Raw genomic sequence first — 56,562 nt, forward strand, 5'->3', positions numbered from 1 at the left:
CTACCCAAAGCTGGGCATTGAGGCCGGCTTCGAGCTCAATACCAGGGTCCACATCAACTCCGTGACCCCTGAAAGCGCGGCTAAAAGCTTAAGGGAAATATAGCCGTTAAAACCCGACCCCATTATTTTATAAATACAAATTAATCTTAATTCGTGAGGATCGCCTTCTTCGCATGGGAGTACCCGCCGAGGCTGGTGGGCGGCCTGGGCACATACGCAGAGTACATCACCCGGGAGTACGTGAGGCTAGGGCACGACGTCGCCGTGTTCACGATGAACAACGGCGGCCTGAAGACCAGCGAGGTGGTCCACGGCGTCTCGGTGCACCGGCCCCTGGGGGTCGACTTCTCAGACCTCCTGAAGGTCATCTCGGACGGCGAGCTAAGGTCGTGGGGAGGCCAGCTGCGCTTTTTCAGCTCCATCATGGTCAATGACATACTGTGCTGTGCCAAGCTGGCCAACCAGCTCACGAGGGCGGAGGGGGTTAAGTTCGACATGGCCTGCGTCCACGACTGGATGGGCGCCATGGCCGCGCCCACGCTGAAGGGCGAGCTATCCCTGCCCGTCGTGTTCCACGTCCACTCGACAGAATGGGGCAGGAGCGGCGGGCGCGGGAGCAAGGCCGTGGGCGATATCGAGTACCTGGGCGCCACAACTGCCGACGATATAGTCACGGTGAGCTATGCCATGAAGGAAGACCTGGCCGGCCACGGCTGGCCCGCCGAAAAGATCCACGTCGTCTGGAATGGCATTGACCCGGATACGTATGGCCCGTCTAAAGCCGTCCCGCGAGAAGTCGAAGCGCTAAGGAAGCGCTATGGCATCGCGGACGGCCAGAAGATGATACTGTTCGTGGGACGGCTCAACTGGGTCAAGGGCATCATGAACCTGGTGCAGGCCATGCCCGCCGTGCTCAAGGAGCACCCGGAGGCGAAGCTCGTCATCCTGGGCACCGGGGGCGAGGAGAACGACATCCGGAGCCTCGTGTCACGGCTCGGCCTTGAAAAAAGCGTCGCCTGCCGGTTCGAGTTCGTTTCTGAAAAGGAGCGTATACTCCATTACGCGGCCTCGGACCTCTGCGTCTTCCCGTCATTATATGAGCCGTTCGGCATCGTGAGCCTGGAGGCCATGGCCATGGAAAAGCCCATCGTGGTCGGGGCGAGCGGCGTATCAGGCCTCAAGGAGCAGGTGGTCAACTCGGGCCCCGAAAGGACCGGGGTGCACGTCGACGGGAACTCGCCGGCGGATATCGCATGGGGCATCCTGGAGGCATTAAGGGACGAGGGCCGCATGAAGGCCTGGGGACAGGCCGCCCGGAAAAGGGTCCTGGAGTACTTCACCTGGGATAAGGCGGCCAGGGAAACGCTGAGCATATACGAGGGGCTTCTGCATGGCCGACGGTGATAAGCACGACATGGCCCGCGGGCTGTTCAGGCCCGAGGGCAAGAGCCCTTACATCTTTAACGGTAAGCCGCTCAATAATTTTAATGACCTGAAGGACTACCTGGTCGCCTTCACGGGCGCGGAGGCCCTCTGGGTGGCCTCCTGGCTCGAGTACCTGGGGGACGCGGAGACGGCTGACCGCATCCGCCGCAGGCCCCGGGACTTCAAGGACATCGTCCTTAAAAGGTACAGGGAGCTGAAGCCCTACATCTGAGCGGCAGCGGGCAGCCTTTCCTTTAGCAGCGCTAATATTGTCTCGGCGAACTCCTTAGCGTACGTGGGCCCCGCCCCCGTGACCACGTTCCCGTCTACGACGACGCCCTCGTTCACGTAGGTCTCGCCGTTCTCTTTCAGCACTTCCAGCGCCCCGGTATCGGGGTATACGGTGCCCCTGCGGCCCCGCATGATGCCCGCGATAGCGGGTATTGCGCCCGATATACAGATAGCTCCGATGACCTTGCCCTTCTCGTTCGCCTCCCTGACCTTTCGAAGCAGCGCCTCATTGTGCCACAGGTGCTCCCGGGCGCCCTTCCCGCCGGCGATGACCAGGGCGTTCAGGCTGTCGACTTTGATGTCCTCGATGTGCAGGTCGGGGAGCGTCGAACCGCCCTGCGAGCCGTATATCGGCTTCTTAGTCGTGCTGGCCGTGAGCACGAAGGCGCCCACCCCCGAAAAAACGTCCTCGGGCACGAACAGCTCCTCGTCCCTGAACCCCTCCGGGGCCGCGACCAGCACGATCTCCGTGTTATCAAGGCTGAACTCCATGAAGATTACCATCGACAGTATACCGGGCCGGGGCATTATCCTTTGGCTTTTATGGAACGGAAAAACGTTAATATCGTTGAGGCCCGATTGTAAATCATGTACTACGGAACGCTCGCCGACCCGAAGGGCGACAGCGACATCCTGCAGGAGATCAACTACGCGAAGGATGCCGGCTTCGACTTTCTGGAAATTAGCGCCGAGGGGCCCAAGTTCACTACCTCGAAGCTTTTATCGCGGGCAGGCGAGATAAAAAAGGCCCGGGACGAAGCCGGGATATTTTTCACCTGCCACACGCCCTGGGGATGGAACGTGGGCAACCCGTATAAGCCCATTAGGGACGCCACCCTGAGCGAGGTCATCGGCGTCATCGGCTTCGCGGAAGAGGTCGAGGCGAGGCTGGTCACGGTGCACATGCACACCCGGTTCGGGCTCTACCACAGGGACGAGATGATCCGCCATATGGCCGAAGGGCTGAGTGTTTTGTGCGACAGGGCGGAGAAGTCCGGCATGCCGGTCACCGTGGAGAACGTGGACCAGAGCGTCGATGACTTCAAGAAGCTGTTCGAGCTGGAGCCCAGGGCGAAGTTCCACCTCGACGTCGGCCACGCCAACATCTCCTGCAAGGGCGGCGCCAACATCGCCGACTTCATCGACACGTTCAAGGACAGGCTGTACCACGTCCACGTGCACGACAACAAGGGCGGCCACGGCGTCGATGGCGACCTTCACCTGGCCCTGGGCATGGGCAACATCGACTGGCACAAGGTGGTGAACGCGCTCAAAGCGGCAAAATATGATAAGACGGTCACCTTCGAGGTGTTCTCCAAGAACCGTCAGTACCTGGAGACGAGCCTGGACGTGTTCAGGGGCCTTGCCGGCGGCAGGTAAAAGATCGGCCGATACCGATCACGTCCATATGGACCTGGCCACGTTCAGGTACTTGATGTCGTTATAGTACTCGCCGTCGTCTCCCCACTCGATGCGCTCGATGGTGATGAGCACCGAAGGGGCGAGGTCGTGCTTATCGGTCTCAAGGGAGACTACTTTGCGGTCTCCTCTGGCCATATCGCCGATGACAAAGGGCTGCTCTATTAGCTCATTGCCCCCATGCGCATCAATTATTTTTAGCGTGACCGTCACTTTCTTTGCAGTAGTGTTGCCGTCGTTGGCCAGCTCGATGGTGATGTACTCCTTCTGGTAGTCCGAATCCTTCGTGAAATTGAACGATTCCAGCCCTTTTTCCCCGACGGGCAGGACCTTCACGTCCGTGCTCATCTGCCTAGCCACCACAGTGGGCGCGGGAGTCACCGTGGGGGGCTTCGGCGTGGGGGTCAGCGTAACGACGACCGGCGTGGTCGTCGGCCCGGGATTGATGATGTCCTGTATGTAAACACAGCCGCTTGAAGCCATCATGATGGCCGCTAAAAGAGTTACCATCACGATCGCCAGTGCTTTTCTCGTGTTTGAACCCACCTGTGATCTTTTATGGAAAGAGCACTCCCGAGCCATATAAACATTGTGTTCTTTCCCCTCCTCGAAATAGTTATTACCGTTGAGCGTCCCTAACTAAGGTATATCGAAATCGACGTGGTGTGGACGCATGACCGAAATAAAGAACCGGGCCAGGTTCGGCATACAGGACCTGGACAACGCGCTCGACGGAGGCCTGCCAAGGGGGTCGCTCGTGCTCATCGAGGAGGACACGGGGGCCAAATCGCAGATCTTACAGAGCAAGTTCATCGCCGATGGGCTGCTCAACAACGAGTACTGCTACATCTTCAACATGGAGCATCCGCCCCAGGCGATCGTGAACTCGCTCAACGTGTTCGGCCTCGAGCCCGAGGAGAACATCAACAGCGACCAGCTTATGATCATCGACGGCTTCACCGACGCCTTCGGGTGGGGGGAGTTCGTCTCGAAGTGGAAGTACGTCTGCCACGACCTGGCCAGCATCACCGAGGTCCACGACGTGGTGAAGCAGGCCACGGCCGAGATCAAGCCGTATAATAATCTGAGGGGCGTCGTGGACTCGCTGACCACGCTAATCCTGGCCAGCGACTCCGAGCGCTCTATCTTAAACTACATCCACCACCAGATGGCCATCCAGAAGAACTACGGCACGACCACGCTCTACACGATCCACATGGGGGCGCATCGCCCCGAATTAATTAAAGCGCTGGAGCACATCGTGGACGGGGTCATCTGGATAAGCAAGGTCGAGGTGGACGACGAGCCCAGGGACGTCATACAGATAAAGAAGCTCCGGGATTCGAAGTACTCATCGCGCAAGTACTTCTTTAACGCGGACGAGGAAGGCGCCGCTCTCGAAGTGATGAAAAAGCATCCCTGACTAGTAACTTATCCCCCCGTTATCGGCGGAAAAATTTTCTTTTTATCGAATAATATGTTCGCATTTTTGTAAAAATAGCTAAAATTATTCTCTATAAAGTGAAACAATCGGTAGTTTAATTATGTATAGTGTTAATATTTTTCTAATATTTGGCGCATGCGAAATGCATGGCATAAGAAAAAGTGGGGCATAATGAAGGATATCGTAAGAGCTTTGGGCTTGATCACTAAAGGCCTTCTCGTGGACGGCAGGGCTGAAGAGCCCGGCGCCGAGAAGGCCAGGGCGTACCTGGGCAGACGGGACTACGCCCATGCGGCCGAAGAGCTCAAGAAGGCTATCTCATCTCATCCTGACGACCCCGAAGCACATTATGATCTGGGCGTAGCCCTCGTGCGCGCAGGTAAGCTGGACGATGCCATGGGATCGTTCGTCGCCGCCATCAAGCTGGACCCCGGGTTCGCGGAGGCGCATTATAACCTGGGCGTCGTCTTCGCGAAGAAGGGCATGCTCGACGACGCCATAAGGGAGTACAACCGGGCCGCGAGGCTCAGGCCGGACTACGCGAAGGCCCACTTTAACCTGGCCCTGGCGCTCACCAACAAGGGCCTCCACGACCACGCGAAGAGCGAGCTCATGGCTGTCGGGGGCATCCGGCGCAGGCAGGCCCTGGAGCACTACAACAGGGGCGTGGAGCTGGCCGGCCGGGACGAGGCCATACTATCGATGGCCGAGTTCAGGGAGGCGCTCAGGCTCGACCCGGGCCTGTACCAGGCATATAACAACATCGGCGCAATGCTCGCCCATAACGGGATGATCGACCGGGCCGTGGCCGAGTACGGGCGGGGGCTCAGCATCAACCCGGACGACCCGGAGCTCCACTTCAACATGGCGCTCGCCCTGAGCGCAAGGGAAGACCACGGCGCCGCCCTGAAGGAGCTCGGCGAGGCCGTGCGGCTGAGCCCGAACTTCGCCGAGGCCCACTACAGCCTGGGGAAGACCCTGGCCGCGCTCGACAAGCTGGACTGGGCCGTTTCCGAGTATAAGGAGGCCCTTAGTCTGGACCCCGGCCTGAGCATGGCCTACTTAGACATGGGCGTTGCGCTCGAGGAGTCGGGGGACCTTGAGGCGGCTGCCGGCGCTTACCGGGACTTCATCAAGAGCTGGAAGTTCGAGTACGGCGCGCTGTGGGAGTTCGCCGACCGGCGGCTGAACGACCTGGAGAAGGCGCCGGCCTCGCCTCCTGGCCCGCGAAGTATTTATCCGACGGCCGCCAAGTAGCGTGTATGAAAGTCACGTTCCTGGGCACGAACGGCTGGTTCGACAGCGAGACGGGCAACACGATATGCACTCTCCTGGAGGCGGACGGCCGGCACGTGGTCCTCGACGCCGGGAACGGCATCCACAAGCTGGGCAGATACATAAAAAATAAGCCGGTAGACCTCTTTCTCAGCCACTACCACTTCGACCACATCGAGGGCTTGCACACTATCGTAATGCTCCCGTTAGAGAGCCTGCGGATATTCGGGATGGAGGGCACGGAAAAGGCGCTCCGTGCCATCATCAAGAAGCCCTACACCGTTCCCCTGGGCGAAGGCCCCTTCCCGGTCGAGGTGTACGAGCTGCCCCGGGACAGGGCGAAGGCGCCCTACCTCGAGGACTTCGGGCTTCTCATGCATTCCGACCCTTGCATGGGATACCGGTTCCGGCTGGGCGGCCTCACGATCGCCTACTGCACGGACACCGGGCTATGCGATAATCTCATAAGGCTCGGCAGGGACGCGGACCTGCTCATCACGGAGTGCTCCGAGCTCCCGGGCCGCCACAGCGACCGGTGGCCTCACCTGAACCCGGAGGACGCCCTCGCGGCGGCGGAAAAGTCCGGGGCAAAAAAGCTGGCGCTGACGCATTTTAATGCTCACTTATACGACACGCCCGGCGCACGTAAAGAGATCGAGCGCTCGAATAACGGCCTCATCGCGGCATACGACGGCCTTGAGCTCGAGCTTTAGCGCTCCGCTTTAGCGGATCCTCCTCTTTTGCTTGATCTTAATGATGCCCCGCCTGACCAGGACGTTGATGGCGTACACGTGGACTAGCGTGGAGGCCAGAATGATGACGAGCCCGATGGCCAGGCTAATCAGCATGCCGCTGCTTTCCGACAGCGACGGAAGGATGAGGAAGAGTATGGCCAGGACGATCGAAAAGTAGAGCGCGTTGAAGAGGCTGTAGTACAGTCTTGATCTCTTGTCCCCGTACTCGGTGTATAAGGGGGACGTAAAATAGTAGATGAGGAAGAGCACTACCGAGCCGATCACGAACATGGTGCCCGTGGAGATCAGGGCGGACGAGACATCCATCAGCATAAGTTTCTAACTCTCTTTGTTAGTTAATAAGGCTATGTCAGGGAACGATATATGCCCGAGCCTTTTCCTCGGGGGTGTCGGCGATGCCCTTGAGCAGCTTCTTGTATTCCTTGTCCGATATGGGCTGCTCGTATAGCAGCGCCTTGCCAGGGCATACCCGGACGCACTGGTAGCAGCGCATGCCGTCGATGCACTTCCAGCTGAACTCGGGGTGGGCCTCGCCGGAGGTGATGCTCTTCGTGGGGCAGGATTTCTTGCAGGTCTCGCAGAACAGGCAGAGCTCCTTGTTGAATATTACTTTGCCTTCCACCTTCTCGCGCAGGGCTCCCACGGTCTTCTTCCGGGGCTTGCCGCGATTCTTAATGAAGAACGGGTTCGTGCTGGCCAGCGCCTCCGGCTCGATGCCCTGGCGCTCGCTATGCGCCTTAAGTATCCGCGCGGCGAACTCCTCGCTCCGGGCCAGGTCGATCTCGTTGGGCCGGCCCTCATTGATCTTAAGCCAGATGCTCTGGGGATAATTATCGAAGGCCTCGACTTTCAGGCCGCCCAGGACCCTGAAGCCCCGCTTCGATAGCGCCATGGCAGCGTCGAACAGGCTATCGCCGGCCGTGGTGCCCCCGTACGTGGTGAAGACGAAGGCGCTCCTGCCCTTGCCCTTGAGGCGCCGGATGAATTTCATGACGTGAGGGGGCGGGTAGCCGAAGAACGTGGGGAATCCCACGCCCACGATGTCCGAATCCTCGTAGGCCTCCGGGAAGTCCGCGGCGTCCTCGAGGTGGAGGGTCACGTTGTCCACGCCTTCGCCCTGGAAGCGTCCCGCTATGGTGTAGGCCACCTTCTCGGTGTTGCCGGTCTGTGAAAAGTACAGGATGCACGCGCTGACCATGGTCGTACCTTTTTTCCATATAGCCGGGAATAGTATGTATATTTTCCCCGGCGGGTAACCATTATATCGGCTGCCGACTACTAGGATAATATGCTTACACGCCCCCTTATGACCGCACTGGCCCTTCTGGCCGCGCTGATGTTATTGCCCACGGCATGGGCCGCCACCTACTCGGTGCCGGGCGACTACCCGACCATCGGCGCTGCCGTCGCCAATTCCTCGTCCGGCGACATTATCAGCGTCGACAGCGGCACGTACCACGAGAACGTGGTCATCACGAAGGATATCACGCTCGTGGGCGGGGGCTCCGGCGCGGGCATGCCCACTATCGACGTCGACTCTGGCGCCGGCATCACGATCGCCGCAGACAACGCCGTGGTACAGAGGTTCCGCGTCACGGGCGGCTCCACGGGCATCGTAGTAAGGGACTGCGGAAGCGTGAAGGTCATGGAATGCATCGTGACCGGCAACGGTAACGGCATCCTGGTCTCGGGGGCGCACGGCTGCGCCGTCATGAACAACACGGTCGCCGGGAACGACAACGTGGGCATCAACGTCCCCGACTCCAGCGGGAACGCCATATACCTCAACATCGTCACGGACAACCAGTACGGCATCGCCGTGACCGGCTCCAGCGCCTCCAACACGATCTACATGAACGTGCTCAGGGACAACCCGGGGTCGAACGGCCTGGGTAACGGCATCTGGAACCACTGGAACTCGTCCATGCCGCTGACCTACGGCTACGGGGGCAGGCAATTCTCGGGCTATTTAGGCAACTACTGGGGCGGCCTGGACGGAACCGACGCTAACGGGGACGGCGTTGTGGATACGGCAGTCATGCTGGCCGAGAACAACGGCGACCACGCCCCCCTGGTCGATCCCATGCCGGAGCACCCGGCGGCCGACTTTACATCTGACGCCACTTCGGGAACATCCCCACTGCCCGTGCAATTCACCGACGCCAGTACGGGGTATCCGGTGAGCTGGCTCTGGGACTTCGGCGACGGGACCACGTCGAACATGCAGAGCCCGCCCCACATTTACCAGAACTCCGGCTCATACACCGTCACCCTTACGGTGAAGAACGTGCGGGGCGAGGGAAAGCTCGTCCGGAGCAACTACATCGTGGCCGGCGCGGCAGCGACGCCGACCCCGACGGCCACTCCGACGCCCACCGCCACCCCGGAGCCCTGGCCCTCGGCCACGCTTACTCCCTCGCCTACGGAGAAGCCAGCTGGAACACCCACTTCAACGGCAACGCCTAAGCCCTCCCCCGGAATGGAATGGCTCATAGGAGCCTCGGCGCTCGCGGCGGCGACCCTGCTATCTAAAAAGAAGCAATAAAGCTCCCGCACTATGTTTTTTACCCGGAGGAACCAGTTAGCCGCCGGTGCCGTTAAGATTATATCATATTACCTTGAAAATACCGTAGCGCATTCATCATTCATAGTGCTTGGCGAGGAATAGTGCATGGTACGGATAACGGAAACGATCCTGAGAGACGCCCACCAGTCCCTGGCGGCGACGAGGATGAGGACCGCGGACATGGTCCCCATCATCGAGAAGCTGGACCAGGTAGGCTTCTACTCTTTAGAGGCATGGGGCGGCGCGACCTTCGACACGTGCATACGGTACCTCAACGAGGACCCGTGGGAACGGCTGAGAATTATTAAAAAGGCCGCGAAGACCACTCCGATCCAGATGCTCCTGAGGGGCCAGAACCTCGTAGGATACCGGCACTACTCCGACGACGTCGTCGAGAAGTTCGTCACCCTCGCATCGAAGAACGGCGTGGACATCTTTAGAGTCTTCGACGCCGTGAACGACATCCGGAACATGGAGGCCTCCATCAAGGCCGCCAGGAAGTGCGGCGCCCGCGTCCAGGGCACGATCTGCTATACGCTCAGCCCGGTCCACTCGAACGACAAGTTCGTGGAGATGGCGAAGGAGCTTGCCGCCCTGGACTGCGATTCCATATGTATCAAGGACATGGCGGGGCTCATCATGCCCGAGCCGGCCGCCGACCTGGTGTCCCGGCTCAAGAAGGAGGTCGGGCTTCCGGTGGATCTGCACTGCCACTGCACCAACGGCATCGCCCCCATGAGCTATTACGCGGCCGCCGGGTCGGGAGTCGACATACTCGACACGGCCATGTCGCCCTTCGGGTTCGGCACCTCTCAGCCCGCCACCGAGTCCATCGTGGGCGCCCTGCAGGGCACGCCTTACGACACGGGCCTCGACTTAAAACTACTGGCGGAGATCGCCGAGTACTTCTGGAAGGTCAAGGAGAAGTATGGAGCCATCATCGACCCCATCCTGGAGAGGATCGACGTCAACGTCCTGGTATACCAGATACCGGGAGGAATGCTCTCCAACCTCGTCTCACAATTAAAACAGCAGAACAAGATGGAGCTGTACGACGCCGTGCTGAAAGAGGTGCCCGTCGTGCGCAGGGAATTAGGATACCCGCCCCTTGTCACGCCGACCTCGCAGATCGTGGGCACCCAGGCGGTGCTCAACGTGGTCATGGGCGAGCGCTACAAGGTCGTCCCCAAAGAGGTCAAGGACTACGTGAAGGGCTTTTACGGCAGGTCGCCCGCGCCCGTGGACCCTGAGATCCAGAAGAAGGTCATCGGCGACGAGCAGCCCATCACCGTCCGCCCCGCGGACCTCCTGAAACCCGAGATGCCCGGCGTCATAGCCGCCGTTAACGGGCTAGGCCTCAAGAATGTGAAGGACGAGGACTATATCACTTATGCCTTATACCCGCCCGTCGCGGAGAAGTTCCTGAAGGGCGAGATCAAGCCCGAGGCGCTGGAGCCCAAAGCGGCGCCGGCGAAGAAGTCGAAGCTCGGGCCCAGCGCGAGGCGCTTCCTGATCGAGATGGACGGCCAGGTCAAGGAGATCAGGATCGAGGCGCTGGACGCGCCCCTGCCGCCCATTGGCGTAGCCGTTACTGCACAGCCGCAGGCGGAGGCCGTGGTCGAGGAGGCGTCGTCGAACGGCGCCGTGACCAGCCCCATGCAGGGCACCATACTGAAGGTCAACGTCAAGGTGGGCGACAGCGTGAAGAAGGGCGACGTCATCGCCGTCCTGGAGGCCATGAAGATGGAGAACGACATCGTGGCCCATAGCTCCGGCACCGTCAAGGCCGTGTATGCCCAGAAGGGCAAGAACGTGGACGCGAACGCCGTGCTGGCCGTCATCGAGTGAAAAAAATGTTCAACAAGGTACTGATCGCTAACCGGGGCGAGATCGCGCTCCGCATCGAAAGGGCGTGCAAGGAGCTGGGCATATCCACCGTGGCTGTCTACTCGGAGGCCGACGCGAAGTCCCTGCACGTCAAATACGCCGACGAGGCCTACAGCATCGGCCCCCCGCCGGTAAAGAGCAGCTACCTCAACGTTGACGCCTTATTAGAGGTGGCCGCCGACTCCGGGTGCGATGCCGTGCACCCCGGCTATGGCTTTTTATCCGAGAACGCCCCGTTCGCCGAGTCCGTGCGGAAGGCGGGCGCCACGTTCATCGGCCCCCCGCCGTCGGTCATTAAGAAACTGGGCGACAAGACCGTGGCCCGGAGCACCATGAAGAAGGCGGGCCTGCCGCTCATCCCCGGCTCCACGGGCACCCTGAGGAGCGCCGACGAGGCCATCGAGCTGGCCAACCGGTTCGGCTACCCGTGCATCATCAAGGCCGCGGGCGGAGGCGGAGGCCGCGGCATGCGCCTGGTATTCTCGGACGCCGAGGTGCCCGACGCCCTGGAGAGCGCCAAGCGCGAAGCGGAGGCGTTCTTCAGCAACGGGGACGTCTACATCGAGAAATACCTCGAGGACCCCCGGCACATCGAGTTCCAGATCCTGGCCGACAAGAGCGGCAACGTCATCCACCTGGGCGAGAGGGACTGCTCCATCCAGCGCCGCCACCAGAAATTACTCGAAGAGGCGCCGTCGCCGAGGATGACCCCCGTGCTCAGGGAGACCATGGGCAACGCCGCCGTCCAGGGCGCCAAGGCCGTCAAGTACGAGAACGCCGGGACCTTCGAGTTCCTGCTGGACAAGTACGGCAACTTCTATTTCATGGAGGTCAACACCCGCATCCAGGTCGAGCACCCGGTGACGGAGCTCGTCACGGGCATGGACCTGGTCAAGGAGCAGCTGCGCATCGCCGCGGGCGAAGAGCTACCTTACAGGCAGAGCGACATTAAGATCAACGGCCACGCCATCGAGTGCCGCATCAACGCGGAGGACCCCCAGGAGAACTTCTTCCCGTCCCCGGGCAAGATCACCCAGTACATGGCCCCCGGCGGACCCGGCGTGCGCATCGACGGGTGCTCCTATCCAGGATACGAGATCCCTCCATACTATGACAGCATGGTAGCCAAGCTCATCGTGTGGGACTCTAACCGGGCGGGCGCGATCAACCGCATGCGTCGGGCGCTGGACGAGTACGTCGTCGAGGGCGTCAAGACCACCATCCCGTTCCACAAGATGATACTGTTCAACGCCTACTTCCGCAAGGGCGACTACAGCACGAGCTTCATCACAAAGAACATCCTGAACGAGGACAAGCTCATCCCGAAGGAGATCAAGAAGGGCCTGAAGACGAAGGTGCTGGGCCAGAAGATCCACTACTTCGAGGAAGTCGCTTCCACCAACCGCATCGCCAAGGAGATGGCCGCGGCGGGCGCCGCGGAGGGCACGATGGTGCTCGCCGAGACGCAGAGCGGCGGCGTCAAGGGGCGCATCGGCCGGGAGTGGATATCCCCGTTCGGGGGCGTCTGCTTCTCGCTGGTGCTCCGCCCGAAGTGCCAGCCCCGGCACGCCACCAAGATAACGCTGGCAGCGGCCTCGGCGGTATGCAAGACGATCCGGGACCTCTACGGCCTGGACGCCAAGATCAACTGGCCGAACGACATCCTCATCGGCGGACGAAAGGTCTGCGGCATCCTCACGGACATGGCCATGGACGTGAACAGCATCAAGTACATCGTCCTGGGATTCGGCGTCAACGTGAACGTCGAGCGGCTCTCGTTCCCCCAGAAGATCCAGAAGACCGCCACCTCGATCAAGGAAGAGCTCGGCAAGACCGTGTCCCGCAAGGACTTTATTGATGCGTTGCTGGTCGAGTTCGAGCGCCAGTACCAGAACTTCAACGACGGCCAGTACGGCGTAATATTGGACGAGTACAAGAGCCTCGCCTACCCGCTGGGCGGCCACATCATCGTCAAGGACCAGGACAAGCTCTACGAGGGCCAGTCCGTGGACATCAGCGAGGACGGCGCCCTGGTCATGAAGACCAAAGAGGGCACGGTCATGACGTTCGTCACCGGCGACGTGCACGCCCACCCCGACGAAGTGCTCAAGAAGGACGAGGTCAGGCACGAGGCCTGATCTTTTACGTGATCTGTTTTAAAAAGCCCAGCCAGTACTTCGCCTCTTCGAGCCGCCGCTGGCTGGTCCTCGTCTTCAGGGCGCAGGTGTCCTTTCGCCCGACGAGCGACTTCAGGCTCAGTATCGCGCGGAGCAGCCCCGAGGCCTCCCTGAAGATCACGTCCGCCTCGGCGACGGTAAGCTGGCTGTTGTGGAGGACTTCCTCGTCGAAGTTCTCGTGCTTCTGGAGCTTGTTAATGAGCTTACGGACGTACTCCTTCTCCTCATCGGTGAGGCAGTCCTTGGCCAGCAGGTCCCACACCATATCGTGCAGGGGCACGACCCTTCCGCCGAGCTCGAACTCGAACGGGGTTAGCACTCCCACCCATACGAGCATCTTGTGCAGCCTCAGCTCGAGGCGCCGTCGCTCTTCGGGCGTGATGGGGCGCGAGGCATCCCTGCCATAATGGCGTATCGCCGCCTTCAGGTCCCTCATGACCCCCTTCGGCGTGGTGCCGTCGATGACGCTGCGGGACTCCTGGGTTAATGCGGCGGGCATAATAGTGCGTACTCACTCCGGCTATAAAAAAATGGCTAATAAAAGTAAAATAGGTGAAAAAGATCTACTTGATCTTTTTCTCGAGCTTCTTGAGCTTCTTCTTCGCGGCGGCGCTGCCCGATGCGGCCTGCTTCGCCAGTTCCTCTGCCTTCGCCTTCTTCACCTTGTTCAGCTTTTCCATCTGTTTCTTGCTCGTCGGCATTACATTCACCTGTTAACAGCCTTATTATTGTTCTTCATTTTTAACTGTAGATATGCCCCAAGTATTATGTATATTACGGTTATCACGATGGTCAGCAAGGGGTCGAATACCGGCAGGGGGACGCCGAAGGCCGTCTGCATGATGGAGTCGAAGACCGCCGTGAGGTTGAACACGCCGTGCAGGAGGATGGCGACCGGCAGGCCCAGGAAGAACCCCGCGATGGCGAAGCCCGCGGACTTCATGCGGCCCTTGAAGAAGCCGATGGCCGCGCCCGTGGCCGCCGTGAAGCAGCCGTGGGCCAGCGAGCACAGGAACGAGCGGTATAAAATGTTATACGTCCACTCGGTCAGGCCCCCGACGGCCACGGGGCTGGCGTTCGTGGCGAAGTAGAGCCAGTTCTCGATGAACGCGAAGCCCATGCCGATGGCGAAGCCGAACACGATGCCGTCGAACACGTTGTCGAAGTCGTGGTGGCCCGATAATATTAATAGTCCGGTGCCCTTCGCCGTCTCCTCCACCACGGGCGCCACGAGGACGGCGAGGATGATCTGGGCCGCCCCGGCGCTTAAGATGAGGCCCGCCACGAGCGAGAACGTGGTATTGATGAAGAACGCGAAGAAGGTGGCCATCACGCCCCACATGAACATGCCCACGGTGAAGCGGAACGGCTCTCTCTCATAATAGTCGGCCAGCCATCCTATTATCAGGAATATGACGGGCATGAACACGGCCGCCACCCCTCCGATGAGGAACACCAGCCAGCCGATGTCGGGGCGGGTCTCGTTCAGGGTGAACCAGAGTATCAAGGCGACCAGCAGCGCCCCGAGCGCGATCTCGATGACCCAGAAGAACGGGTTGATGATGATGTTCGCGATACGCTCGGCCCAGGGCCGCATCTTCGTGATGGGGAAGAATAGCGTACGTAACGTGTACTCGCCGTCATTTCCGTAGTTCGTGTGGAGCGCCTTCGAGACGACCCCGGCAAGGACGATGATCAGGATCAGCATCAGCACGGCCGCCGAAGCCGCCCCGAAGATCGAGAGCGTGGATTTCAGGGAGTCCTCGTACACCGTCCAGTTCTCGTTAATGGAAAAGACCGAACCCACGTAGCCGGCGTACGTCCTGCCCACCACGCCGAACCGGTCGACCTCCTCGCTCTTTCCGCTGTAGGTGAAGTTAACGGGGTAGTCGAACGTCTTCTGCGCCCCGGCCGCGACGCTCCCCAGCTTCTCCAGCACGTTCCACTGCTGGTTCTGATAAACGGCCAGGTATACGTCCATGGGCGAGTTAGTGGGGTTGCTCACGACGATGGATAGCGTCTGGCTCGAGGGGGACCTGTCGAACGAGAAGTTCGACTGCGCGACCGAGATGCTCAGGTCTTTCTCCTGGAATGCCGACGCCGGCACGTCCGTGGAAGACTGGGCCAGGGCCGGCGAAATGAAAAGGAATAAAAGAATAACGATAAGAGCAGACGACTTTGCCTTCATGACTCGACCAAACCAGATACATCTTTTGAGCTTAAAATTCTTATGCAGTCCGCCCACTGTAAATTTAAATAGTATGAGCCTCACCTTTTCTCGTTGATATCATGAAGAAAGCGATCATCGAAACGGACAAGGGCAACATCGAGATCGTCCTGTTCGACAAGGACGCCCCGAACACTGTGAAGAACTTCGAGAAGCTCGCGAACTCCGGCTTTTACAACGGGCTGAAGTTCCACCGTGTCATCCCCGGATTCGTCATCCAGGGCGGCGACCCGAAGGGCGACGGCACCGGCGGCCCGGGCTATACCATCAAGTGCGAGTGCTATCAGCCGAACGCCCACAAGCACACGAAGGGCGCCCTGTCCATGGCCCATGCGGGCAAGGACACCGGCGGCAGCCAGTTCTTCATCACCCACGCCCCCCAGCCTCACCTCGACGGCAAGCACACCGTCTTCGGCCAGGTCGAGAAGGGCATGGACATCGTCCTCAAGATAAAGCAGGGCGATAAGATGAAGAGCGTGAAGGTTATCGAAGCCCCGTAAATGCCCACTTTTTTAACCTTTTTATACTAACATAAAAAAGCTTATTTTATTGTAATCGAATGTCCCGTGTATGAAGATCGAGCGCGAAGCGTACGAGACCGCCACGGCCGCCGGCATGGAATCCGAGGTGCCGCTGCTGCTCGTCGGAGACAAGGGGATCATTACCGACATCCTGGTCGTCCCGTGCATGGACTCGGCCGACTACTCGATGACCCGGCTCCGCTACATCACTCCCATGGGCATGCACGTGTACGGCAAGGTCATCACGAAGAACGATACCAAACTCGGTCCCGGGCTGAACCTCATCCAGGAAGACGGGCGGTGGAAGTTCATCGACCTCGATAAGAACGAGGTGGAGGTCGAGACCGTCGAAGGGCCTCCAAGAAAAGAGGAGAATATCGAGGAGTCGCTTCCCTGAAAACCTATTCTATGACTTTCGTCGTCCTGGCGATGTTCACGGCCGCCTCATGGGGCAGGTCCTTGTCGCCTAAGATGGTGTAGCGCTCCGGCCTGATGGTGTGGGCCTTTATCAGCGCCTCCACGATGTACTTATCCTCGATGCCGAGATCTTTTGCAGTAGTTGGGGCGCCGATTGTCTTTAGCGCGTCCCGGATGCGCTGCCAGTCGCCGCCGTGGAGGTACATCATCATGATGGTGCCCACGCCGCACTGCTCGCCGTGCAGCGCCGGCTTCGGGGCGATCTGGTCGAGCATATGGGCGAACTTGTGCTCGCTGCCGCTCGCGGGGGCCGATGACCCGGCAATGCTCATGGCGACGCTCGAGGATATCAATGCCTTCACGACGAGCCGGACGGACTCCTCCAGGCCGGGCTTGATATCGTGGGCGTAATCCAGGACCATGCGTGCGGTCATCTCGGAAAGGGCCACTGAGTATTCGGAAATGTAGACGTTCCGGAGCCGGGCGGCCAGGCGCCAGTCCAGCACCGCCGTATAGTTCGAGATAATGTCGCCGCAGCCCGCGGCGAGGAGCCTGTAGGGGGACTTCATGATGATCCCCGTGTCGGCGATGACGCACAGGGGCGCCTCCGCCTGGTTCGAGACGGACTTGCCGCCCTGGATGATGGAGGCCCTGGACGAGGCGATGCCGTCGTGGGAGGCCGCGGTGGGTACGCTGATGAAGTACATGTCGAGCTGGGATGACGCCAGCTTGGCGATATCGATGGCCTTGCCGCCGCCGACGCCCAGCAAAAATTCCGCGTTCGTGTCCCTGGCGGCCCTTTTCGCCTTCTCCACGTTCTCCATGGTGGCGCTCTCGACGATTAAAAAATCAGCGTCGTAGCCATTCTTACTGAGGCTCTCGGCGACAGCGTCGCCGGCAATGCCCTTGGTATTACGGCCCGTGACGATGAGCGCCCGGCCCTTAAGGCGCATCGACCTGCAGATGGGGCCCACGCTCTCGAGGGCGCCCGGCCCGGCGATCACGTTGCGGGGGAGCTGCATCCACTTTTCGCTGTGCTTAGATACATTTATGTCAAGTTCGCCCGTATAGACACCCCAATGGATTCTGTGGACATAGGCTCGTTCATAGCCAAGTATTACATTGACCCGATCATATACAATGAAGGCTACAACGTCGTAAATACGCTTACCTACGCTATTATCCTTGCTATAAGCCTCTTTGCCATATTAAAGTTAATGGCGCTCCTGAGGCTCAAGATCGACGAGCGGCTTATCATGGCGGTCGCGCCCTTCATCATCCTCGGCGCGTCCTTGCGGAATCTGGAGGACGTTCACCTGCTCTCGCCCCCACTGAGCTATATGTTCATCACCCCTCTCGTGTACGTGCTGGCGTTCCTCATCACGCTGGCCGTGCTGCTCATCTGCGTCTACCTCGAGAGGGCCGGCAGGGTCGGTGACTATTCGAAGCCCCTGTTCTGGACGGGCGTCGCCGGCGTCATCGTTGTCTGGGGCACCCTGCTCCTGACGCAGCCCATACGTGTCTGGTGGGCGCCCATCGTGGTCTTCGCGCTGGCCTTCACCTTTACCGGGGTCGTCTACCTCATCGCCCGTTACCTGAAGCTGGGCTTCCTCACCATGCCCCTGAACGTCGCGATCCTGGGGGCCCACATGTTCGACGCCTCCTCAACGTTCACGGCCATCGACATCGTGACGGGCTTCGCGGAGAAGCACGTCGTCCCCGTGTTCTTCATAGACATCTTCGGCTCGGCCTTCGTCATGTACGCCCTGAAGCTGGCCGTGTTCATACCGGTCATCTACCTCATCGAGAAGTACTTCATCGAGGATAAGGACCTCTATTACGTGCTCAAGTTCGTGCTCCTCGTGCTCGGCTTCGGCCCCGGCATCCGCAACACCCTGGAGCTGGTGTTCATCCATGGTTAACATTCCCGGGCCCTCCCGGTTCGTCAGGTACCTGGGCGAGCTACGCGCGTTCATCGCCATCATAGTGGCCCTGTTCTGCCTGTCGGCCGCCCTTGGGTACGTCATCCCCGGCATGTACCCGGAGCTCGTGGACGCGCTCCTCTCGGGCCTGCAGGATAAGGCGGACCAGCTTACGGGGCAGCAGCCGCTGCTCATGATGCTCGGCATCTTCTGGAACAACGCCCTCGCCTCGCTGCTCGCCCTCATCTTCGGCCTTGTCGCCGGCCTGTTCCCCCTGTTCTTCGTGATGGCCAACGGGCTGGCCATAGGCATCGTGCTCGAGATGGTCGTGGCGAAGATGGGTGCCGTCGGCGGGATACTGTTGTTCCTGGCGGGCATACTCCCCCACGGCGTCCTCGAGCTTCCCGCGGTGCTCATCTCCGCCGCCATCGGCCTGAAGCTGGGCTACCTGGCGCTGCTCTCCCTGATAAAGAGGCAGGACGTGGTCACCGGGGAGCTCATGGCCGGGCTCATGGTCTTCGTGTTCTGGATCGTGCCCATGCTGTTCGTCGCCGCCTTCATCGAGACGTTCATCACGAGCGCGCTCCTCGGCTCCGTTTAGCCCCCGCATTTAAAAAGAAGATAATATATAATAGTGTAAACTATAAATTATCTTACGCCTTACGGCGAGGAGCGATGCCACTGAACCTGAGGATACCGGGCCCGAAAGCCTTTTTAAGATACGTCTGGGACTTGAGGCTTTACATACTGGCCGCCATTGCGGTATTCACCGTATTCTATATCCTGGGCTACGCGGCCGCGGTGAGCATACCCGAGGTGAGAGATACCATCATGTCCAGCGTCTCGGAGGAGGTGTCGCCGCTCAAGGAACTTTCGCCGTTAAGCCTCATGCTCGGCATATTCGTCAATAACGCCGTAAAATGCCTGCTGGTCATCGTGCTCGGCATGGCCTTCGGGATCGTGCCCGCGTTCTTCATGATGGCCAACGGCCTCATCCTGGGGATCGTCATCGGAGTGACCATGTCCCGGACGAGCCTCCTGTACGTCCTGGCGGGCACGCTGCCCCACGGGGTCATCGAGCTGCCCATGGTGTTCATCTCGGCCGCCATCGGCCTGAAGCTGGGAGTGCTGGCGCTGAAGGCGCTTTTCGGCAAGAAGGAGGGCCTCCTCGATAAAGTTAAGGAAGCCCTTTTAATTTACTTCATCTGGATCTTTCCATTATTGTTTTTAGCGGCCTTCCTCGAGACATTCGTGACCAGCACTGTCCTGTACCTGCTCTTCGGGTCCGGGTAACGGAGAACAATGCCTTTTTTGCCGGGCCGCGGGCCCTACAGACAAGTATAATTATTAGGAGATGCATGGTAATCCAGAGTCTAAAAAGCCTCAACGTCATTGTAAAGGTAACAATATGACACAGATCGTCGACGAGATCAAGAAGCTTAAGGAAGCGCGCAGGGCCGTCATCTTAGCCCACAACTACCAGCGCGGCGAAGTCCAGGACATCGCCGACTACGTGGGCGATTCGTTCGGGCTGAGCCAGAAGGCCGTCGAGGCCGACGCCGAAGTGATCGTCTTTTGCGGCGTGGACTTCATGGCAGAGTCCGCGGCCATCCTGAACCCGGGAAGGGCCGTGCTGAACCCGGCCCCGGAGGCCGGCTGCCCCATGGCCCGGATGATCACCGCGGCCGACGTGAGGAAGCTCAAGGAGCAGCACCCCGGCGCCGAGGTGGTCTGCTACGTCAATTCGAGCGCCGAGGTAAAGGCCGAGAGCGACGTGTGCTGCACGTCCTCCAACGCGATCAAGGTGGTCAACTCCTTGAAAGGCGCCGAGGCCGTCTTCGTGCCCGACATGAACCTCGCAGCTTACGCTCAAAAGTTCACCAGTAAAAAAATAATCCCCTGGCACGGCTACTGCCCGACCCACCACCTCATCACGGCGGGCGACGTGCTCGTGGCCAAAATGGAGCACCCCGGCGCACAGGTGCTCGTCCACCCGGAGTGCCGGCCCGAGGTCGTCGACCTCGCCGACGGGGTCTTCTCCACCGACGGCATGATCAAGTACGCCCGAGAGGCTACCGCCGACCTCATCATCGGCACCGAGTCGGGCCTCATCCACCGCCTGAAAAAGGAGAACCCGCGCATACGGTATTACCCGCTGTCCACGTACGCGGTATGCCCCAACATGAAGATGACGTCCCTCGTATCCGTGAGGGACAGCCTGAGGGACATGAAGACGCAGATACGGGTACCGGAAAATATTCGTATACGTGCAAAAAAAGCACTGGATAGAATGCTGGAAGTGGGCAGGTAACATGCAAGAGGAACAGATCGCGAAGGGGCTCGCCAAGAAGATAGAGAAGCTGGCGGCGGGCCGTGAGATTAAGATCATGCACGTGTGCGGGACGCACGAGTACACGATAACGAAGAGCGGCATCCGGTCGCTCCTCCCGAAGAACGTGAAGGTGGTCATGGGCCCGGGCTGCCCGGTGTGCGTCACCCCCCAGGCCGAGATCGACGCCATTGTGGAACTGGCGGAGCAGGGCAAGGTCATCTGCACCTACGGCGACCTCCTTAGAGTGCCCGGCTCAAGGACGTCGCTGTACGACTCGGTGGGCGAGATCCACATCGTCCAGAGCATCAGCCAGGCCGTCGACTTCGCCCGGGAGCACCCGGACAAGGAGGTCGTGTTCATGGCAGTGGGCTTCGAGACCACCGCCCCCACGACGGCTGCCGTCATGCTCGCCAATCCCCCGGATAACTTTTCCATCCTCGTCTCTCACCGCCTGGTGCCGCCGGCCATGAAGTGGCTCATGCAGCAGGGCGAGGCCAACCTTTCCGGCTTTTTATTGCCGGGCCACGTCTGCGCCATCAGCGGCATCGAGGAGTACGAGCAATTCCCCGTACCGCAGGTCATCGCGGGCTTCGAGCCCCTGCAGGTCATGTATGGCCTGTACAAGCTGGTCAGGCAGATCGTAGAAAACCGGGCCGAGGTGGAGAACGCCTACATGAGCGTGGTGAAGCGGGAGGGCAACGTCAAGGCGAAGCACATGATGGCCGAAGTCTTCGACGTCTGCGACATCATGTGGCGAGGCTTCCCGGTCATTCCCGACAGCGGCTTAAGGCTGAAACCCCAGTTCGAGAAGTACGACGCCCTTAAAAAGTACGGCATCACGCTCAAGCCGGGCATGGAAACAAAGGGCTGCCTGTGCAACCAATTATTAAGAGGGATCAAGGAGCCCACCGACTGTAAGCTCTTTGGCAGGGCGTGCACGCCCCTGAAGCCCGTCGGCGCCTGCATGGTGTCCACCGAGGGCGCCTGCCGCATCTGGTACACGTACGGGCGGGGCGCGAAGCTGGTAAAAGACTGAGCCCTTACCAGCTATTTTCTTTTATAGTGCGGCCTGATACTTTATAAATCCCCACCTGTAGTACATGTCTTCCAGGCAGAGGGCCATCGTTCCTTTAGCTTCGATGACGATGTAGTCGCCGTAGACCTGCGTGTTATAGCTCTCGAAGCCGGACTTCTCCATCATTCCCTGCAACAGCGCCAGGTTCCCCCGCTCGCTGTCCAGCAGCGTCGTGTTGTTGACGTGCATGATGACCACGTACGAGTACAGGCGGTCCTGCGACTGGTTCGACGGGTCCACGGGGCCGATGGCGGCATAGTACCTGTCCGAATAGCTCAGGTTGCTCGACAGGCCGACCATCTCAAGCGTCATCCCCTCAATGGGTATCTGCTTGTACTTGAGCTCGGTGAACAGGTCCGAGTAATCCCCGTAGGCGCTCAGGCTCGTGTTCCCGGAAGACATCACGTAGGCCGTGGGCGCCATGTTCTCGAGCATCCCGCTGACGACCGGGTACGTGGACGGCGTGTAATAGTAATTGTCGTTGACCTTCTTGGCCGCGATGTTGTAGTAGCTCAGCAGCTCGTGGTAATAATCGGACCCCGTCGAGTCCGGCCAGCTCTTGTTGTAGGCCGTCCCGAAGTCGGTCAGGGACACGAACTGGCCGTTGTAATCGCTGAAATATCCTGAGGGATATATGGCGAAGAGGTCTATCTTCGGATCAGCCTTGAAGATAGAGCTGGGCGGCAGCGACCCCTTGAGCCAGGAGTAGCTGTTCGTGGCATTGCTAAGCAGTGTATCGTTCCTGAGGTCGATATAGCGTGCGTAGCCCGCATCCGCCGGGATGAGGCGGAGCGCGTCCGATACGCTGCCGAACGCGTTCTTCGTACTCGAGCCCTTACCTCCGTCGGTCTTGCTGCCCCAGTTGCTTCCCCAAACGTAGGCGACCGCGGTCCCGAGCATGATGAACACTAAAAACAGCGGTATTATCGTCTTTGCCCAGTTCCTGGGCTCTTTCTTGCTCTTTTTTGAAGCGCCCTTCGTTCCCTTGTCTTTTGCCATATTAACCAACGCCTCTAGCCTATAGCCTTAAGATGGCCCTGGTATTTAAACTGTGCGCAAAGCGGCGGTATTTAAAAAAGTTTAAGAAGTTAGAAGTGGACCCTGCGGGAATTGAACCCGCGGCATCTACGTTGCGAACGTAGCACTCTACCCCTGAGTTAAGAGCCCGTGATGCAAAACTCAAATGTCATTTGTAGTATATAAACTATTCGCGCAATAAAGAAAAGTGATAAAAGGGCTATATCATTGTCTTTCTCTTCGCGGGTCGACGCCTTGCCTGTTGGCAAGGCTACTCGGCGTTCCGGGTGCTTCGATGTCGGGGCCGGGCTTGCACCCTACTCGCCCGGCCGCTGATGCGGCGGGCTCGTACGCAAGCCCTAAGCAGCGTTTTATCCTTCGGAAAAAACGCTCATTACCCCGCCATCTTCGCATCGGCCTGATGGCCGACTGATGCCCGGAACGCCTCGACGACCGCGGACTCACGTTATAATAGGTTTGCATCGCTACATCTATGGTTCGTTGATTTATTCGTTTGCCATCAGGCAATCATGCTCCGGGGGTCGGCGAGGGGGCGGAGCGAAGCGAAGTCCCCCTTCAGCCTCAGTAAAAGAAACAAGGGTGCCTAACCATCGTTATACTTGTAGGCCTAACCATCGTTATACTTGTAGGCCTAACCATCGTTATACTTGTAGGCCTAACCATCGTTATACTTGTAGGCCTAACCATCGTTATACTTGTAGGCCTAACCATCGTTATACTTGTAGGCCTAACCATCGTTTTGCTGGCATGAAACGTGAAAGAAATTAGTATTATACAAAAAAGGAAGAATGGTAATGTAACCATCCTTATCTAATATAATGATTTAATCGAATTTATACGAGGTCGACGTTCTCGACGGTGACGCTCTCCACGCCCGGGACCTTCGCGAAGGCCGCCTCGACCGGCTCGGTGCCGCCCTCGGAATCGCTGACCACGAAAGCTACCAAAATAGCCTTCAGGCCGAACGCGATGGGCTTCACCTGCATGCCCTTGAACTCGGCGCTCTTCGGGAGAGCATTCTTCAGCTCATCCATGAGCTTATTCACGTCACGGTCCGCGCTATCCGGCATGACCTTGATGACGGCCATTACCTTTCCCATGCTCACGGCCCCTTAAAGCCGCAGGACGGGCAAACGTAGGCGTTCGACTGCTTTCTGCACTTGCCGCAGCGGCCCAGCTCGGCGCCGCAGCTCGGGCACTTGAACCTGACGGCGCCTGCGCCCTCGAGGCGAACGCCGCATGAGATGCAATGCTCAATTCTTTCTGCCATGAAACATTTCTCCTATTAAATGAAGCTGACCACCGTATATTAGCTACTGGTTAATTAATTTTTTGTAAAGCCTCGCCTGGAATCCGTGGAACTTCGCGAATCCCTCGGCGTCCTTCTGGTCCATCGTCTTGCCGTCGAAGGAGACCAGCTCTTCGCTGTATAGCGCCGTCGGGGATTCCCGGCCCACGACCATGCAGCAACCCTTGAACAGCTTCACCTTCACGGTGCCGTTGATCCTTTCCTGGGTTTTGTCGATGAACGCGTTCAGGTCCGCATACAGGGGCTCGTCCACGAGGCCCATGTAGCCCAGCTCGGCCCATGCCTCGTCCACCCCGGCCTTGAACTTCAGCTCCGCCCTGGACAGGCAGAGCTTCTCGAGGTCCTTGTGCGCGGTAAGAAGCACCGTAGCCGCCGGGTGCTCATAGTTCTCGCGGGCCTTCAGGCCGAGCACGCGGTCCTCCATCATGTCGGTCCGGCCAACGCCGTGCTTGCCTGCCAGCTTATGGAGCGCCATGATGAGGTCCACTCCCTTCATTTTTTTGCCGTTCAGGGAGACGGGCACGCCCGCCTCGAACCCTATCGAGGCGATCTCCGGCTTATCCGGGGCCTTCAGCGGGTCCCGGGTCCACTGGTAGATCTCCTCGGGCGGGACGAACGCCGGATCCTCGAGCTTGCCTCCCTCGATGCTCCGGGACCAGATGTTCTCGTCCACGCTCCAGGGCTTCGCCTTCGTGACGGGCACCGGTATCTTATGTTTTTTCGCGTACTCGATCTCCCAGCTCCTGGACAGGTTCATGTCCCTCATCGGGGCGATGACGGGCAGGTCCGTCGTCCTGAACACGGCCTCGAACCTGAGCTGGTCGTTGCCCCTGCCGGTGCAGCCGTGGGCCAGGGCGTCGGCCTTCTCCTTGAGGGCGACGTCCACGCACTTCTTAGCGATCAATGGCCTCGCCAGGGACGTCCCGATGACGTAGCCTTCATACATCGCATTGGCCTTGATGGCCGGAAAGATGTAGTCCCTGACGAACTCGTCCTTCGCGTCCATGGTGTAGTGCTTGTCGGCGATGAGCTTCGCCTTCTTCGACGCGGTCTCGATCTCCCCTGCGGGCTGTCCCACGTCCACCGTGACGGTGATGACCTTATCGAACCCATAGTTCTCCTTAAGTATGGGGATGCATACGGAGGTGTCCAGGCCTCCGGAATAGGCAAGAACGACTTTCTTCATATGGCTGCTAAACGTCTTTAAGGAATGATAAAGTTTTTTATGCCCCTATTGCCGGCGCCCGCTGTAAAATCAGTTTCTAACAAGAATTGAACCACGGTATAAAATACTTGCGACTGGCTTGCCTTTAATGTCACTGCTTGAAAAAATTTATATAACTTTATTACGAATTATTACCATAAACCTGGACAAAATTCTGCTCAGATAGAAACCTATATATACTAAAAAGTACATTTGGGGGTCACACCCATGCGCAACGTGGGATATCCTCCCCTTTGAACAACTCCATAGACCAAACCCAAAGGGAAACAAGACACAAATCCTCAAAAAATATACCGCAAACCCCAAAACGTGCTAAGGGCGAGGCCATTATGGCCCGCACCTGGTCACGTACGGTATTGGCTCCAATATTGTGGGCGGGGAAATCAAGCTCTTACGGCATTTAAGCGCTTGCACAGTAAATCGCCATAAGTATCGCCGATTTACCGTAACCCTCCTCCCATATTCGCAAGCAAGGCCCCCCATTCACAACACCGATCCAAGCCCGCCACATTATACCTCACCAAAATACGGGCTTAACGAAAAACGCTGAATGACAGACCCACCCGCAATGGAAAAGCCAATGCCCGACTGTTTTACATTCACGTTATGCATAAGCCCCTCGAAGCTCCATAAGCATGCACGAAGACGATTTCAGCCACGAAGCGACTCAAAGAGTGCCTGAAGTGACTCTAAGATTTTTTTAAATGAATGCCGTCTATTGGCTCTATTGTTGTGCCTTTTTGGTATCGGTTTTAACACAGAGCGCACAGGGATTTTGTTATAATTTTAAATCCCCCAAAGTCCTGTTCATCGATAAAAAGTGCTCAGTGCCCTCTGTGTTGAAAAAACCGTGGGGCTGTATGTCTCTCACAAACAATGCATAAAAATGATGGGCGAACACCAAATAAAAAATCATTTATAGAGTCTTAGAGCCCCTTCAAGCCAGCTTCGAGTAACTTCGTGGCTGAATAACGTCTTCGAGCAGCTTCACTCTCTTTGAGTGCCTTGACAGGTGACGATAAAGCAAGTAAAATTTAAGGTAGAAAAAAGGATTGCCGTCTAGTGCTTGTAGGCCGGCACGTCGAGGCGGGAGAACAGCACGATAGAGTAGACGAGCACGCCGATACAGACGAGCCCCAGGAGCGTGCCGGTGACATAGTCCAGCTTATTAATGTACTCTGTCAGTGCGTACACCGAGCCCACGAACAATATGGTGGCGAACGGTATTCTCATTAACTCGTAAGTCTTCGTGTCCATGATGAACAAAATCCTGTATAGCAGCGAATCCGGGATTATATTATCGCAGGTTGTACATATCCTTTCTGATTTATTGGGTAAAAAAGCGGAAAAAAGAATTTTCCGGCGCTTTTTACGCGGCCGGCTCTCTGGTCTTAAAGGCATCCACGGCGGGCACCGGGGCCGCAGCGTGGCCAAGGTACTCGTTCAGCGACAGAATGCTCATCTTTCTCTTCCCCATGGCGTTGATGGCGTCCGCGGACGCCCGGACCGCCTGGATGGTGGTCAGGTAGGGGACGTCGTAGTCGATGGCGGCCCTCCGGATGCGGCTGCCGTCCTTCCTCGCCATCTTAGAGGTGGGAGTGTTGATGATCAGGTCCACCTTGCCCCGGCGCATCAGGTCGATGACGTTGGGGCTGCCCTCGTGCACCTTGCTGATGAGCGTGACGGGTATTCCCTGCGCTTCGAGGTACTTCTTGGTGCCGGTGGTGCCTATCAGCTTTAAGCCGTTCGCGTGCAGGACTTTCGCAAGCCTGGCCATCTCCTTCTTGTCCTCGTCCCTCACGGAGATGAAGACCGTGCCCTCCAGCGGGAGGGAGTTGAAGGCAGACTGCTCCGCCTTGAAGAACGCCTTGCCGAAGTCCGTGTCGATGCCCATGACCTCGCCGGTGGAGCGCATCTCGGGGCCCAGGAGCGGGTCCGCGCCGGGGAGCTTGTCGAAGGGCAGCACGACCTCTTTTACGGAGACGTACTTCGGCTTCGGCTCCTCGGTGTAGCCCATCTCCTTCAGCGAGTATCCTATGATCGCCTTGGCGGCGATCTTTGCCAGCGGAAGCCCGGTCGCCTTGCTCACGAACGGTATCGTCCTCGACGAGCGCGGGTTGGCCTCGAGCACGTAGACCTTGCCATCCTTGTAGGCCATCTGGATGTTGACGCAGCCGATGACGTTGAGTGCCAGGGCGATCTTCCGGGTGATATCGCGCACCTGGTCCTGCACTTCTTTAGAGAGTGATTGGGGAGGTATGACGCAGGCCGAATCTCCCGAGTGGATGCCCGCCTCCTCGATGTGCTCCATGATGGCGCCGATGAGGACGTCTTTGCCGTCACTGATGGCGTCGACGTCGATCTCCGTGGCGTCCTCCAGGAAGTCGTCGATGAGCACCGGGTGTTTGCGGGAGACTTTGACCGCCTCGGTCATGTACCGCTCCAGGTCGGCCTCGTCGTAGACGATCTCCATGGCCCTGCCGCCCAGCACGTACGACGGCCTGACGAGTATGGGGTAGCCGATGCGGGCCGCCTCGACCTTGGCCTCGTCAGTAGAGTAGGCGATGCCGTGCTCCGGCTGGAGGATGCCCATCTCCTTCATCATCCGGCCCCATAGATCCCGGTCCTCGGCGATGTTCATGTCGTCCGGGCTGGTGCCGATGATGACGGTGTTAAGGTCTTTGCGCCTGTTGAGCTCCATCTGGAGGGGTATGGCCATGTTGACGGATGTCTGGCCGCCGAACTGGACCATGACGCCGTAGGGGCGCTCCTTCTCGATGATGTTCATGACGTGCTCCAGGGTGATGGGCTCGAAGAAGAGCTTGTCCGACACGTCGAAGTCCGTGGATACGGTCTCGGGGTTGTTGTTGATGATGTGGGCCTCGATGCCCGACTCCCGGAGGGCTTTTACGGCGTGGACCGTGCAGTAGTCGAACTCGATGCCCTGGCCTATCCTGATGGGGCCGGCGCCGATGATGAGCACCTTCTTCCTGTCGGAGGGCGTGAGCTCGCATTCCTGCTCGTAGGATGAGTAGTAATAAGGCGTTTTTGCGGCGAACTCGGCGGCGCAGGTGTCGACCATCTTGAACGTGGGGATGATGCCGTACTTGTGGCGCATGTCGCTGATGGCCTCTGGCGAGGTGCCCCTGAGCTCGGCGATCCACTCGTCGGTGAAGCCCATGCGCTTCGCCCTCCGCAACAGGCCGGGGTCGATGTCGGCCTTGAGCGCGTCCGCCATGTCCACGATGTTCTTGAGCTTCTTGATGAACCACGGGTCGATGTTCGTGAGCTTGGCGATCTGGTCGATGGTGAAGGCGCCGGTCTGCAGCGCCTTATAGATGACGAACATGCGCTCATGGGTAGGATTTTTAAGCAGGTCGACCATCTCGGCCCTGGACCAGTTCCCGTATCCCCAGAACTCGCTGATGTCCAGAGAGTTCAGGGCTTTTTGGTAGGCCTCCTCGTACGTGCGGCCGATGGCCATGACCTCGCCCGTGGACTTCATGGACGTGGTGATGTGCCTGTCAGCGTTCTTGAACTTATCGAAGGGCCACCGGGGGATCTTTACGACCACGTAGTCGATGGTGGGCTCGAAAGACGCCGGGGTCTCCATGGTGACCTTGTTCTGGATCTCGTCCAGCCTCAGGCCCAGGGCTATTTTTGCCGCCGTGCGGGCGATGGGGTAGCCCGTGGCCTTGCTGGCCAGCGCCGATGACCTCGATACACGGGGGTTGACCTCGACGATGCGGTAGTCGCCGTCGTTCCAGGCGAACTGGATGTTACAGCCGCCCTCGATGCCCAGCGCGCGGATGATCTTGATCGCCGCGGAGCGGAGCGTCTGGTGGTCCGCGTCAGAGAGCGTCTGGGATGGCGTGACCACGATGGACTCGCCCGTGTGGATGCCCATCGGGTCGATGTTCTCCATGTTACAGATGGTGATGCAGGTGTCGCTGGCATCCCTCATGACCTCGTACTCGAACTCCTTCCAGCCGAGCACGCTCTCCTCTACTAAAATCTGGTGAATGCGGGACTTGTTGAGGCCTATCTCGGCGATGTGCCTGACGTCCTGGACCGTGTGGGCCACGCCGCTGCCCGTGCCGCCCAGCGTGAACGCCGACCTTATGATGAGCGGTAAGCCTAGCCTGTCTATGACCGCGACCGCCTCGTCCACGGTGTGACAGGCGAAGGAGCGGGGCACCTTCTCGCCTATGGACTCCATGGCGTGCTTGAACCGGTCCCTGTCCTCCGTGTCGTAGATGGCCTTCAGGGGGGTGCCTAATATCTTGACGCCGTACTTCTCGAGCACGCCCATTTCGGCCAGCTCTGAGGTGATGTTGAGGCCGGTCTGGCCTCCCAGGCCTGCGAGGATGCCGTCCGGGCGCTCGCGCTCGATGATCTGGGCGACCACGTCCGGGGTGATGGGCTCGATGTACACGGCGTCGGCCATCTCCGGGTCCGTCATGATGGTCGCGGGGTTGGAGTTCACTAAAACGACCTCGATGCCTTCCTCGCGTAACGAGCGGCACGCCTGGCTGCCGGAGAAGTCGAACTCCGCGGCCTGGCCGATTAAGATGGGGCCGCTGCCGATGAGCAGTACTTTCCTGACGTCCGTGCGCTTCGGCATTACCATACACCTGCCTTCTTCACGACGGCGTCGAAGAACCAGTTCGTGTCCCGTGGCCCGGGGCTCGCTTCGGGATGGTACTGGACGCTCATGATGCGCATCTTATCATTTTTCATTCCCTCGACGGTGCCGTCGTTGGCGTTGGTCTGGGTCATCGTCAGGCCCGTGCCCTCGATGGTGTTCGGGTCGACCGCGTAGCCGTGGTTCTGGCTGGTGATGTAGACCTTCTTGTCGATGAGGTCGATGACCGGCTGGTTGGCGCCCCGGTGGCCGAATTTGAGCTTGTACGTGCTGGCGCCCATGGCCAGCCCGATGATCTGGTGCCCGAGGCAGATGCCGAACACGGGGAGCTGGCCCGCGGCCTGCCTGGCGACGGCGATGCCGTTCTTCGCGTCCTGCGGGTCGCCGGGGCCGTTGGAGAAGAGTATGGCGTCGGGCTTGTAGTCCTGTATCGCCTGGTAGGACGTGCTCGACGGCACGACCACGACGTCCGCGTTCCTGCGGGCGAGGCTGTTGATGATGTTCCTCTTGGCGCCGAAGTCCATGACGACGATGCGGGGCCCTGTGCCCTTGACCTCGTAGGGCTGCCTGCACGTGACCTTCTCGACGAGCGTCGGGTCGGGTTTGGAATTCTTCGCCAGCTCGACGGCCTTCTCCCCGTCGTCGCTTCCCACGATGAGCGCCGACCTCATCGTCCCGTAAGTCCGGGTCTTGATGGTGAGCATGCGCGTGTCGACCTCGGCGATGCCCGAGACCTTCTCGTCCGTCAGGAAGGCATCCAGGGACCTCCTGAACCGGGGGTGAGACGGGTGAACGCATTTCTCCCGGATAACGAGGGCTTCGGCCTTGATGCCGTCCGACTGAAAGTTGGCGTCGTTGACGCCGTAATTGCCTATCAAAGGATAAGTGAAAAGAAGTATCTGGCCCTTGTATGAGGGATCAGTGAGCGCCTCCTCGTAGCCCGTGTACGGAGTCGCAAAAACCAGTTCGCCGAGGGTCGTGCCTTCGCGGCCGAACCCTTCCCCGAGCACGCAGGTGCCGTCTTCCAACCCTAATACTGCCTTCATGATTCTCGATACCTGTGCTACATATCCGCATTTTAGTTATATATTTTGCGATACTTGCGGATATTAAAATCCGGCCGCCCATCAGCCGGTTTGTTTTTTTCCGCCGCGCATATCGGACGCGTTTTTTTACCCGGGCGGCATAAAAACATTGTGGCGAGCCAGGCACGAAAGTAGAGGCCTGCCCAAAAAACGATAAATAGCCGGCATTTCATAGACTAATATGCAGAGCAATGGAGAACAATCGTATGATATTTGCCACTCTTAAGGAGGTCCTGGAAGCTGCCAGGGCCGGTAAGTATGCCGTCGGTGCGTTCAACATCAACGACATGGAGATCGCCAAGGCCATCGGCGGGGCCGCAAAGGAAGAAAAGTCGCCCGTCATACTGGCGGTATCGCCGAGCGCCATCAAGTACGCCGGCATCGAGTACATTTATGAGATCGCCCGCGTGACGGCCGATAAGTCCGGCGTCCCCACGGTGCTGCACTTAGACCACGGCACGACGTTTAACGACTGCGTCCAGTGCATCCGGCACGGCTGGTCGTCCGTCATGTTCGACGGCTCGAAGCTGCCGCTGGAGGAGAACATCAAGCAGACCGCCGACATCGTGCGGATCGCGCATGCGGCGGGCGTGTCCGTAGAGGCCGAGCTCGGTAAATTAGCGGGCGTGGAGGGCCACGTCTCAGTGGCGGAGAAGGACGCCATCTTCACGAACCCGGACGAGGCGAAGATGTTCGTGGAAAGGACTGGGGTGGACGCCCTCGCAGTGGCCATCGGCACCTCGCACGGCGCGTATAAATTTAAAGGCGAGGCCACCCTGGACTTCCCGAGGCTGGAGAAGATCGAGAAGCTCGTGAACATACCCATCGTGCTGCACGGCGCATCGGGCGTGCCGAAGGACGTGCTGGACAAGGCCGCGAAGTATGGCGCCAAGCTGCCTGGAGCGGCGGGGGTCCCGAACGATGCCATCAAGCAGGCCATCAGCCTGGGCGTGGCCAAGATCAACATCGACACCGACATCCGGCTGGCGCTTACGGCGGCCATCCGCCAGGTGCTCGCCGAGCATCCCGAGGAGTTCGACCCGCGCAAGATCTTCGGCCCGGCAGAGGACGCCATGAAAGCCGTGGCGAAGGGCAAGATGCAGCTTTTCGGAAGCTCGGGGAAGGCGTAGGTATGGCGGACATAAAGAAGATCGGGATCTTAACGGGCGGGGGCGACTGCCCCGGCCTGAACGCCGTCATCCGGGCGGTCGTCTTCAAGGCGGGCGAGTACGGCTGGCAGGTGCTGGGCGTGAAGTACGGCTGGAAGGGCATGCTGAACGCCGATGCGATACCTCTCACGAGAAATGACGTAAAGGACATCCTGCCCCTCGGCGGCACGATCCTGAAGACGTCGAGGACCAACCCGTACAAGGTCGAGGGCGGCGAGGCGAAGGTGCTGGAGAACGCGAAGAAGATGGGCATCGACTGCCTTGTCGCAGTGGGAGGCGAGGATACCCTGGGCGTGGCCAATAAGCTCACGAAGGCGGGGCTTCGGTGCGTCGGCGTTCCCAAGACCATCGACAACGACCTGGGGGCGACCGACTACACGTTCGGGTACCAGACCGCGGTCCAGATCGCGAGCGATGCCATGGACCGGCTGCACACCACGGCGAAGAGCCACGACAGAGTGCTCGTCTGCGAGGTCATGGGCCGGCACGCCGGCTGGATGACCGTGGACGCGGGCATGTCGGCCAGCGCCCACTGGATATACACGCCTGAGGCGAAGGGCAGCGTCGAAGACTGCTGCAAGATGCTCAAGGAGCGATACGCGAGGGGGGACAAGTACGGCATCGTCGCCGTGGCCGAGGGCGCCGAGTTCAGCGACCTGGACGTCAAGGCGGCTTCCCAGACCACCGACTCGTTCGGGCACGTGAAGCTCGGGGGCGTGGCGGAGACCCTGGCGAAGGAGATCGAGAAGCGCACGGGCCTCGAGACCCGGCACGTGGTGCTGGGCCACACTCAGAGGGGCGGTTCGCCTCTGGCCTATGACCGTATCCTTGGAACGAGGCTCGGCAACAAGGCCGCCGAGATGATCAAGAACGGGCAGTTCGCCATGATGGCGAGCCTGCGGGGCGAGAACGTCGAGGCGGTGCCCATCGAGGAGGCCGTCAAGACGCTGAAGACCGTGCCGCCGCAGTATTACGATGTCGCTAAGACCTTTTTCGGGTGATGCTCTGGAGGGCATCCCCTTAATCTTTTTGCTCAATATTTTTCCCCGTTATGCCGTCTTTGAGTGTACTTAACCACAGAGGCCCGGAGCGCACAGGAGTTTCACAGAGTTCTTTTTAATAATTTGAGGCACGGAGGCCACGGAGCTCGGTTTATTGGCTTATCTGGGGCACAGAGATTATTGAGGCTCGGTTGACCAATAAACAATTACTGGTTTATACTCAGCAGTGACTCTAACAATTCTGTGCCCCAGGAAAGTATAAACCCGTTCTCCGTGCACTCTGAGCCTCCATCTTTTAAAAAAACTCTGTGTAACTCTGCGTTCTCCGTGTCCCTGTGGTTAAGGACACTCCAAGACGGCATAACTGGCAAACCATGCTCTAAATAACATTTATCTATAATTAGCCCGATTTTTTACTGAATGCTCCCGCAGAGACTGACGGCACTCGCCATTATATCCTTATTCATAATGATGCTCATACCCGTGGCCCTGGCCCAGAGCTCCCTCACGGTCGAGGAGTACAAGTACCCCAACGGCACGACGGTGGACGCGATGTGCGTGGACAGCCGGGGCAACGTGTGGCTCGCCCAGAGCTCGCCGGCTACGCTGTACAGGGTCGACCCTTCCGCGGGCACTTTCGATAAGTATGTGATACCCACGAGCTCCGACACCCTGTTCAGGGGCATGAGCGCCGAGGGGAGCTCGTACATATGGATGGCCGACGAGGGCGGGCAGCAGATCATCGGGTACGACGTGGGCAAGAACAAGTTCTACAACTTCACTTTCCCCCTGGACCTCAACCCGACGGACGTCATCGCGCAGGACAACTACCTGTGGGTGGCCTGCAACATGGAGCTCGGCCGGATCAACATGGACACGAACGAGATGAAGGACTACTACGTCGACAGGTACGACGCTTCGCTGGCGGACCTCGCCATGGACAGAATGGGCAACGTCTGGTTCGTGGAATACTCGTCGGGAAAGGTCGGCGGGTACTCCCGGATGGACGACCAGGTGCACATATTCCCGATACCCACTGCCGACTCGAAGCCCACGTGCCTCGGCATCGACTCCCAGGGCCGGCTCTGGTTCCTTGAGAGCGCGTCCAGCAAGCTCGGCATGTTCGACACGAACCTTAACACCTTCAAGGAGATTGACCTCCCGCAGCTCGACGGGGCGCAGGTATACGCAAAGCGCCTGGCCGTGGACTCGGACGATAACGTCTGGCTCACGGATACGGCCAACGGCCGCGTCATTAAATATTATACGGCGAAGGACGCGTTCGTGCCCATAAGCCTGAACGGCACGAAGAGCTATCCCACGCTCATCGAGGCCGACGGCAACACGATATGGGCCGTCGAGAGCGGCGCCTCGTCGCTGGCGAAGATCAGGGCCGACCCGCTGTACGGCCTGGACGCGACCCCCACGCCCACGGCGACTCCGTCGCCGACACCGAGCGCCACCCCGACCCCGAAGCCAACGCCCGGGTTCGAAGTCATTGCTGCGCTCTGCGCGGTATGCATTGTGGCGAGAAAATTTAACAAAAATTAGCTGATGCGGGCGTCCACGACGACGTGCCACACGCCCGGCGAGTACTTCTTTACTTTTATCTTCTCTAATATCTCGGCCTTCCGGCCCTGCTCCTTCGCCGCGTCCTTAATATTCTGTACGGGCCTGTCGAACACGAGCTTATCCGGCGTGGTCTCGTGGTAGTGCAGTATGCCCCCCCGCTTCAGCGCCCGGATGCCCCAGGGCAGGTACTCCTGCGTTGTCCCCACGTATCCCATGATGGCACGGTCAGCCCACCCTTCGGGCGCCTTCTCGCGGCAATCCCCCAAAACGGGCTCGACGATGTCCTCCACATGGTTCAGGCGCACGTTCTCGCAGAGATAGCCGTAAGACTCCGGGTTCAGCTCGATGGCCAGGATCTTCCCGGGCCTGGCGTGGACGGCCATCGGTAAACTAAAGTACCCGATGCCGGCGAACATGTCCACGACCCTCTCGCCCTTGCCAACGGTGCCCATCCGCCGCCGCTCGTAGAAATTACCCTGGGAGAACATGATCTTCGCCACGTCCAGCTTGTAGACCACGTAGTTCTCCTTGTGCAGGGTCTCCGTGCCGTCGCCTGAAATTCGCTCGAACACCGGCTGCCGGTACTCGCCGGCGATGCGGTGGGTCTCCATCACGGTCCTGCACCGGGGATAGAGCGTTAATAGCGCCTCTGCTATGAGCGCCTTCTTCGTCTGGAGTACCGGAGGAATATGGATAAGCAAAACCTCCCCGATGATCTGCCATCCCCGGGGAAGTACGGCTAGTTCTTCTGGCGTCAAACGGTCCTTTAAAAGAGTTGCGAGGGGGTCCGCAGGCACGGGGATGCCTCTCTGCTTATTGAACATCTTCGAGTTATTCTTCCCCACGGCCGCCCCCCGGCAGCAGGAACACGCCTTCCCTGGTCTTGATGACCTGGACGTCCTCGCCCGGCTTCTTGTTCAGGAACGCGGGCTTCCTGATGGTGAGCGGGACATAGCTCTCGGGATCCAGTATCTGGATCGAGTTACCGTCCTCGGACACCAGCACGGTGGACGTGCCCTCTCTTGCGCTGGCGGCCTTCGGGGGCTCCTCCTCCGCCTCGATGGACGTGGAGAAGCCGGTGGCCAGGTCCGTGCCGGAGATGCGCCGCCCGACCTTCTCGACCAGCACTAAGCTGTTATGCATGCGCACGATGTCGCCCGGAACGATGCCCGGCAGCCTCACGGCGAACGTGACACGATAAAGGCCTTTGCCCTCCTTCTCGCCCACCAGCTTCGGCGACTCGATGATGGTGCCCCCCATCTCGTTCACGATGGCCCGGGAGATCTGCCTGGCCGCGGTGGTCGAGCCCATATACAGGTCCGTGCCCTCGGGAAGCTCCATGACGTCCGAGACGAATGCAAGCCTGTCGCCCGCCTTCTCCGCCCTGACCATGTTATCGTCCGCGATCTTCATGCACCGGGCAAGCTCCTTCTTGGTGGGCAGCCGACCGCTGGCCCGTACCTGGATGATGGCCTCGTAATATCCGCCCGCGATGCGGGAGCATATATCGCAGGTCTCCTTCCGGATGCGCACCTCGACCTCCGCCTCCGTCTTCACGGGCCTTCCCTCGATGGTCCCATCCACGCTGACCCGGGCCTTTAATATGTTAGGATTAATGAAATCAGAGGTTACCAGTATCGCGGGGTCACGAACCTCCTTATTGACCTTGATGGCCAGCCGGATGTCCTTGCTGGCGGCCTTCTTCGCCAGCTCCTCATACGTCTTCAGCTTCGTCAAGACCCAGCGCTCTCCCGCCTTGTAAGCGGGGCACTTGGCGCAGATGACGGCCTCCATGACCTGGGGCACCTCGAAGACGACGTACTTATCGGCGAAGCACGCCTCGCATAGCCCCTCGTGCTGCGTCTCCTTGCCGCAGCGGGGACAGAATAAACTGGAAGTTGTGACCATGACAAACTAAAAGAGTCTATTTTAATACAAATATGTGATGGCTGTCGCTGCCGGCAACGCAGACGACCGCCATACCGACGCTTAGAAGAGCATCAGGAAGCTTTCACAGGTCTCGGGGCCCGCGCCCTTCAGGCAGTACTCGCCCTCGATAAATGACAGCTTGAGCTTATCCTTACCCTCAGACTTGAGTGACCGGTCGATGAACGCCCTTACCGAGTTATAGCCGGACGCGATGTCGACGAAGACCCGGGCATTGTCCCGTATGGCCGCCAGCAGGGGCTTCAGCGCCGCCGAGTCCGCCTTCGAGATGCCCTCGGCGATCTCGTCGATATCCTCGTCTCCGAGGAACGACACCATGTAAATATCGTAATCGAACAGCTGTTTCTTAATTTCTGGGAGCAGTGCTGCCGCCGCGGCCTCGCTTAGCAGGACCGCCTCGGAGAGCGACTCGAACAGCTCGTCGTTGTACACCATCTCGCCCACTTTCCGCGCCTCGACCGCTTTCGCAGGGGTGCTCGTTTTCTTTGCCGTTTTCGCCTTCACAACAGTTGTCTTTGGCTTCGCCTTAGGCTTTGAAGCCGTAGCCTTTTTTGCAGGCGCCTTCGGCTTCGCCGCCGCTTTCTTCGGGGCAGCCTTGGGCTTCTTGCTCGCCGTTACCATAGGACCATCTCCCTGGAATATTAATTATTGAATTTGGAGGTATTCCTATTTAACTCTTAGTCTCTCCACAGCCCATTTTTAATTAACTTCGGGTCTGCCCGTTATGCCGTCTGGGCGTGTCCTTAACCACAGAGGCGCAGAGCGCACGGAGTTACACAGAGATTTTTTTTTAAAAGTTTAAGGCTCAGAGAACACAGAGTGGAGTGCTTCCATAAAAGTAGACAGTTAGTTAAGGCACAATGTTCGTATTTAATGTTTTCTCGTATTCGATTGGTGATTGGTATCCTATTGACGAGTGTAATCGTTTTTGGTTGTACACTTCGTCGATGAACCGTTCGATGTTCTCCATTGCGTCCTTGAACGTCTCGTACTCGTTCAGGTATACCTCCTCGTACTTCAGGGTCTTCATGAAGCTCTCGGCGAACGCGTTATCATACGGATTGCCACGCCGGCTCATGCTAACCCGGATACCGTGCTCAAGGAGGCATTCAACGTACTCCTTAGAGGCGTACTGGACTCCCTGATCGCTATGATGAACCAGGCCGCCTAACTCCGTCCTCCTGGTCTCCAGTGCATTATGCAATGCTCCCAGCGTCAGCCTCGTATCGATACTGTGGCTGAGCTGCCAGCCAACGCACCGTCTGCTGTACACGTCTATCACTACGGCCAGGTACACGAACTCCCTGGACAACTGGATGTACGTGATGTCGGCCACCCACAACTGGTTAATACCTGAAACCCTCATGCCCCCGGCCAGGTTCTCGTACACTGGTTTATCGTGATTCGAGTCAGTGGTGCATACCCGGTACCGTCTTCTCACACACAACAGGTTGTACTGTCTCATCAGCATGTACACCTTTTTCCTACTAACAATGAACCCACGGTTGCCCAACTCCACCCAGGCTCGCCTATACCCATACCTCGGATAGTCGAGAGCTATCCGCTGGATCTCTTCAGTGATCAACAAATCAGACTCCGTGGGCTGTATCATGTTTCGAGTATGCAACCACCTGTAATACCCGCTCCTGCTGACCCCCATCAATTCCACAGCCCTCGATACCGGAAGACTGCCACGGCACTCCAGTATGCTCATATACGATCCCTCCCTCGATCTTCCTCCCGTTTCTTCATGTTGGCCAACGCTCTTTTTAAAAAATCGTTCTCCGCATACAACTGGCCCACAAGCCTCTCCAACTCCCTCGTACGATTCTCATCCACGCGAGCCTTACCCTTACCCTGAAACGCGTCAGGATTCTCCTCATGCTCCCTCTTCCACCTGGCAACAAGAAACCGAGTGAGATCGTACTCCCTGCACACCTCTGCCACGCTCTTACCGCCTTTAAGCTCCCGCAACACCTGAAGCTTGAACTCCCGCGAAAACCTCCGCCGCTCAACTCTTCCCATACAATCATACCTCATAGCAGATGTGCCTTAACTACCTGTCCACAAAAAAGGGAGCAGTCCAGAGCCCGGTTTATTGGCTTACCTGGGGCACAGAGATGATCGAGGCACGGTTGAGGAATAAACACTTTATTCCTCGTAACCGGTTTATGCTAACCAGTGTCTCTCACGACTCCGCGCCTCAGGATAGTTATAAACCCGTCTCCGTGTCCTCTGATCCTCAAACTTTTAAAAAAAATCTCTGTGTAACTCCGTGCGCTCTGCGCCCCTGTGGTTAAGGACACGCCGAGAATGCATAACGGCAGATAATGCTCTCACAGCACTAAAAATAATTGAATATACGTTTTATTCGCGGTGCACGTAGTCGTCGAACTTGCTCTCCCCGAGCTTGACGGGCTCGAAGCCGAGCCTCCGCCCCTGGGAGGCCTCGAACAGGTCCCCGTAATACTTAAGCGTCCCGAGTACGCCGTCCTGCTCCAGCCTCCTGGACGAGGTGACGACCACCCTCCGCGGTAAATATTTCGTCCGGCCCATCTTACGGAGCTTGATGCTCATGTCGAGGTCCTCTAAATGGCAGAGCCTGAAGCCCCCGAGCTTCTCGAACGCCTCCCGGCGTATGCATACGTTGAACCCGGGCAGGGTGGCCGCGTGGAACGCGCTCCTCAACACGTAATAAGCGTTGGTCACGTACTCCGCCCCGAGGAGCTTCGGGCTCCGGCGGGTGAACTTGAAGGCGCAGGAGGCCGCCAGCAGGCGGGGGTCCTTGAACGCACGGGCGACCGTGTCTATGTAATCGGGCGACACGATCGTGTCGGAGTCTATGAATACCAGGATGTCTCCCCCTGCCAGCTTCGCGCCCTCGTTCCTGGCGCGGGCAGTGCCCTTCTCCTTGCACACCACGACCTTATCCGTGTACTCCCGGGCGATCGAGACAGTACCGTCAGTGCTGCCGGAATCAGAAACGATGAGCTCATACGAATGCGCCGTATGCTGAGCCTTAATGGACTCGAGGCAGGCCCGGATACGCTTTTCCTCATTAAAGGCCGGGACGATGATGGAGAAATCCATGACTGCCTCAATCTTACGCCTTTCCTTTCATAAATCTTTGGCGGAAAATATATAAAGTTAGGCATACCTAACATTATTAGGCATACCTAAAGGTGAAGCGCATGAGGAAGAACATCGCGGAAGAGTACCTCGAGACGATACTTTATTTGACGAAGGGCGGCCGCACGGCAAAGACCAAGGACATCGCCGACGCCATGGGCATCAAGCCGCCCAGCGTGAGCGAGATGCTGGCCAAGCTGAAGGAGCAGGGATACGTGGAATACCAGCCCTACGTGGGCGCCACGCTCACCGAGAAGGGCCGGGCCGAGGCCGTCCAGATGGAGCGCAAGCACCAGCTACTGGAGACGTTCCTGGTGGACACGCTGGGCGTGGAGCTCAACAAAGCCCACGAGGAGGCCTGCGAGATGGAGCACGCGGTCTCGGACTCCACCGTCTCGAAGATATGCTCCTTCCTCGGGCACCCGAAGTTCTGCCCGGACGACCACCCCATCACGTCGGGCGAGTGCTGCGAGAAGCACGAGGAGTCCATGCCCCTCACCGAGTTAAAGGAAGGCGAGTGCGCCACCATCAAGATCGTCTGCGCCGACCACCGTACCCGGGATTATTTGATCTCGCTGGGATTTCTGCCCGACGTCCTCCTGAGCATTAAAAAGAGGCTGCCTTCCAACTGCCTGCTCGTCCGCATCAAGGGCTCCGAGATCGCCATCGGCGGGGACATCGCCGAGAAGATCTTCGTGAGAAAGGCCGCCGCATGAAGCCCGTCAAGGTTGCCCGACCCATCAAGGTTGCCCGACCTATCAAGGTCGCCCTCATCGGGAACCCCACCGTAGGCAAAAGCTCGTTATTCTCAAGGCTCACCGGCATAGGCGTCATCATCTCGAACTATCCCGGCACGACGGTCGAGGTGGCCCACGGCCGGGTCGCCCACGACGGCGTATCCCTGGACCTTTCGGACCTGCCGGGCGTATACTCGCTGGATACGGCCAGTTCCGAAGAGCGCACGGTGCTGGATTTTTTAAGGGACGAGAGGCCTGACGTCATCCTCAACGTCGTCGACTCCACCCGCCTCGAGCGCAACCTGTACCTGACCCTGGAAGTCCTGGAGCTGGGCCTGCCCGTGGTGGTGGCCCTCAACATGGTGGAGGAGGCCCACGCGCAGGGCATGGACATCGACGCCGAAGCGCTCTCCCGCGTGCTGGGCGTCCCGGTGATACCCACGTACATCCACCGGGGCGCCGGCCTGGAGGAGCTTACGCACGCTCTATTCCACCCGCGGCTCCTGAAGCCCAGGCTGACCCGGTACGACCGCCACGTCGAGGCGTTCATCCGGCAGCTTATGGGCATGCAGCTGGGCCTGACCCGGTATGAGGCGATACGCCTTCTATCGAACGCCCCCGAGGCCTCGAAGTACCCGGAAGGCATACGCACCGCAGCAGAGATGATGCGAAAGGAGGTCGAGCAGAGCCACAACGAGCCCATCGGCGACATCCTTGCGGGCAACCGATACGCCGAGGCCGGGCTCATCGCGAAGGGCGTGGCGAGGCAGAGGCAGCCATCGCCAGAGGCCACGCTCCGGGAGCGCATCGATGACCTTCTCATGAGCCCCCTGTCGGGCTTCCTTATCCTGGCCCTGGCCATCCTGGGCATGCTGCTCATAGTCTTCCTGGTCGGCGGCTTCCTGGAGGATATCATCGTTGGCGCGATGGAGACGTACGTCATCTCGCCCGTCTCGGGCGCGCTCGTAACTCACCCGCTCGTCCTCGTCATCGTGAAGTACACGCTCATCGGCATCCAGGCCGGCCTGGGCATCGTCATCCCCTATATAATGACGTTCTACCTGCTCATGGCCGTCCTTGAGAACTCGGGCTACCTGACCCGCGCGGCGTTCTTGCTGGACGAGGTCATGCACAAGTTCCGCCTGCACGGCCGGGCCATGATCCCGCTGATATTAGGCTTTGGGTGTAGCGTGCCCGCCATCATGTCGACGAAGGCCCTTCAGACGAAGAGGGAGCGCATCGTGACCTCCGCCATGGTGTGCATGGTGCCCTGCTCCGCCCGGAGCGTCGTCATCATGGGCCTGGTGGCCTCGTTCGTGTCCATACCTGCGGCGCTATCCATTTACCTGCTCATGATTCTCATCACGATCGCCATGGGCTACGTGCTGGGGAGGACTGTCAAGGGCGAGGAGATGGGCTTCGTCATGGAGATGGTGCCCCTCAGGGTGCCCCAGGTGAAGGACATCCTGGACAAGACGTGGATGCAGATGAAAGAATTTATTTACGTGGCGTTCCCCCTCCTTATCGCCGGGAGCGCCGTGCTCGGCGTGCTCCAGTACGCCGGCATCCTCGACGTCGTGAACGGCCTGCTGGCCCCCGTGACCACGGGCATCCTGGGCCTGCCGCCCTACACGGCGACCGCCCTGATATTCGGAGTACTTAGAAAGGAGATGGCGCTTGAGACGCTGGCCGTGCTCGCGGGCACTGCCCAGTTCAACACGGTGTTCACGGCCCTGCAGATGTACGTGTTCGGCGTCTTCACCACGATTTACATGCCCTGTATCGCCACCGTGACCATGCTCAACCGGGTCGTGGGCCTGAAGGATACCATACTGATCACGGGCCTGACCTTCCTGCTGGCCCTGGTCATAAGCGGGCTGATAGCGAACCTGGTGCCGCTCCTGGCGGCGCTCATTTAAAAAAACTACTCGACCTGGGGCATATAATAGTACTCGCCGATGCTCTTTTGCTCACGGTCAAGGTTTGACTCGGGCTTATTAACGCGGGGCCTGCGGGTCTCCTCGTCCCGCCTGAACGTGATATCCAGGTTCGAGAGGAACCGGTTCATGCCCTCCCGCATCTCGAAGGGCCCGTGCACCTCGCCGCTCACGCCCGGCTCGCCGTCGAACACCAGCAGGCGGTCCGACAGCAGGTCGATCATGTAGATGTCGTGGTCGATGACCAGCATTGTGACGTCGTTGTTCTCGGCAAAGCGCTTGATGACCTTGGTCGCCATGGTGCGCTGCTCTACGTCCAGGTGAGCGGACGGCTCATCTAAAATGAACATGTCGGCGTCCTTGCCAAGGCACGCCGCTATCGCAACACGCTGGAGCTCGCCTCCGGACAGCTCGTTAACGTTACAGTCCATGAGGCGCTGGATCTGCATGGGGACGAGGATCTCGCTGTTGTAGTAGCTGGTGTCGAACTTCTTGTTGATCGAGCCCAGGAGCGCGCCCACGCTCATCTCGGTGTCGGCCTTCACGTACTGGGGCTTATATGATATCTTTACCTTGAAATCGAGCTCGCCCTTGTCCGGCTTAAGCTCGCCCGCGAGCAGCCGGGCGAAGGTGCTCTTGCCGATGCCGTTGGGGCCCACGACGCCGACGACCTCCCTTTTCCGCAGCTCGCCGCCCTTGACGTCCAGCCTGAACGTGCCCAGGGTCTTCGTGAGCGCCGGGAATGCCGTGAGGGCCTGGACTTCCTTCTGGGGCCGGGGCGCCTTGACCTCGAACTCGATGGGCGTCGGCCGGATGCGGATGTTCTCCTCGGGCAGGTAGCCGCGCAGGTATTCGTTAATGCCCACGCGCACACCCTTGGGGTGGGTTATGACGCCGTAGCCCCCGGGCTCGCCGTAGGCGACGTGCACCACGTCCGCCAGAAGGTCCAGGATCGCCAGGTCATGCTCTACGACCATGATGTTCTTATCCTCGCCCATCCGCTTGATCATCCGGGCCATCCGTATCCGCTGGAAGATGTCCAGGTACGGGGTGACCTCGTCGAAGAAGTAGAAGTCGGCCTCGCGCATGGCGCATGCCGCGATGGCCACTCGCTGGAGCTCGCCGCCCGAGAGCCCGCTGATGTCCCGGTCGAGGATGACGCCGAGGTCGAGCTCCTTGACGACTTCGTCGAAGATCTTCCTCTCGTCCGTTTTACGTAAAAGGTCTATGACCTTACCCTTGAAGGCTTTAGGAATGAGGTCGATATACTGGGGCTTCTGGGCAGTCTTCATCTCCTTTTTAGAGACACGACGCATGTAGTCCTGAAGCTCCGAGCCTGCGAAGAACTTGTAGACGTCCTCCCAGGTGGTGTCGGACTTTCCCAGGTTGGGCATTATCTGGCCCGACAAGATCTTAACGGCCGTGGTCTTGCCGATGCCGTTGACGCCCAGGATGCCGCTCACGCGGCCGCGGGACGGCACGGGCAGGCCATAGAGGGCGAAGCCGTTACCGCCATACCTGTGTGTAAGCTGGCCTGCCAGCTTATCGGGCAGGCCGATGATCATGATGGCCTGGGTGGGGCACTTCTTGACGCAAATGCCGCAGCCGACGCACAGTTCCTCGGAGATGACCGCTTTCCCTTCGTCTCCTATTCGGACGGTCTCGTCCCCGGTACGTACCTTGGGGCAGTACTTAATGCATTCAGAGCTGCATTTTCTAGGGTGGCAGCGGTCCTTCTCGATGATGGCTATTCTCATAATGATCGCTTTATCTTAAAAAAACGGCCCGAACTGGGGTCCCGTAGAGGGTATGCCGTTGGCGACGATGGTCCAGGTCACGTACCAGTAGGCGAAGGTCATGAAGCCGACGTAGAACCAGGCCTTGAGGTCGAACTTGCCGGACTCGATGCCCCACAGCGGGAAAATGTACTTTTGCGCGTATATCGCGATCGCGAGGATGAGGATCGAGAAGCTGCTATGAGCCCCGCTCAGCACGTACGGGCTCGAGATGAACCCCGCCAGGACGCCGAGGACCGCCGGTATGAGGGACATCTTGATACCCCTGAGGTGAAACGCGACCCTTTCGTCTTTCGTAGGCTCCTTAACTTCTACCATACATCCTCCGGTTCAAAAGCATAAGCATGTTACTAGCTTAAATTATTTTCTATACGGCGCACGTTTACTTTAATTTATATTTTACTTATTATATAAACATATGACTTCTCCGGGGCCGCGAACGTTTTATCATCATAGAAATAATATAGGGATGAAATAAAGTGTTCATTTCGGTGATATCATGAAGATAGCGATACTGGGCGGCACTGGGGACATAGGGGAGGGGCTGGCGTTGCGGCTGGCTCAAAAGCACCAGATCATCGTAGGGTCGAGGGAAGCTGAGAAGGCGCAGGATGCGGCGAATAATTATAACCGGCTCCTTAAAGAGAAAGGTTTGAAGGATGACATCCGGGGCATGACGAACCTGGACGCTACGAAGAACTCCGACGTGGTCATACTGGCCGTGAAGTACCAGTTCGCCATCCAGACGATCCAGTCGGTCGAGGGGGTGCTGGACGGGAAGGTCGTCGTAACGCCAATTGTTCCCATGTCCAAGCAGAAGCTGTGCTCCTATACCCCGCCGGAGCAGGGCAGCGCGGCGAAGCACATCTGCTCGGTCATGCCTCCGGAGATCCGGACCGTGGTGGCCTTCCAGACGCTCCCGGCGCCCAGGCTGGCCGACCTTAACGACCCGCTGGGCTTCGACGTGATCGTCTGCGCTGACGACGAGGAGGCAAAGAAGCTTGTCATGGGCCTGGTCTCCGACCTCGGCAACGTGCGCCCGCTGGACGGCGGCGGCCTGGAGGAGGCGAAGCTCGTGGAGTCCCTGACCCCGCTTCTCATTAACCTGGCCATCAAGAATAAGATGAAGCCTCTTTCGATCAAGTTCGTTTAATGGCGTTCCACCCGGGACAAAATTTTTATTTTTTCGCCCTTATTATTCAGCGTTGTGAGACGTGACGAGGCAGCCCTGTTAAAAAAATTGTACGAGCTTTTAGACGACGGTACGGGCTGGGAGGAGTGGTGGCCGGCCGATAGCGACTTCGAGCGCGTGGTGGGCTCTATTTTAATACAGCGTACCCGCTGGGAGAACGTGGACCGGGCCATAGCGGCGCTTAATAAGGAGGGCCTGCTGACGCCCCGGGCCCTGGCATCCTGCCCTTCGGGAAGGCTCGAAGAGCTCATAAGGCCCGCCGGGTTCTACCGCCAGAAGGCAGCCCGCCTCAGGGCGGTTGCCGGATACTTCTCGAGGTCCGGCGCCGGAAGCATCCCGACGGAAAAGCTGAGAGAAGAACTCCTGAGCCTGCCGGGCGTGGGCAACGAGACTGCGGACGTCATCATGCTCTACGTGGCCGGCCGCCCCCGTTTCGTCTTAGACGCCTATGCGAAGCGCATTTTAAAATGTGCCGGGATCATGGATGATCATGACGAGCTCCAGGCCCTGGCCAGGAAGGCGCTTTGCGATGACCTCGAGGCGCACCGTCGCTGCCACGCCCTGATCGTCGAGCATGGGAAGCGCTACTGTAATAAGAATGAGTGCGAAATGTGCCTTGTGAAAAGATATTTAGGATAGGGGCTCAAGATAGAGACAAATCACGATTACGAGTTGAACATCATGTCATCCACCAACGCTACAGACGAGGCATGCAACACCTGCAAAGACGGCAAGGGCTCCAGCAAGTGTGATATGTGCCCCTCGAAGGGGAAGCATGGCGACAAGCCCGCATGGGACGAGCGCATCATGAAGCGCCTGGCGACTATCAAGCACCGCATCGCCATCGTGAGCGGGAAGGGCGGAGTAGGCAAGAGCACCGTGACCGCGGGCCTTGCTCTGAACCTGTCCATGATGGGGTTCAAGGTCGGAGTACTGGACGCGGACGTCAGCGGCCCCAACATGCCCCACCTGCTGGGCCTTGAGGGCAAGAAGCTCATGGGCTCCGAGCTCGGCATCGAGCCGGTGCAGTCGAGGAACGGCATCAAGGTCGTCTCATCGGAGATGGTCCTGACGGGCAGCGACACCCCCATGATCTGGCGGGGCCCGATGAGGACCACTTTAGTGAACCAGTTCGTAGCAGACGTCAACTGGGGAGACCTCGACTATCTTTTAGTCGACCTGCCCCCCGGCACGGGCGACGAGCCCCTCAGCGTCATGCAGATGATGCCCCTGGACGGCATCATCATCGTGAGCACCTCGTCCAACCTGTCCACGCTCGACGTGTCCAAGATCATCAACATGGCGAAGGAGCTTAACGTGACGATCCTGGGCGTCGTGGAGAACATGTCGTACCTCCAGTGCCCGGACTGTAACAAGAAGATCCACCTGTTCGGCGAGAGCAAGGTAGAGAAGCTCGCGAAGAAGTACGGCGTGCCCCTGATCGGCGAGATCCCCCTGGACCCGCAGAACGCCGGCATCGACGAGCTTCCCGCGGACGGGAGGTCGCTCATCGTCTCCGCGCTCCGGCCCATCGCCGAGAAAGTCGCGCATGACGTGGAGCACAAATAACATTCGCCGCCATTCGCGGGCCGGGGCCCGTGTGGCTGTCTTTTTATTTTTTAGTTAGCTTTTTAAATCGCGCGAGCGAGTATCACTCGGGCGAAGATACGGATGATGCCATCGCGCTCAACCGAGCGTGAAGTTCCGGCGTCATTTAACAACGTTGCCGTACCTTCGCCCAATCGTTTTTATAAGCCCCTCTAAGCAATATAAGAATGCACGAAGACTTTTTCAGCCACGAAGCGGCTCAAAGCGGGCCTGAAGCCACACGAAGACATTAAAAATTATTTTTAAAATTCTTAGAGAACTTAGAGCCAGCTTCGTGTCGCTTTGAGGCTGAAAAAGTCTTCGTGCAATCTTATTAAACTTTGAGGGGCTTAAATAACAAAAAAGGGTTAGTGGGCTTTGGTGAACTGCTCCAGCAGCTCCTTCGCCCTGTCCGCCCGGACCTTCTTCTCCCTGACCATCGCCTCGGCGACTTTGTCTATCAGGTCGCCGGTGGCTCCCGCATGGATAGCCACGTTCCGGGAGTGAAGCTGCATGTGGCCCCGCTGGATGCCCTCGGTGGCGAGCGCCCTCAACGCCGCGAAGTTCTGCGCCAGGCCCACGGCAGCCATGACCTCGCCTAACTCGGAGGCCGTCTTGACGCCCAGTATCTTCACGTTCGCCTTCGCGGTCGGGTGCGATGCGGTCGCGCCGCCCACCAGGCCCACGGCAAGCGGGACCTCGATAGTGCCGACCAGGTCGCCCCCGGCGCTCTTCTCGTATATCGTGAGGGGAAGGTACGTGCCCGTGATGGAAGCGTAGGCGTGCGCCCCGGCCTCGATAGCCCGTGTGTCGTTGCCCGTGGCCAGCGTGACGGCGCTGATGCCGTTCATGATGCCCTTGTTATGGGTGGCCGCCCTGTACGGGTCGACGAGCGCGAACTCGTACGCCTTTATTATCGCGTCGACGACGTCATCGCCGCCGATGGACTCCTTCGAGAACACGGCGCGGGCGCGCATGAGGCGCTTATCCGCCAGATTAGAGATGATGCGTAAGTACACTTTGCCGCCCGTGAGCTTTTCCAGGTATGGGCCCACGGTCTCGGCCATCGTATTCACGGCGTTCGCGCCCATGGCGTCCCTGCAGTCGACGATCAGATGTACGACCAGGATTGGGCCGTGGGGGGTGTCCTTCACGTACGCTTCGACGTCCTTGCAGCCTCCGCCGAACTTCACTAAGACGGGGTCCACCGCGTTGGCCATCTCCATGATGTTGTTTTTCGCGCTCAGGACCGAGAAGCGGGCGCTGTACGGGTCCTTGATGCCCGTGACCTGGATGAGGCCGCGCATGACGGGGCCGGTGCTGCTCGTGGTGAAACCGCCCTTCTCCCGGGCCATCTTGGCCGCGTTGGAGGCCGCCGCGATGACGGACGGCTCCTCGATGGCCATGGGTATGAGGTAATCCCTGCCGTTGATCAAAAAGTTCACGGCAACGCCCATGGGGACGGGCATGACGCCGATGACGTTCTCGACCATGCGGTCGATCTGCTCGGGCTTCAGGGCGCCCGTATTGCCCAGGGTCGCCGCCTCATCGTCCGACAGGCCCGCGTACTGCTTCACCGCGTTGAGCCTTTCCTGCGGCGGCAGCTTGTAGAATCCCGATATCTTAGAAGTCTTATCCATCTTGAAGCCTCCACTGTGGTAAAGGTAGCATGGGCCTCTATAGTTAAAAACCTAATCATAACGAGTAGGCCTAATCATGGCGATTAGGCCTACTCGTGGTGCGATACTTAGATGCCTTATCGGGGTGATTTTCTTATGATGCTCGAGAAAGAGGCCGTGAATTTTTTTGTTATGGCGAAGAGCCACCTGACGCCCGATTCGAGGCTGGACAGCGCCGGGGCCGTGCTGCGCGATATGATCGCCCTGGACGCCAACAACCTGGACGACGCCTATTTTAGCCTGTATCTCCGGGTGAAGCGCTTCGACGTGGTCGCGCTGGAGAAGGGCATGTACAGGGGAACGAGCATGGCCCGCGTGAAGGGGCTCAAGAACTACATGCAGGTCATACCTCAGGAGTTTTTGCCGGCGGTCTATGCAGTCTCGAAGAAGGACCGGGAGGCGGCGGCCCGGAACCTGCTGAGCACCTGGGGGATCGCTGAGGACGAGTACCGGAAGGTGGGGAGCAAGGTCCTTGAATCGCTTGACGGCAAGGAGAAAACCCTGGTGCAGCTTAAGAAGGGCCTGTCTCCGGTCTCCCGGGATATCGTCCGAAAGAAAAAGGAAAAGGCTACGAACGTCTCGATCGTGGCCCAGGCCATGCAGGACCGGTGGCTGCTTCTCCGGGGTGGCATCGGGAGGCACCCGGGCGAGAACCCGGGACGTTTCTCCGCCTTTAAAGAGCGTTTTAAGATGAAGCTGGACGTGGGCAGGGACGAGGCGCTCTCGCTTTTGGCGAAGCGGTACGTCAAAAGTTACGGCCCCGTGGGGGCAGAAGACCTGGCCTGGTGGCTCGGGGTCACTAAGAGCGAGGCCTCCTGGGCTCTCGACTCGCTCGACAGCGCCGAGGCCGTGGATGTCGAGGGCGTCCCCGGCCGGCTGTTCATCGATAAAAGGGACGAGAGCCTTATCGATGGCAAATTCATGGAGCCGTCCGTGGTCTTCCTGCCCAGGGACGACCCGTATGTGAAGGCATACTATAACGACGGGCGGTTCGTGCCCGAAGGCCATGACGCGATGACGAAGTTCGGGGAGTCGAAGAGCGTTGTCCTCGTTAACGGCACAGTCTGGGGGACGTGGAGCCTGGAAAAGGACCGCATGACATTCGTTTGCCGGGTCGAGTGGTTCGACGGCCATCCCGAAGTCCCCGCAGAAAGGGTCGAGGCCGCAGCGCTGGACGCTGGCAGGTTCTACACGGGCGGCGAGGTCGAGGTCAAAGGCGATACATAAGGTTTAAATATTGTACGTGTCATTAACATACGGTGCACTTATGCTAGCGTGGGATCGTTTTATTGGCCGGCATGGCCTTTTTCTGTGATGATCTTAGCTGCGTGGCAAAAAGCACCGTATCCGATTTATCGAATAGTTTTTCACTATGTAGCGAAGGCGAGGAATAGACGTGATACAGGAAGAGAAGGAGCAGTATAACGGCAAGGTGATCGAGGCCCGGGTAGACCAGTTCTGGAACTCGACCGATGCCTACCACAAGACCAGGGCGTTGAGAAAGGGCAACAAAAAGTTCTATTTCGTGGACGGCCCGCCATATACGACCGGCCGCATCCACCTCGGCACGGCCTGGAACAAGATCATCAAGGATTCGGTGCTCCGCTACCGCAGCATGAACGGCTTCGACCTGATGGACAGGGCTGGCTGGGACATGCACGGCCTCCCGATCGAGGTCAAGGTCGAAAGCCTGCTGGGCTTTAAGACCAAGAAGGACATCGAGAACTACGGCGTAGCCCAGTTCACCGAGAAGTGCAAGGCCTTCGCCATCGAGAATATGCGCGAGATGACCGGCCAGTTCAAGAAGCTCGGCGTCTGGCTGGACTGGGACGACCCGTACATGACCTTAAAGAACGAGTACATCGAGGCCGCCTGGTGGACAATCAAGCAGGCCCACGAGAAGAAGCTTCTCGAGCGGGGCCTGCGTAACGTGAACTGGTGCCCCCGCTGTGAGACGGCGATAGCGGATTCGGAGGTCGAGTACGCCGACCGGACCGACGACTCGATATACGTCAAGTTCCCCCTGAAGGACCAGGAAGGCTTTTTAGTCATATGGACGACCACCCCGTGGACCATCCCCGCCAACATGGGCGTGGCCGCCAACAAGGATTTCACCTACGCTTTAGTCCACGCGCTGCCGGGACCCGTGCTCGAAGAGGCCTCGCTGGCCGCGGGCCTGGACCCCGCCGCGCTGATGGACAAGCACTCCGACGGCACGCCCAAGCCCATGCGGTTCGCCGACAAGGTGGCCCGCATGAAGGAGGCCATCGGCCCCGAAAAACTGGAAGAGCTCTACGCCGCGAAGGGCGAGAAGCTCATCATCGCCGTCGACCTGGTCGAGGGCGTCATGAAGCTCGGCCGCTATGGCGACTATCGCGTCCTCAAGACCATGCAGGGCGAGGAATTGAAGGGCACACAGTACAGGCACCCTCTGGAGGACCTCGTCCCGTGCCATAAGGGCACGGAGCATAAAGTGTATCTCGCAGACTTCGTGGTGGGCGAGAACACGGGCCTGGTGCACATCGCGCCCGGGCACGGCCTGGACGATTTCGAGCTGGGCGTGAAGGAGGGCATACCCGTGTTCTGCCCCGTGAAGCCCAACGGCGCCTTCGCGCCCGAGGCGGGCGCATACGCGGGCATGAACATCCGGGACGCCAACCCGAAGATCCTGGACGACCTGCGCGCCCGGGGACTGCTCCTCGGGGCCACCGAGATCACCCACAGGTACGGCCACTGCTGGAGGTGCAAGACCCCCATCATATTCATGACCACGGACCAGTGGTTCATCGCCGTGAGCAAGATAAAGGAGCCCATGCTTGCCGAGGTGAGCCGGGTCAACTGGTACCCGCCGTGGGCCGGTTCCTCCCGGTTCCACGACTGGGTGAGCGGCGCACGTGACTGGTGCATCTCGAGGCAGCGCTACTGGGGCATACCCATACCCATCTGGAAGTGCGAGAACTGCGGCAGCATGGACGTCATAGGCACGAAAGAGGAGCTGGAGCACAAGACCGGCGTCAGGGTGAACGACCTTCACCGCCCCTTCGTGGACAGCGTGTACATGGAGTGCGAGTGCGGCGGCCGGATGAAGCGGGTCGAGGACATATTCGACGTATGGTTCGATTCGGCCGTGGCCTCATGGGCCACGCTCCGGTTCCCCCAGCGCAAGGACCTCATGGACTGGTGGCCCGCCGATTTCATCGTCGAGGGCCACGACCAGACCCGGGGCTGGTTCTACTCTCAATTGGGCGCCGGCATGGTGGGCTTCGGCAAAGCGCCATATAACTCGGTCTGCATGCACGGCTTCACCCTCGACGACCAGGGCCGTAAGATGTCAAAGAGCCTGGGCAACGTCGTCGCCCCCGAGGAAGTGCTGGAAAAGTTCGGCGCCGACGCGCTGAGGCTCTACGTGCTCTCGCAGAGCGCCCCCTGGGAGGACCTGAGCTTCTCCTGGGACGAGTGCGGCAACGTGTACCGGACGCTCAACATCTTCTGGAACGTCTACCGCTTCCCGCTCCCGTACATGGTGCTCGATAAGTTCGACCCCACGAAGACCACATACGGGTCGGTCAAGGAGCACCTGAGAGTCGAGGACCGGTGGATATTATCGAGACTGCAGGCGGTCATCAAAGAAGTGAACGAAGGGATGGCCACCTACGAGTTGCACCGCTCCACCAGGGCGCTCATAAATTTCATACTTGAGGACCTGTCGCGGTGGTACGTCCAGCTCTCGAGGGAGAGGACATGGGTCGAGGCCAACGACCCGGACAAGCTTGCCGCCTACTGGGTCCTGTACCATGTGCTCTCCAACACGGTGAAGCTCATGGCTCCATACACGCCCTACATGGCGGAGCGCATGTACCAGAACCTGGTGAGGAACTCCGAGCCCTCCGCATGGGAGTCGGTCCATATGTGCGAGTGGCCGACCGTGAATGCTTCATTGCTCGATGAGCAATTAAATAAGGACATGGACGTGGCCAGGAAGATCGTGGAGGCGTCGTCCAACGCCCGGCAAAAGGCAAAGCGAAAGCTGAGGTGGCCTGTGAAGAAGATCACCGTCGCCCCCGACACCGAGGAGACGGCGACCGCCGTGAAGGACCTCACGGGCGTCATCCGGGAGCAGACCAACGCAAAAGAGATCGTCTTACTGGGCGTAGGCGCCCCGAACCCGGACCTCGGGGTCGAGGTCGTTCCCAACCCGAAGGTAATAGGCCCGGCGTTCAAGGGCGAGGCCGGCAAGGTCATCGGCGCCTTAAAATCCTCGGACGGCAGGGTGGTGAAGTCGACCGTCGAGAAGGACGGCAGGTTCGTGCTGACGCTTGCCGGCGGCGAGGTCGAGGTCACGCCAGACATGGTGAGCTTCCGGGACGTCATACCCGAGACGCTGGCCATGGGCGAGTTCCCGGGAGGCAAGCTCTACGTGGACGTCGAGCTGACCCCGGAACTGGAGGCGGAAGGCTATACACGAGAGCTCATCCGGCGCATACAGGACATGAGAAAGGACCTGAAGCTGAACGTCGAGGATAAGATAAAGGCCGAAGTGTACGTCGGTGACGACCGTGTCCGGGGCCTCGTCGCCGGAATGAACGGCCTGATCATGAACGAGGTCAGGGCCTCGGGCCTGGAATTCAAGGGCGATAAGAGCGTATCGGGCGCCCTCGTGAAGGAATGGGACGTCGAGGGGCTGCCGGTGACCATCGGCATCGAGAAGGCATGAGATACGAGCAGTGGGAGCCCTATTATAGGGCCATCTTACAGGATTTCGGGTGGACCGCCGAGGGGGACGAAAAAGCAGCTGAGCTGCTTTCGTCCATGCTTCCGGAGGATACGCCCTGCCTTGCGCGCGTTGAAGAGCTGATCCGGGGAAAGGAGGTCATCGTCTGCGGCAAGGCGCCCACGCTCCAGAAGGACATGGCAAAGGTGGACTGGTGGTACAAGTACACCGTGATCGCCGCGGACGGCGCCGTCTCCACACTTCTAGACCAGGGCATCGTTCCCGACATCGTCGTGTCCGACCTGGACGGCAGGCACGAGGACCTTTTAGAGGCCGATTCGCTGGGCTCCATCATCGTAGCGCACGCCCACGCCGACAACGTGGAAGCGGTCAAGTCCCTGGTCCCGAAGCTGAGGCACGTCGTGGGCACCACCCAGGCGAGGCCCCTGAGGAACGTTTACAACTTCGGGGGGTTCTCCGACGGCGACAGGTGCGTCTTTTTAGCGAAGGAGCTCGGGGCGAAGAGCATCAAAATAATAGGCTTCGACCTGGACGATACTAAGGTCACGCCTAAAAAGCTTAAAAAATTGAAGTGGGCCCGGCGCCTGCTGGGCGATCTCGGCATTAATATTTGAATTATCGTCTAGTAAAGACTTTAGATACTTGCTCTGTGTCCTTGTTTTTTCTATGCGACACACGTACAGTCCTCCGGTCGGTATCACGAAAACACGAATTCTTTTTATATCCCACGTAAGGGCACGAAGTACACGAAGGTACATGCTTTGGCGTTCAAAACACGAAACAACCTCTCTAAAAGACGAACCTCCCTAAAGGATTAAAACTCAAAGGAAAGCATGACTTACCCATTATGAGTAACGTTCGTTCATGCCGTATCTTGTGTTTCATTCTTTAGAGTTTTAGGGCCCTTAGGGAGGTTGTTTCGTGTTTTAAACACCAGGCATGAGCTTGGTGATTTTGTGCTTTACGTGGGATATAAAAAGTCTTTCGTGGTTTCGTGTTACCGACCGGAGGGACCAACGCCACAGGAATCAAGGCAAAGGATCGATATGCGAGCATCGAACTACTGTATTCATAGCCGCCGGCGTTATAGAAGAAAAAATGATAGAGAGACTGTCGCCCCCTACATCTATTTTAGATTCAGCTTCACCGAAGCATATATGGCGCCCCCTATGGCAGCCACGACGGCTATTAATATCAGCCCGACCGGGGCGCAGAGACATGTCATGACACCGCCCGCCCCTCCGAATATGGAACCTAGCGCGATGCCACCCAGGATGTCGGACGAGTCGACAGCCATTCCGAACTCGATGGCGGGCCTGAGGAAGGCGATGATCACGTTGACGACGCCGTATATGAGGCCGGCCAGCGCGCCGGCGAGGGCGGAGACGATAGCAGCGTCCGAGAGCTTCGTGAGGTCTTTCGCCCGCATGGCCGCCAGCACGCCCGTGGCGAGCGAGATGATCAGGATGGCGGGCAGGGTCAGACAACCGCAGGCGTTCGACGCCGTGCCGGCCCCCGGCACCCAGGCGTTCCATGCGGCCAGCTCTAGTATGAAGCTGACGGCAAGGTATCCGGCAAGAAGTACGCCGCCGACGATGCCGGCGGTTAAGGCAGCAATGTACCTGGATCGCATAATGAACAAGCACCTGTATGCTAAAATATAGGCGCCTGCACTGATAAATACGTTATTAAAAAGTGATGGAAGGGCTTACAGGTAGCCCTTCTTCTTGAGCACTTCCGCGTTCAGGATGCTCGCGCCCGCGGCGCCCCTGACCGTGTTGTGCCCCATGCACACGTACTGGACGGCGTTGTCAGCGCCCGCCCTGATGCGGCCGACGGACACGCTCATGCCCCGCCCCTGGTTCCGGTCCATCCTGGGCTGCGGCCTGTCCGGCTCCTCCCTGACTATGATGGCCTTCTTCGGCGAGGTCGGCAGGTCCCCGAGCTTCGGGTCGAACTTGAGGAACGCGTTCTTCACCTGCTCAGGCGTGGGGTTCTTCTTCGAGCGCATCCAGACTGACATGGTGTGCCCGTCCATCACGGGAACCCTGTGGCAGGCGGCGCTCACCCAGAACGGTGCGTCCTTGACTATTTTACCGTCGAAGGTGCCCAGCAGTTTTTGTGTTTCCGTCTCCATCTTGTGCTCCTCCCCGCCGATGTACGGGATGACGTTGTCCATGATGGCCATCGAGGACACGCCCTCGTAGCCCGCGCCCGACACGGCCTGCATGGTGGCCACGTGTATGTTCTCGATGCCGAACTTCATGAGGGGCTTGAGCGTCAGGACCATCATGATGGTGCTGCAGTTGGGGTTGGTGACGATGCACCCGTCCCACTTGCGTTTCTTCTTCTGGACGTCGATAAGCGCCAGGTGCTCCGGGTTGACCTCGGGTATAAGGAGCGGTATGTCCTTCTCCATGCGGTGGGAGCTGGCGTTCGACGACACGACGAAGCCCGCCTTCGCGAAGTCCTTCTCGATGGTGATGGCGTCCTCGGCGGGCAGGGCCGAGAATACGATGTCGGCGTCGACCTCTTTCGGCTTAGTCGAGACCACGGTGATGTCCCTCACGTTTTCAGGGAGGTCGGTATCCAGCCTCCACTTGGCAACTTCACCGTACTTCTTTCCAGCGCTCCGCTCCGAAGCGGCCAGCGCCGTTATCTCGAACCATGGGTGGTCCGCCAGTAGTTGGACGAACCTCTGTCCCACGGCCCCCGTCGCGCCCAGTATTCCGGCCTTGATCATAGTGTACACCTTTTACTTCGTCTTCTCTTTTTCCAGCTTTATCGCCTCAGTCGGGCATGCAGCGACGCAGTCGCCGCACTCCTGGCACCTTTCCTCGTCTACCTTCGCGATCTCGTCGACAAGCTCTATTGCCGCCTCGGGGCACGCGTCCACGCACGTCCCGCAGCCGACACATGCTTCCTTATCCACTTTTGCAACCATAGTTATTCACCGGATAAATGTTGTATGTTAGGTTGGGCTTATTACTTAAAATTTTTCTGACAAGGGATGGGTACGCGCTTTAAAAAAGGGAAAAAATATCGACGG

At 59.0% G+C, this 56,562-nt stretch carries 52 protein-coding genes, 1 tRNA gene and 2 pseudogenes (1 of these 55 cut by a window edge); 28 read left to right on the forward strand and 27 right to left on the reverse strand.

The window, feature by feature from the left end:
- The 3 genes in view from MCP_RS00895 to MCP_RS00905 are tightly spaced (at most 50 nt apart) and all read left to right on the forward strand, a layout consistent with a single transcriptional unit that may run on beyond the window.
- Window positions 1-103, forward strand: the final stretch of a protein-coding gene (locus MCP_RS00895; RefSeq protein WP_012898923.1) for a galactose-1-phosphate uridylyltransferase. It extends 848 nt beyond the left edge of the window; only the last 103 of its 951 coding nucleotides appear in the window; the start codon falls outside the window, past its left edge; its stop codon occupies window positions 101-103.
- A gap of 50 nt (window positions 104-153) precedes the next feature.
- A complete protein-coding gene (locus MCP_RS00900) occupies window positions 154-1,404 on the forward strand; it encodes a glycosyltransferase family 4 protein (protein ID WP_012898924.1) in 1,251 nt (416 codons plus the stop codon).
- Window positions 1,391-1,657, forward strand: coding sequence for a hypothetical protein (locus MCP_RS00905; RefSeq protein WP_012898925.1), 267 nt, complete (start codon window positions 1,391-1,393; stop codon window positions 1,655-1,657). The genes MCP_RS00900 and MCP_RS00905 overlap by 14 nt, the downstream gene beginning before the upstream one ends.
- Here the strand turns inward: MCP_RS00905 and MCP_RS00910 are convergent.
- Window positions 1,648-2,220, reverse strand: coding sequence for a DJ-1/PfpI family protein (locus tag MCP_RS00910; RefSeq protein WP_231845126.1), 573 nt, complete (start codon window positions 2,218-2,220; stop codon window positions 1,648-1,650). The genes MCP_RS00905 and MCP_RS00910 overlap by 10 nt on opposite strands.
- A gap of 84 nt (window positions 2,221-2,304) precedes the next feature.
- Between MCP_RS00910 and MCP_RS00915 the strand changes: the two genes are divergently transcribed.
- On the forward strand, window positions 2,305-3,096 hold the full coding sequence (locus MCP_RS00915) for a sugar phosphate isomerase/epimerase family protein (protein WP_012898927.1): 792 nt from the start codon (window positions 2,305-2,307) through the stop codon (window positions 3,094-3,096).
- A gap of 18 nt (window positions 3,097-3,114) precedes the next feature.
- On the opposite strand, the gene MCP_RS00920 is transcribed toward MCP_RS00915, so the two are convergent.
- The gene (locus MCP_RS00920) at window positions 3,115-3,645 is read right to left on the reverse strand and encodes a hypothetical protein (RefSeq protein WP_128566949.1); all 531 of its coding nucleotides are present in this window, start codon (window positions 3,643-3,645) and stop codon (window positions 3,115-3,117) included.
- 163 nt (window positions 3,646-3,808) lie between these two features.
- On the opposite strand from MCP_RS00920, the gene MCP_RS00925 reads away from it, so the two are divergent.
- The 3 genes from MCP_RS00925 (at window position 3,809) to MCP_RS00935 (ending at window position 6,567) form a co-directional block, all read left to right on the forward strand.
- Complete coding sequence (locus MCP_RS00925; RefSeq protein WP_012898929.1) at window positions 3,809-4,558, forward strand: RAD55 family ATPase; 750 nt, start codon at window positions 3,809-3,811, stop codon at window positions 4,556-4,558.
- A 192-nt stretch (window positions 4,559-4,750) separates the two neighbouring features.
- Complete coding sequence (locus MCP_RS00930) at window positions 4,751-5,836, forward strand: tetratricopeptide repeat protein (protein ID WP_128859878.1); 1,086 nt, start codon at window positions 4,751-4,753, stop codon at window positions 5,834-5,836.
- A gap of 5 nt (window positions 5,837-5,841) precedes the next feature.
- Complete coding sequence (locus tag MCP_RS00935) at window positions 5,842-6,567, forward strand: MBL fold metallo-hydrolase (protein ID WP_012898931.1); 726 nt, start codon at window positions 5,842-5,844, stop codon at window positions 6,565-6,567.
- A 9-nt stretch (window positions 6,568-6,576) separates the two neighbouring features.
- Here MCP_RS00935 and MCP_RS00940 read toward each other — a convergent pair whose 3' ends face one another.
- Window positions 6,577-6,921, reverse strand: coding sequence for a hypothetical protein (locus tag MCP_RS00940; RefSeq protein WP_012898932.1), 345 nt, complete (start codon window positions 6,919-6,921; stop codon window positions 6,577-6,579).
- A 37-nt stretch (window positions 6,922-6,958) separates the two neighbouring features.
- Window positions 6,959-7,807 (reverse strand): EFR1 family ferrodoxin, encoded by an 849-nt coding sequence (locus tag MCP_RS00945; RefSeq protein ID WP_012898933.1) that lies wholly within the window; start codon window positions 7,805-7,807, stop codon window positions 6,959-6,961.
- Between the two features lie 90 nt (window positions 7,808-7,897).
- Between MCP_RS00945 and MCP_RS16100 the strand changes: the two genes are divergently transcribed.
- The 3 genes from MCP_RS16100 (at window position 7,898) to accC (ending at window position 13,200) form a co-directional block, all read left to right on the forward strand.
- A complete protein-coding gene (locus MCP_RS16100) occupies window positions 7,898-9,154 on the forward strand; it encodes a NosD domain-containing protein (RefSeq protein WP_012898934.1) in 1,257 nt (418 codons plus the stop codon).
- A 126-nt stretch (window positions 9,155-9,280) separates the two neighbouring features.
- The gene (oadA, locus tag MCP_RS00955) at window positions 9,281-11,023 is read left to right on the forward strand and encodes a sodium-extruding oxaloacetate decarboxylase subunit alpha (RefSeq protein ID WP_012898935.1); all 1,743 of its coding nucleotides are present in this window, start codon (window positions 9,281-9,283) and stop codon (window positions 11,021-11,023) included.
- A 5-nt stretch (window positions 11,024-11,028) separates the two neighbouring features.
- A complete protein-coding gene (gene accC, locus MCP_RS00960; RefSeq protein ID WP_012898936.1) occupies window positions 11,029-13,200 on the forward strand; it encodes an acetyl-CoA carboxylase biotin carboxylase subunit in 2,172 nt (723 codons plus the stop codon).
- A 4-nt stretch (window positions 13,201-13,204) separates the two neighbouring features.
- Here the strand turns inward: accC and MCP_RS00965 are convergent, their stop codons facing one another.
- The 3 genes from MCP_RS00965 to MCP_RS00970 form a co-directional block, all read right to left on the reverse strand.
- Window positions 13,205-13,738: a DUF5788 family protein gene (locus MCP_RS00965; RefSeq protein WP_012898937.1), complete on the reverse strand. Its 534-nt coding sequence runs from the start codon at window positions 13,736-13,738 to the stop codon at window positions 13,205-13,207.
- 64 nt (window positions 13,739-13,802) lie between these two features.
- Entirely contained in the window at window positions 13,803-13,940 is a 138-nt protein-coding gene (locus tag MCP_RS15805) for a hypothetical protein (RefSeq protein ID WP_173332308.1), read from the reverse strand.
- A gap of 5 nt (window positions 13,941-13,945) precedes the next feature.
- Window positions 13,946-15,427, reverse strand: coding sequence for a PrsW family intramembrane metalloprotease (locus MCP_RS00970; protein ID WP_012898938.1), 1,482 nt, complete (start codon window positions 15,425-15,427; stop codon window positions 13,946-13,948).
- Window positions 15,428-15,528: 101 nt separating this feature from the next.
- Here MCP_RS00970 and MCP_RS00975 point away from each other — a divergent pair, with 101 nt between their 5' ends.
- Both MCP_RS00975 and MCP_RS00980 read left to right on the forward strand, forming a co-directional pair.
- Window positions 15,529-15,966: a peptidylprolyl isomerase gene (locus MCP_RS00975; protein ID WP_012898939.1), complete on the forward strand. Its 438-nt coding sequence runs from the start codon at window positions 15,529-15,531 to the stop codon at window positions 15,964-15,966.
- Between the two features lie 70 nt (window positions 15,967-16,036).
- Window positions 16,037-16,384, forward strand: coding sequence for a hypothetical protein (locus MCP_RS00980; RefSeq protein ID WP_012898940.1), 348 nt, complete (start codon window positions 16,037-16,039; stop codon window positions 16,382-16,384).
- A gap of 4 nt (window positions 16,385-16,388) precedes the next feature.
- Here MCP_RS00980 and MCP_RS00985 read toward each other — a convergent pair whose 3' ends face one another.
- Window positions 16,389-17,456 carry an NAD(P)-dependent glycerol-1-phosphate dehydrogenase gene (locus MCP_RS00985; protein WP_269446008.1) on the reverse strand — a complete coding sequence of 356 codons (1,068 nt, stop codon included), beginning with the start codon at window positions 17,454-17,456 and terminating at the stop codon, window positions 16,389-16,391.
- 27 nt (window positions 17,457-17,483) lie between these two features.
- Here MCP_RS00985 and MCP_RS00990 point away from each other — a divergent pair, with 27 nt between their 5' ends.
- The 5 genes from MCP_RS00990 to hypD all read left to right on the forward strand — a co-directional run bounded on the left by MCP_RS00990 (window position 17,484) and on the right by hypD (window position 21,694).
- The gene (locus tag MCP_RS00990; RefSeq protein WP_231845127.1) at window positions 17,484-18,326 is read left to right on the forward strand and encodes a DUF63 family protein; all 843 of its coding nucleotides are present in this window, start codon (window positions 17,484-17,486) and stop codon (window positions 18,324-18,326) included.
- The gene (locus MCP_RS00995) at window positions 18,319-18,927 is read left to right on the forward strand and encodes a stage II sporulation protein M (RefSeq protein WP_012898943.1); all 609 of its coding nucleotides are present in this window, start codon (window positions 18,319-18,321) and stop codon (window positions 18,925-18,927) included. The genes MCP_RS00990 and MCP_RS00995 overlap by 8 nt, the downstream gene beginning before the upstream one ends.
- 74 nt (window positions 18,928-19,001) lie before the next feature.
- On the forward strand, window positions 19,002-19,619 hold the full coding sequence (locus MCP_RS01000) for a stage II sporulation protein M (RefSeq protein WP_012898944.1): 618 nt from the start codon (window positions 19,002-19,004) through the stop codon (window positions 19,617-19,619).
- A 115-nt stretch (window positions 19,620-19,734) separates the two neighbouring features.
- Complete coding sequence (gene nadA / locus MCP_RS01005; RefSeq protein ID WP_012898945.1) at window positions 19,735-20,637, forward strand: quinolinate synthase NadA; 903 nt, start codon at window positions 19,735-19,737, stop codon at window positions 20,635-20,637.
- A gap of 1 nt (window position 20,638) precedes the next feature.
- Window positions 20,639-21,694, forward strand: a complete 1,056-nt coding sequence (gene hypD / locus MCP_RS01010; RefSeq protein ID WP_012898946.1) for a hydrogenase formation protein HypD — start codon at window positions 20,639-20,641, stop codon at window positions 21,692-21,694.
- Between the two features lie 21 nt (window positions 21,695-21,715).
- Here the strand turns inward: hypD and MCP_RS01015 are convergent, their stop codons facing one another.
- The 8 genes from MCP_RS01015 to carA all read right to left on the reverse strand — a co-directional run bounded on the left by MCP_RS01015 (window position 21,716) and on the right by carA (window position 30,996).
- Window positions 21,716-22,732, reverse strand: a complete 1,017-nt coding sequence (locus MCP_RS01015) for a hypothetical protein (protein ID WP_012898947.1) — start codon at window positions 22,730-22,732, stop codon at window positions 21,716-21,718.
- 96 nt (window positions 22,733-22,828) lie between these two features.
- Window positions 22,829-22,900, reverse strand: a tRNA-Ala gene (locus MCP_RS01020).
- Window positions 22,901-23,604: 704 nt separating this feature from the next.
- Window positions 23,605-23,871, reverse strand: coding sequence for an elongation factor 1-beta (locus MCP_RS01025; protein WP_012898948.1), 267 nt, complete (start codon window positions 23,869-23,871; stop codon window positions 23,605-23,607).
- A 2-nt stretch (window positions 23,872-23,873) separates the two neighbouring features.
- The gene (locus MCP_RS01030) at window positions 23,874-24,041 is read right to left on the reverse strand and encodes an HVO_2753 family zinc finger protein (protein ID WP_012898949.1); all 168 of its coding nucleotides are present in this window, start codon (window positions 24,039-24,041) and stop codon (window positions 23,874-23,876) included.
- Window positions 24,042-24,084: 43 nt separating this feature from the next.
- A complete protein-coding gene (locus tag MCP_RS01035) occupies window positions 24,085-25,266 on the reverse strand; it encodes an argininosuccinate synthase (protein WP_012898950.1) in 1,182 nt (393 codons plus the stop codon).
- 1,098 nt (window positions 25,267-26,364) lie between these two features.
- Window positions 26,365-26,562, reverse strand: a complete 198-nt coding sequence (locus MCP_RS01040; RefSeq protein ID WP_128859879.1) for a hypothetical protein — start codon at window positions 26,560-26,562, stop codon at window positions 26,365-26,367.
- A gap of 112 nt (window positions 26,563-26,674) precedes the next feature.
- Window positions 26,675-29,929: a carbamoyl-phosphate synthase large subunit gene (carB, locus tag MCP_RS01045; protein ID WP_012898952.1), complete on the reverse strand. Its 3,255-nt coding sequence runs from the start codon at window positions 29,927-29,929 to the stop codon at window positions 26,675-26,677.
- Window positions 29,929-30,996: a glutamine-hydrolyzing carbamoyl-phosphate synthase small subunit gene (gene carA / locus MCP_RS01050; RefSeq protein WP_012898953.1), complete on the reverse strand. Its 1,068-nt coding sequence runs from the start codon at window positions 30,994-30,996 to the stop codon at window positions 29,929-29,931. The genes carB and carA overlap by 1 nt, the downstream gene beginning before the upstream one ends.
- Before the next feature lie 245 nt (window positions 30,997-31,241).
- On the opposite strand from carA, the gene MCP_RS01055 reads away from it, so the two are divergent.
- The 3 genes from MCP_RS01055 (at window position 31,242) to MCP_RS01065 (ending at window position 34,756) form a co-directional block, all read left to right on the forward strand.
- Window positions 31,242-32,165, forward strand: a complete 924-nt coding sequence (locus MCP_RS01055; RefSeq protein ID WP_012898954.1) for a class II fructose-bisphosphate aldolase — start codon at window positions 31,242-31,244, stop codon at window positions 32,163-32,165.
- Between the two features lie 2 nt (window positions 32,166-32,167).
- On the forward strand, window positions 32,168-33,205 hold the full coding sequence (locus MCP_RS01060) for a 6-phosphofructokinase (protein WP_012898955.1): 1,038 nt from the start codon (window positions 32,168-32,170) through the stop codon (window positions 33,203-33,205).
- A gap of 420 nt (window positions 33,206-33,625) precedes the next feature.
- On the forward strand, window positions 33,626-34,756 hold the full coding sequence (locus MCP_RS01065; protein WP_012898956.1) for a virginiamycin B lyase family protein: 1,131 nt from the start codon (window positions 33,626-33,628) through the stop codon (window positions 34,754-34,756).
- Here the strand turns inward: MCP_RS01065 and MCP_RS01070 are convergent.
- The 5 genes and pseudogenes from MCP_RS01070 to MCP_RS01090 all read right to left on the reverse strand — a co-directional run bounded on the left by MCP_RS01070 (window position 34,753) and on the right by MCP_RS01090 (window position 39,814).
- On the reverse strand, window positions 34,753-35,622 hold the full coding sequence (locus MCP_RS01070) for a class I SAM-dependent methyltransferase (RefSeq protein WP_012898957.1): 870 nt from the start codon (window positions 35,620-35,622) through the stop codon (window positions 34,753-34,755). The two genes, MCP_RS01065 and MCP_RS01070, sit on opposite strands and share 4 nt — an antisense overlap.
- Window positions 35,609-36,685 (reverse strand): 60S ribosomal export protein NMD3, encoded by a 1,077-nt coding sequence (locus MCP_RS01075; RefSeq protein ID WP_012898958.1) that lies wholly within the window; start codon window positions 36,683-36,685, stop codon window positions 35,609-35,611. The genes MCP_RS01070 and MCP_RS01075 overlap by 14 nt, the downstream gene beginning before the upstream one ends.
- An 81-nt stretch (window positions 36,686-36,766) precedes the next feature.
- The gene (locus tag MCP_RS15910) at window positions 36,767-37,345 is read right to left on the reverse strand and encodes a hypothetical protein (RefSeq protein WP_012898959.1); all 579 of its coding nucleotides are present in this window, start codon (window positions 37,343-37,345) and stop codon (window positions 36,767-36,769) included.
- Window positions 37,346-37,574: 229 nt separating this feature from the next.
- Window positions 37,575-38,749, reverse strand: a pseudogene (locus tag MCP_RS01085) (IS3 family transposase).
- Between the two features lie 342 nt (window positions 38,750-39,091).
- Complete coding sequence (locus tag MCP_RS01090; protein ID WP_012898962.1) at window positions 39,092-39,814, reverse strand: glycosyltransferase; 723 nt, start codon at window positions 39,812-39,814, stop codon at window positions 39,092-39,094.
- A gap of 101 nt (window positions 39,815-39,915) precedes the next feature.
- Between MCP_RS01090 and MCP_RS01095 the strand changes: the two genes are divergently transcribed.
- Window positions 39,916-40,569: a DtxR family transcriptional regulator gene (locus MCP_RS01095; protein ID WP_012898963.1), complete on the forward strand. Its 654-nt coding sequence runs from the start codon at window positions 39,916-39,918 to the stop codon at window positions 40,567-40,569.
- The gene (feoB, locus tag MCP_RS01100; RefSeq protein ID WP_012898964.1) at window positions 40,566-42,509 is read left to right on the forward strand and encodes a ferrous iron transport protein B; all 1,944 of its coding nucleotides are present in this window, start codon (window positions 40,566-40,568) and stop codon (window positions 42,507-42,509) included. Before MCP_RS01095 ends, feoB begins: the two co-directional genes overlap by 4 nt.
- Window positions 42,510-42,514: 5 nt before the next feature.
- Here the strand turns inward: feoB and MCP_RS01105 are convergent, their stop codons facing one another.
- Both MCP_RS01105 and MCP_RS01110 read right to left on the reverse strand, forming a co-directional pair.
- Window positions 42,515-44,284 (reverse strand): ribosome biogenesis/translation initiation ATPase RLI, encoded by a 1,770-nt coding sequence (locus tag MCP_RS01105; RefSeq protein ID WP_012898965.1) that lies wholly within the window; start codon window positions 44,282-44,284, stop codon window positions 42,515-42,517.
- Window positions 44,285-44,299: 15 nt separating this feature from the next.
- On the reverse strand, window positions 44,300-44,641 hold the full coding sequence (locus MCP_RS01110; RefSeq protein WP_012898966.1) for a hypothetical protein: 342 nt from the start codon (window positions 44,639-44,641) through the stop codon (window positions 44,300-44,302).
- A gap of 181 nt (window positions 44,642-44,822) precedes the next feature.
- On the opposite strand from MCP_RS01110, the gene npdG reads away from it, so the two are divergent.
- Genes npdG through MCP_RS01125 form a run of 3 tightly spaced genes read left to right on the forward strand, consistent with a single transcriptional unit; the run spans window position 44,823 to window position 47,084 of the window.
- Complete coding sequence (gene npdG, locus MCP_RS01115; protein WP_012898967.1) at window positions 44,823-45,476, forward strand: NADPH-dependent F420 reductase; 654 nt, start codon at window positions 44,823-44,825, stop codon at window positions 45,474-45,476.
- Window positions 45,477-45,530: 54 nt separating this feature from the next.
- Window positions 45,531-46,154, forward strand: coding sequence for an endonuclease III domain-containing protein (locus MCP_RS01120; RefSeq protein WP_012898968.1), 624 nt, complete (start codon window positions 45,531-45,533; stop codon window positions 46,152-46,154).
- A gap of 42 nt (window positions 46,155-46,196) precedes the next feature.
- Entirely contained in the window at window positions 46,197-47,084 is an 888-nt protein-coding gene (locus tag MCP_RS01125; protein ID WP_012898969.1) for an Mrp/NBP35 family ATP-binding protein, read from the forward strand.
- Window positions 47,085-47,470: 386 nt separating this feature from the next.
- Here MCP_RS01125 and MCP_RS01130 read toward each other — a convergent pair.
- A pseudogene (locus MCP_RS01130) lies at window positions 47,471-48,763 on the reverse strand (hydroxymethylglutaryl-CoA reductase, degradative); the annotation flags it as partial.
- Between the two features lie 114 nt (window positions 48,764-48,877).
- Between MCP_RS01130 and MCP_RS01135 the strand changes: the two are divergent.
- From MCP_RS01135 to MCP_RS01145, 3 genes are all read left to right on the forward strand, one after another.
- Window positions 48,878-50,008, forward strand: a complete 1,131-nt coding sequence (locus MCP_RS01135; RefSeq protein WP_012898971.1) for a winged helix DNA-binding domain-containing protein — start codon at window positions 48,878-48,880, stop codon at window positions 50,006-50,008.
- A 169-nt stretch (window positions 50,009-50,177) separates the two neighbouring features.
- Window positions 50,178-53,495 carry an isoleucine--tRNA ligase gene (gene ileS, locus MCP_RS01140; RefSeq protein WP_012898972.1) on the forward strand — a complete coding sequence of 1,106 codons (3,318 nt, stop codon included), beginning with the start codon at window positions 50,178-50,180 and terminating at the stop codon, window positions 53,493-53,495.
- Window positions 53,492-54,127 (forward strand): 6-hydroxymethylpterin diphosphokinase MptE-like protein, encoded by a 636-nt coding sequence (locus MCP_RS01145; protein WP_012898973.1) that lies wholly within the window; start codon window positions 53,492-53,494, stop codon window positions 54,125-54,127. The genes ileS and MCP_RS01145 overlap by 4 nt, the downstream gene beginning before the upstream one ends.
- 512 nt (window positions 54,128-54,639) lie before the next feature.
- On the opposite strand, the gene MCP_RS01150 is transcribed toward MCP_RS01145, so the two are convergent.
- From MCP_RS01150 to MCP_RS01160, 3 genes are all read right to left on the reverse strand, one after another.
- Window positions 54,640-55,146 carry a hypothetical protein gene (locus MCP_RS01150; protein ID WP_012898974.1) on the reverse strand — a complete coding sequence of 169 codons (507 nt, stop codon included), beginning with the start codon at window positions 55,144-55,146 and terminating at the stop codon, window positions 54,640-54,642.
- 75 nt (window positions 55,147-55,221) lie between these two features.
- Window positions 55,222-56,256, reverse strand: coding sequence for an aspartate-semialdehyde dehydrogenase (gene asd, locus MCP_RS01155; RefSeq protein ID WP_012898975.1), 1,035 nt, complete (start codon window positions 56,254-56,256; stop codon window positions 55,222-55,224).
- 12 nt (window positions 56,257-56,268) lie between these two features.
- The gene (locus MCP_RS01160) at window positions 56,269-56,457 is read right to left on the reverse strand and encodes a 4Fe-4S binding protein (protein WP_012898976.1); all 189 of its coding nucleotides are present in this window, start codon (window positions 56,455-56,457) and stop codon (window positions 56,269-56,271) included.
- Between the last annotated feature and the right edge of the window lie 105 nt (window positions 56,458-56,562).

The organism is Methanocella paludicola SANAE (genome assembly GCF_000011005.1).
GTDB classification, from domain to species: domain Archaea; phylum Halobacteriota; class Methanocellia; order Methanocellales; family Methanocellaceae; genus Methanocella; species Methanocella paludicola.

What these genes read in the sequence shown, in the direction of transcription:
- MCP_RS00930 (WP_128859878.1), top strand. Translation starts at nt 4,751, where the DNA reads ATGAAGGATATCGTAAGAGCTTTGGGCTTGATCACTAAAGGCCTTCTC.
- MCP_RS00915 (WP_012898927.1), top strand. Translation starts at nt 2,305, where the DNA reads ATGTACTACGGAACGCTCGCCGACCCGAAGGGCGACAGCGACATCCTG.
- MCP_RS01075 (WP_012898958.1), bottom strand. Translation starts at nt 36,685, where the DNA reads ATGGTCACAACTTCCAGTTTATTCTGTCCCCGCTGCGGCAAGGAGACG.
- MCP_RS00920 (WP_128566949.1), bottom strand. Translation starts at nt 3,645, where the DNA reads ATGGTAACTCTTTTAGCGGCCATCATGATGGCTTCAAGCGGCTGTGTT.
- MCP_RS01040 (WP_128859879.1), bottom strand. Translation starts at nt 26,562, where the DNA reads ATGGACACGAAGACTTACGAGTTAATGAGAATACCGTTCGCCACCATA.
- MCP_RS00945 (WP_012898933.1), bottom strand. Translation starts at nt 7,807, where the DNA reads ATGGTCAGCGCGTGCATCCTGTACTTTTCACAGACCGGCAACACCGAG.
- MCP_RS01145 (WP_012898973.1), top strand. Translation starts at nt 53,492, where the DNA reads ATGAGATACGAGCAGTGGGAGCCCTATTATAGGGCCATCTTACAGGAT.
- MCP_RS16100 (WP_012898934.1), top strand. Translation starts at nt 7,898, where the DNA reads ATGCTTACACGCCCCCTTATGACCGCACTGGCCCTTCTGGCCGCGCTG.
- MCP_RS00940 (WP_012898932.1), bottom strand. Translation starts at nt 6,921, where the DNA reads ATGCTGATGGATGTCTCGTCCGCCCTGATCTCCACGGGCACCATGTTC.
- MCP_RS00965 (WP_012898937.1), bottom strand. Translation starts at nt 13,738, where the DNA reads ATGCCCGCCGCATTAACCCAGGAGTCCCGCAGCGTCATCGACGGCACC.
- MCP_RS00995 (WP_012898943.1), top strand. Translation starts at nt 18,319, where the DNA reads ATGGTTAACATTCCCGGGCCCTCCCGGTTCGTCAGGTACCTGGGCGAG.
- MCP_RS00910 (WP_231845126.1), bottom strand. Translation starts at nt 2,220, where the DNA reads ATGGTAATCTTCATGGAGTTCAGCCTTGATAACACGGAGATCGTGCTG.
- MCP_RS15910 (WP_012898959.1), bottom strand. Translation starts at nt 37,345, where the DNA reads ATGGTAACGGCGAGCAAGAAGCCCAAGGCTGCCCCGAAGAAAGCGGCG.
- MCP_RS00925 (WP_012898929.1), top strand. Translation starts at nt 3,809, where the DNA reads ATGACCGAAATAAAGAACCGGGCCAGGTTCGGCATACAGGACCTGGAC.
- MCP_RS01060 (WP_012898955.1), top strand. Translation starts at nt 32,168, where the DNA reads ATGGCGGACATAAAGAAGATCGGGATCTTAACGGGCGGGGGCGACTGC.
- MCP_RS01135 (WP_012898971.1), top strand. Translation starts at nt 48,878, where the DNA reads ATGATGCTCGAGAAAGAGGCCGTGAATTTTTTTGTTATGGCGAAGAGC.
- MCP_RS00935 (WP_012898931.1), top strand. Translation starts at nt 5,842, where the DNA reads ATGAAAGTCACGTTCCTGGGCACGAACGGCTGGTTCGACAGCGAGACG.
- npdG (WP_012898967.1), top strand. Translation starts at nt 44,823, where the DNA reads ATGAAGATAGCGATACTGGGCGGCACTGGGGACATAGGGGAGGGGCTG.
- MCP_RS01090 (WP_012898962.1), bottom strand. Translation starts at nt 39,814, where the DNA reads ATGGATTTCTCCATCATCGTCCCGGCCTTTAATGAGGAAAAGCGTATC.
- accC (WP_012898936.1), top strand. Translation starts at nt 11,029, where the DNA reads ATGTTCAACAAGGTACTGATCGCTAACCGGGGCGAGATCGCGCTCCGC.
- MCP_RS00975 (WP_012898939.1), top strand. Translation starts at nt 15,529, where the DNA reads ATGAAGAAAGCGATCATCGAAACGGACAAGGGCAACATCGAGATCGTC.
- MCP_RS00990 (WP_231845127.1), top strand. Translation starts at nt 17,484, where the DNA reads ATGGATTCTGTGGACATAGGCTCGTTCATAGCCAAGTATTACATTGAC.
- MCP_RS01110 (WP_012898966.1), bottom strand. Translation starts at nt 44,641, where the DNA reads ATGGTAGAAGTTAAGGAGCCTACGAAAGACGAAAGGGTCGCGTTTCAC.
- oadA (WP_012898935.1), top strand. Translation starts at nt 9,281, where the DNA reads ATGGTACGGATAACGGAAACGATCCTGAGAGACGCCCACCAGTCCCTG.
- feoB (WP_012898964.1), top strand. Translation starts at nt 40,566, where the DNA reads ATGAAGCCCGTCAAGGTTGCCCGACCCATCAAGGTTGCCCGACCTATC.
- MCP_RS01000 (WP_012898944.1), top strand. Translation starts at nt 19,002, where the DNA reads ATGCCACTGAACCTGAGGATACCGGGCCCGAAAGCCTTTTTAAGATAC.
- MCP_RS01065 (WP_012898956.1), top strand. Translation starts at nt 33,626, where the DNA reads ATGCTCCCGCAGAGACTGACGGCACTCGCCATTATATCCTTATTCATA.
- MCP_RS01150 (WP_012898974.1), bottom strand. Translation starts at nt 55,146, where the DNA reads ATGCGATCCAGGTACATTGCTGCCTTAACCGCCGGCATCGTCGGCGGC.
- MCP_RS01030 (WP_012898949.1), bottom strand. Translation starts at nt 24,041, where the DNA reads ATGGCAGAAAGAATTGAGCATTGCATCTCATGCGGCGTTCGCCTCGAG.
- hypD (WP_012898946.1), top strand. Translation starts at nt 20,639, where the DNA reads ATGCAAGAGGAACAGATCGCGAAGGGGCTCGCCAAGAAGATAGAGAAG.
- MCP_RS01105 (WP_012898965.1), bottom strand. Translation starts at nt 44,284, where the DNA reads ATGAGAATAGCCATCATCGAGAAGGACCGCTGCCACCCTAGAAAATGC.
- MCP_RS15805 (WP_173332308.1), bottom strand. Translation starts at nt 13,940, where the DNA reads ATGCCGACGAGCAAGAAACAGATGGAAAAGCTGAACAAGGTGAAGAAG.
- MCP_RS00970 (WP_012898938.1), bottom strand. Translation starts at nt 15,427, where the DNA reads ATGAAGGCAAAGTCGTCTGCTCTTATCGTTATTCTTTTATTCCTTTTC.
- MCP_RS01025 (WP_012898948.1), bottom strand. Translation starts at nt 23,871, where the DNA reads ATGGGAAAGGTAATGGCCGTCATCAAGGTCATGCCGGATAGCGCGGAC.
- nadA (WP_012898945.1), top strand. Translation starts at nt 19,735, where the DNA reads ATGACACAGATCGTCGACGAGATCAAGAAGCTTAAGGAAGCGCGCAGG.
- MCP_RS00905 (WP_012898925.1), top strand. Translation starts at nt 1,391, where the DNA reads ATGGCCGACGGTGATAAGCACGACATGGCCCGCGGGCTGTTCAGGCCC.
- MCP_RS01095 (WP_012898963.1), top strand. Translation starts at nt 39,916, where the DNA reads ATGAGGAAGAACATCGCGGAAGAGTACCTCGAGACGATACTTTATTTG.
- carB (WP_012898952.1), bottom strand. Translation starts at nt 29,929, where the DNA reads ATGCCGAAGCGCACGGACGTCAGGAAAGTACTGCTCATCGGCAGCGGC.
- asd (WP_012898975.1), bottom strand. Translation starts at nt 56,256, where the DNA reads ATGATCAAGGCCGGAATACTGGGCGCGACGGGGGCCGTGGGACAGAGG.
- carA (WP_012898953.1), bottom strand. Translation starts at nt 30,996, where the DNA reads ATGAAGGCAGTATTAGGGTTGGAAGACGGCACCTGCGTGCTCGGGGAA.
- MCP_RS01055 (WP_012898954.1), top strand. Translation starts at nt 31,242, where the DNA reads ATGATATTTGCCACTCTTAAGGAGGTCCTGGAAGCTGCCAGGGCCGGT.
- MCP_RS00980 (WP_012898940.1), top strand. Translation starts at nt 16,037, where the DNA reads ATGAAGATCGAGCGCGAAGCGTACGAGACCGCCACGGCCGCCGGCATG.
- MCP_RS01035 (WP_012898950.1), bottom strand. Translation starts at nt 25,266, where the DNA reads ATGAAGAAAGTCGTTCTTGCCTATTCCGGAGGCCTGGACACCTCCGTA.
- MCP_RS01160 (WP_012898976.1), bottom strand. Translation starts at nt 56,457, where the DNA reads ATGGTTGCAAAAGTGGATAAGGAAGCATGTGTCGGCTGCGGGACGTGC.
- MCP_RS01015 (WP_012898947.1), bottom strand. Translation starts at nt 22,732, where the DNA reads ATGGCAAAAGACAAGGGAACGAAGGGCGCTTCAAAAAAGAGCAAGAAA.
- MCP_RS01125 (WP_012898969.1), top strand. Translation starts at nt 46,197, where the DNA reads ATGTCATCCACCAACGCTACAGACGAGGCATGCAACACCTGCAAAGAC.